This is a genomic window from Roseibium sp. LAB1, from assembly GCF_054658235.1.
In genome coordinates this window covers 344,160-401,830 of sequence record NZ_BAAGIB010000002.1, presented here as the reverse complement: position 1 = coordinate 401,830, position 57,671 = coordinate 344,160, and the positions used below count along the sequence as shown (strand labels likewise).

At 59.0% G+C, this 57,671-nt stretch carries 50 protein-coding genes (2 of these 50 cut by a window edge); 31 read left to right on the top strand and 19 right to left on the bottom strand.

Annotated elements, in window-relative coordinates; genetic code table 11:
* Positions 1-634 carry the beginning of an FMN-binding glutamate synthase family protein gene (locus tag ACYQ54_RS11835; protein ID WP_460082428.1) on the bottom strand. Its footprint begins 1,001 nt before the window's first position, so 634 of the gene's 1,635 nt are visible here — the first part of the coding sequence; it begins with the start codon at positions 632-634; its stop codon lies off the left edge, out of view.
* Positions 635-741: 107 nt separating this feature from the next.
* Entirely contained in the window at positions 742-1,113 is a 372-nt protein-coding gene (locus tag ACYQ54_RS11830) for a VOC family protein (protein ID WP_460082426.1), read from the bottom strand.
* Between the two features lie 112 nt (positions 1,114-1,225).
* On the opposite strand from ACYQ54_RS11830, the gene ACYQ54_RS11825 reads away from it, so the two are divergent.
* Positions 1,226-2,104 (top strand): LysR family transcriptional regulator, encoded by an 879-nt coding sequence (locus ACYQ54_RS11825; protein WP_460082423.1) that lies wholly within the window; start codon positions 1,226-1,228, stop codon positions 2,102-2,104.
* A 39-nt stretch (positions 2,105-2,143) separates the two neighbouring features.
* Here ACYQ54_RS11825 and ACYQ54_RS11820 read toward each other — a convergent pair whose 3' ends face one another.
* Positions 2,144-3,442, bottom strand: coding sequence for a glycosyltransferase (locus tag ACYQ54_RS11820; protein WP_460082422.1), 1,299 nt, complete (start codon positions 3,440-3,442; stop codon positions 2,144-2,146).
* A gap of 131 nt (positions 3,443-3,573) precedes the next feature.
* Between ACYQ54_RS11820 and ACYQ54_RS11815 the strand changes: the two genes are divergently transcribed.
* Both ACYQ54_RS11815 and ACYQ54_RS11810 read left to right on the top strand, forming a co-directional pair.
* Entirely contained in the window at positions 3,574-4,002 is a 429-nt protein-coding gene (locus tag ACYQ54_RS11815) for a secondary thiamine-phosphate synthase enzyme YjbQ (protein WP_460084768.1), read from the top strand.
* 169 nt (positions 4,003-4,171) lie between these two features.
* On the top strand, positions 4,172-4,534 hold the full coding sequence (locus ACYQ54_RS11810; protein ID WP_460082419.1) for a hypothetical protein: 363 nt from the start codon (positions 4,172-4,174) through the stop codon (positions 4,532-4,534).
* 3 nt (positions 4,535-4,537) lie between these two features.
* On the opposite strand, the gene ACYQ54_RS11805 is transcribed toward ACYQ54_RS11810, so the two are convergent.
* Together ACYQ54_RS11805 and ACYQ54_RS11800 are read right to left on the bottom strand one after the other, a co-directional pair.
* Positions 4,538-5,290 carry an SDR family NAD(P)-dependent oxidoreductase gene (locus ACYQ54_RS11805; protein WP_460082417.1) on the bottom strand — a complete coding sequence of 251 codons (753 nt, stop codon included), beginning with the start codon at positions 5,288-5,290 and terminating at the stop codon, positions 4,538-4,540.
* Between the two features lie 53 nt (positions 5,291-5,343).
* Positions 5,344-5,784 (bottom strand): hypothetical protein, encoded by a 441-nt coding sequence (locus ACYQ54_RS11800; protein WP_460082415.1) that lies wholly within the window; start codon positions 5,782-5,784, stop codon positions 5,344-5,346.
* Positions 5,785-6,170: 386 nt separating this feature from the next.
* Here ACYQ54_RS11800 and ACYQ54_RS11795 point away from each other — a divergent pair, with 386 nt between their 5' ends.
* Positions 6,171-7,379 carry a flavin-containing monooxygenase gene (locus ACYQ54_RS11795; RefSeq protein WP_460082412.1) on the top strand — a complete coding sequence of 403 codons (1,209 nt, stop codon included), beginning with the start codon at positions 6,171-6,173 and terminating at the stop codon, positions 7,377-7,379.
* Positions 7,380-7,801: 422 nt separating this feature from the next.
* Entirely contained in the window at positions 7,802-9,172 is a 1,371-nt protein-coding gene (locus ACYQ54_RS11790; RefSeq protein WP_460082410.1) for an FAD-binding oxidoreductase, read from the top strand.
* A gap of 327 nt (positions 9,173-9,499) precedes the next feature.
* Here the strand turns inward: ACYQ54_RS11790 and ACYQ54_RS11785 are convergent, their stop codons facing one another.
* From ACYQ54_RS11785 to ACYQ54_RS11770, 4 genes are all read right to left on the bottom strand, one after another.
* Positions 9,500-10,651: a hypothetical protein gene (locus tag ACYQ54_RS11785; RefSeq protein WP_460082408.1), complete on the bottom strand. Its 1,152-nt coding sequence runs from the start codon at positions 10,649-10,651 to the stop codon at positions 9,500-9,502.
* 668 nt (positions 10,652-11,319) lie between these two features.
* Positions 11,320-11,574 (bottom strand): YdcH family protein, encoded by a 255-nt coding sequence (locus ACYQ54_RS11780; RefSeq protein WP_460084766.1) that lies wholly within the window; start codon positions 11,572-11,574, stop codon positions 11,320-11,322.
* Between the two features lie 165 nt (positions 11,575-11,739).
* Entirely contained in the window at positions 11,740-13,299 is a 1,560-nt protein-coding gene (locus tag ACYQ54_RS11775) for an EAL domain-containing protein (protein ID WP_460082405.1), read from the bottom strand.
* Between the two features lie 241 nt (positions 13,300-13,540).
* Positions 13,541-14,782 (bottom strand): HupE/UreJ family protein, encoded by a 1,242-nt coding sequence (locus ACYQ54_RS11770; RefSeq protein WP_460082402.1) that lies wholly within the window; start codon positions 14,780-14,782, stop codon positions 13,541-13,543.
* Between the two features lie 237 nt (positions 14,783-15,019).
* On the opposite strand from ACYQ54_RS11770, the gene ACYQ54_RS11765 reads away from it, so the two are divergent.
* Both ACYQ54_RS11765 and ACYQ54_RS11760 read left to right on the top strand, forming a co-directional pair.
* Positions 15,020-15,394 (top strand): VOC family protein, encoded by a 375-nt coding sequence (locus ACYQ54_RS11765; protein ID WP_460082400.1) that lies wholly within the window; start codon positions 15,020-15,022, stop codon positions 15,392-15,394.
* Positions 15,395-15,436: 42 nt separating this feature from the next.
* On the top strand, positions 15,437-16,138 hold the full coding sequence (locus tag ACYQ54_RS11760; RefSeq protein ID WP_460082399.1) for a helix-turn-helix transcriptional regulator: 702 nt from the start codon (positions 15,437-15,439) through the stop codon (positions 16,136-16,138).
* On the opposite strand, the gene ACYQ54_RS11755 is transcribed toward ACYQ54_RS11760, so the two are convergent.
* Together ACYQ54_RS11755 and ACYQ54_RS11750 are read right to left on the bottom strand one after the other, a co-directional pair.
* Positions 16,117-17,229 (bottom strand): alpha/beta hydrolase family protein, encoded by a 1,113-nt coding sequence (locus tag ACYQ54_RS11755; RefSeq protein ID WP_460082397.1) that lies wholly within the window; start codon positions 17,227-17,229, stop codon positions 16,117-16,119. The genes ACYQ54_RS11760 and ACYQ54_RS11755 overlap by 22 nt on opposite strands.
* Positions 17,219-18,160: a sterol desaturase family protein gene (locus ACYQ54_RS11750; protein ID WP_460082395.1), complete on the bottom strand. Its 942-nt coding sequence runs from the start codon at positions 18,158-18,160 to the stop codon at positions 17,219-17,221. Before ACYQ54_RS11750 ends, ACYQ54_RS11755 begins: the two co-directional genes overlap by 11 nt.
* Positions 18,161-18,304: 144 nt before the next feature.
* Between ACYQ54_RS11750 and ACYQ54_RS11745 the strand changes: the two genes are divergently transcribed.
* Positions 18,305-18,910, top strand: a complete 606-nt coding sequence (locus ACYQ54_RS11745) for a TetR/AcrR family transcriptional regulator (protein ID WP_460082392.1) — start codon at positions 18,305-18,307, stop codon at positions 18,908-18,910.
* Between the two features lie 168 nt (positions 18,911-19,078).
* Here ACYQ54_RS11745 and ACYQ54_RS11740 read toward each other — a convergent pair whose 3' ends face one another.
* The gene (locus ACYQ54_RS11740) at positions 19,079-20,110 is read right to left on the bottom strand and encodes a LacI family DNA-binding transcriptional regulator (protein ID WP_460082390.1); all 1,032 of its coding nucleotides are present in this window, start codon (positions 20,108-20,110) and stop codon (positions 19,079-19,081) included.
* 83 nt (positions 20,111-20,193) lie between these two features.
* Here ACYQ54_RS11740 and ACYQ54_RS11735 point away from each other — a divergent pair, with 83 nt between their 5' ends.
* A complete protein-coding gene (locus ACYQ54_RS11735; protein ID WP_460082388.1) occupies positions 20,194-21,372 on the top strand; it encodes a phytanoyl-CoA dioxygenase family protein in 1,179 nt (392 codons plus the stop codon).
* Positions 21,373-21,380: 8 nt separating this feature from the next.
* On the opposite strand, the gene ACYQ54_RS11730 is transcribed toward ACYQ54_RS11735, so the two are convergent.
* A complete protein-coding gene (locus ACYQ54_RS11730) occupies positions 21,381-22,124 on the bottom strand; it encodes a DUF1194 domain-containing protein (RefSeq protein ID WP_460082386.1) in 744 nt (247 codons plus the stop codon).
* A gap of 281 nt (positions 22,125-22,405) precedes the next feature.
* On the opposite strand from ACYQ54_RS11730, the gene ACYQ54_RS11725 reads away from it, so the two are divergent.
* The 13 genes from ACYQ54_RS11725 (at position 22,406) to ACYQ54_RS11665 (ending at position 36,667) form a co-directional block, all read left to right on the top strand.
* Positions 22,406-23,944, top strand: coding sequence for a glycosyl hydrolase (locus ACYQ54_RS11725; protein ID WP_460082384.1), 1,539 nt, complete (start codon positions 22,406-22,408; stop codon positions 23,942-23,944).
* Positions 23,941-24,690: an HAD-IIB family hydrolase gene (locus ACYQ54_RS11720; RefSeq protein ID WP_460082382.1), complete on the top strand. Its 750-nt coding sequence runs from the start codon at positions 23,941-23,943 to the stop codon at positions 24,688-24,690. The genes ACYQ54_RS11725 and ACYQ54_RS11720 overlap by 4 nt, the downstream gene beginning before the upstream one ends.
* 114 nt (positions 24,691-24,804) lie before the next feature.
* On the top strand, positions 24,805-26,100 hold the full coding sequence (locus tag ACYQ54_RS11715; protein WP_460082380.1) for a glycosyltransferase: 1,296 nt from the start codon (positions 24,805-24,807) through the stop codon (positions 26,098-26,100).
* A gap of 128 nt (positions 26,101-26,228) precedes the next feature.
* Positions 26,229-26,483: a PepSY domain-containing protein gene (locus tag ACYQ54_RS11710; RefSeq protein ID WP_460082378.1), complete on the top strand. Its 255-nt coding sequence runs from the start codon at positions 26,229-26,231 to the stop codon at positions 26,481-26,483.
* Between the two features lie 79 nt (positions 26,484-26,562).
* Positions 26,563-27,231, top strand: a complete 669-nt coding sequence (locus tag ACYQ54_RS11705; protein WP_022997835.1) for a response regulator — start codon at positions 26,563-26,565, stop codon at positions 27,229-27,231.
* A complete protein-coding gene (locus tag ACYQ54_RS11700) occupies positions 27,221-28,648 on the top strand; it encodes an ATP-binding protein (RefSeq protein WP_460082376.1) in 1,428 nt (475 codons plus the stop codon). The genes ACYQ54_RS11705 and ACYQ54_RS11700 overlap by 11 nt, the downstream gene beginning before the upstream one ends.
* 249 nt (positions 28,649-28,897) lie before the next feature.
* Positions 28,898-29,335 carry an RT0821/Lpp0805 family surface protein gene (locus ACYQ54_RS11695; RefSeq protein WP_460082373.1) on the top strand — a complete coding sequence of 146 codons (438 nt, stop codon included), beginning with the start codon at positions 28,898-28,900 and terminating at the stop codon, positions 29,333-29,335.
* A gap of 152 nt (positions 29,336-29,487) precedes the next feature.
* Entirely contained in the window at positions 29,488-30,963 is a 1,476-nt protein-coding gene (locus ACYQ54_RS11690; RefSeq protein WP_460082371.1) for a hypothetical protein, read from the top strand.
* Positions 30,964-31,121: 158 nt separating this feature from the next.
* A complete protein-coding gene (ccmI, locus tag ACYQ54_RS11685) occupies positions 31,122-32,255 on the top strand; it encodes a c-type cytochrome biogenesis protein CcmI (RefSeq protein WP_460082370.1) in 1,134 nt (377 codons plus the stop codon).
* Positions 32,256-32,317: 62 nt separating this feature from the next.
* Positions 32,318-32,767 carry a cytochrome c maturation protein CcmE gene (ccmE, locus tag ACYQ54_RS11680; RefSeq protein ID WP_460082368.1) on the top strand — a complete coding sequence of 150 codons (450 nt, stop codon included), beginning with the start codon at positions 32,318-32,320 and terminating at the stop codon, positions 32,765-32,767.
* A 34-nt stretch (positions 32,768-32,801) separates the two neighbouring features.
* The gene (locus tag ACYQ54_RS11675; protein ID WP_460082366.1) at positions 32,802-34,787 is read left to right on the top strand and encodes a heme lyase CcmF/NrfE family subunit; all 1,986 of its coding nucleotides are present in this window, start codon (positions 32,802-32,804) and stop codon (positions 34,785-34,787) included.
* Between the two features lie 4 nt (positions 34,788-34,791).
* Positions 34,792-35,277 carry a cytochrome c-type biogenesis protein gene (locus tag ACYQ54_RS11670; RefSeq protein WP_460082365.1) on the top strand — a complete coding sequence of 162 codons (486 nt, stop codon included), beginning with the start codon at positions 34,792-34,794 and terminating at the stop codon, positions 35,275-35,277.
* 148 nt (positions 35,278-35,425) lie between these two features.
* Positions 35,426-36,667 (top strand): bifunctional alpha/beta hydrolase/OsmC family protein, encoded by a 1,242-nt coding sequence (locus tag ACYQ54_RS11665; RefSeq protein ID WP_460082362.1) that lies wholly within the window; start codon positions 35,426-35,428, stop codon positions 36,665-36,667.
* 34 nt (positions 36,668-36,701) lie between these two features.
* Here the strand turns inward: ACYQ54_RS11665 and ACYQ54_RS11660 are convergent, their stop codons facing one another.
* The 4 genes from ACYQ54_RS11660 to ACYQ54_RS11645 form a co-directional block, all read right to left on the bottom strand.
* Positions 36,702-37,781: a DUF2336 domain-containing protein gene (locus tag ACYQ54_RS11660; RefSeq protein ID WP_460082361.1), complete on the bottom strand. Its 1,080-nt coding sequence runs from the start codon at positions 37,779-37,781 to the stop codon at positions 36,702-36,704.
* A gap of 230 nt (positions 37,782-38,011) precedes the next feature.
* A complete protein-coding gene (locus ACYQ54_RS11655) occupies positions 38,012-38,674 on the bottom strand; it encodes a 5-formyltetrahydrofolate cyclo-ligase (RefSeq protein WP_460082358.1) in 663 nt (220 codons plus the stop codon).
* A 39-nt stretch (positions 38,675-38,713) separates the two neighbouring features.
* Entirely contained in the window at positions 38,714-39,838 is a 1,125-nt protein-coding gene (locus ACYQ54_RS11650; protein WP_460082355.1) for an HPP family protein, read from the bottom strand.
* Positions 39,839-39,962: 124 nt separating this feature from the next.
* Positions 39,963-40,961, bottom strand: coding sequence for a DUF2336 domain-containing protein (locus ACYQ54_RS11645; RefSeq protein WP_460082352.1), 999 nt, complete (start codon positions 40,959-40,961; stop codon positions 39,963-39,965).
* A gap of 111 nt (positions 40,962-41,072) precedes the next feature.
* On the opposite strand from ACYQ54_RS11645, the gene ACYQ54_RS11640 reads away from it, so the two are divergent.
* The 6 genes from ACYQ54_RS11640 (at position 41,073) to ACYQ54_RS11615 (ending at position 49,976) form a co-directional block, all read left to right on the top strand.
* Positions 41,073-41,741: a glutathione S-transferase gene (locus ACYQ54_RS11640; RefSeq protein ID WP_460082349.1), complete on the top strand. Its 669-nt coding sequence runs from the start codon at positions 41,073-41,075 to the stop codon at positions 41,739-41,741.
* A 317-nt stretch (positions 41,742-42,058) separates the two neighbouring features.
* Complete coding sequence (locus tag ACYQ54_RS11635) at positions 42,059-43,597, top strand: Do family serine endopeptidase (protein ID WP_460082345.1); 1,539 nt, start codon at positions 42,059-42,061, stop codon at positions 43,595-43,597.
* Between the two features lie 191 nt (positions 43,598-43,788).
* The gene (locus ACYQ54_RS11630; RefSeq protein ID WP_460082342.1) at positions 43,789-44,475 is read left to right on the top strand and encodes a response regulator transcription factor; all 687 of its coding nucleotides are present in this window, start codon (positions 43,789-43,791) and stop codon (positions 44,473-44,475) included.
* The gene (locus ACYQ54_RS11625; RefSeq protein WP_460082339.1) at positions 44,459-45,913 is read left to right on the top strand and encodes a sensor histidine kinase; all 1,455 of its coding nucleotides are present in this window, start codon (positions 44,459-44,461) and stop codon (positions 45,911-45,913) included. Before ACYQ54_RS11630 ends, ACYQ54_RS11625 begins: the two co-directional genes overlap by 17 nt.
* Positions 45,870-48,866 carry a bifunctional [glutamine synthetase] adenylyltransferase/[glutamine synthetase]-adenylyl-L-tyrosine phosphorylase gene (locus tag ACYQ54_RS11620; RefSeq protein ID WP_460082336.1) on the top strand — a complete coding sequence of 999 codons (2,997 nt, stop codon included), beginning with the start codon at positions 45,870-45,872 and terminating at the stop codon, positions 48,864-48,866. The genes ACYQ54_RS11625 and ACYQ54_RS11620 overlap by 44 nt, the downstream gene beginning before the upstream one ends.
* Before the next feature lie 216 nt (positions 48,867-49,082).
* Entirely contained in the window at positions 49,083-49,976 is an 894-nt protein-coding gene (locus ACYQ54_RS11615; RefSeq protein WP_460082333.1) for an alpha/beta fold hydrolase, read from the top strand.
* Positions 49,977-50,191: 215 nt separating this feature from the next.
* Here ACYQ54_RS11615 and ACYQ54_RS11610 read toward each other — a convergent pair whose 3' ends face one another.
* Positions 50,192-52,546, bottom strand: a complete 2,355-nt coding sequence (locus ACYQ54_RS11610) for a PAS domain-containing sensor histidine kinase (protein WP_460082330.1) — start codon at positions 52,544-52,546, stop codon at positions 50,192-50,194.
* 157 nt (positions 52,547-52,703) lie between these two features.
* Positions 52,704-55,349 carry an aminopeptidase N gene (gene pepN, locus ACYQ54_RS11605; RefSeq protein ID WP_460082327.1) on the bottom strand — a complete coding sequence of 882 codons (2,646 nt, stop codon included), beginning with the start codon at positions 55,347-55,349 and terminating at the stop codon, positions 52,704-52,706.
* A 299-nt stretch (positions 55,350-55,648) separates the two neighbouring features.
* On the opposite strand from pepN, the gene ACYQ54_RS11600 reads away from it, so the two are divergent.
* The 3 genes in view from ACYQ54_RS11600 to ACYQ54_RS11590 are tightly spaced (at most 27 nt apart) and all read left to right on the top strand, a layout consistent with a single transcriptional unit that may run on beyond the window.
* Complete coding sequence (locus ACYQ54_RS11600; RefSeq protein ID WP_460082324.1) at positions 55,649-56,116, top strand: class I SAM-dependent methyltransferase; 468 nt, start codon at positions 55,649-55,651, stop codon at positions 56,114-56,116.
* A 27-nt stretch (positions 56,117-56,143) separates the two neighbouring features.
* The gene (locus tag ACYQ54_RS11595) at positions 56,144-57,328 is read left to right on the top strand and encodes a CaiB/BaiF CoA transferase family protein (protein ID WP_460082321.1); all 1,185 of its coding nucleotides are present in this window, start codon (positions 56,144-56,146) and stop codon (positions 57,326-57,328) included.
* Between the two features lie 17 nt (positions 57,329-57,345).
* Positions 57,346-57,671, top strand: partial view of an NUDIX domain-containing protein gene (locus ACYQ54_RS11590; RefSeq protein ID WP_460082318.1) — the 5' portion only. Its footprint extends 259 nt past the window's final position; 326 of the gene's 585 nt are visible here — the first part of the coding sequence; it begins with the start codon at positions 57,346-57,348; its stop codon lies off the right edge, out of view.

Below are 57,671 nucleotides of genomic sequence, written 5' to 3'. Positions count from 1 at the left end.
AGCCGCTGCCAAGTTCCCACACCAGATCGCCGCCGCCCTGGCGGTGATAACGCGAAACGCTTCCTTCCCCCGTGTCGTGATAGAAGTCGCCGGCCTTGGCGCCCTTGTTCAGCGCCAGGATGGCGTTGCCGGACAGTGAGCCGAAGCTCATGGCGGAAATGTTGTAGAGGGAAGCGGAGTAGGGATGTTTGCAGTCCGGTCCGCCAATCGTCACGCGCATGTCTTCGTGGCTGTGCGGCTTGGGGCAGACCGAATGATTCACCCAGCCATAGGACGTGTCATAGACATCGAGTTCCGTTCCGAAGGGCAGAACATCCTCGATATCCTTTGCACGGTCGTAAACCATTGAGCGTCGCTCACGCGAGAACGGGCGGCCATCCTGGTTGCTTTCAAAGAAATACTGGCGCAGTTCAGGCCGGATTGCCTCGAACAGGAAGCGGAAATGACCGGCAACCGGATAGTTGCGCAGGACCGCATGACGCGTCTGGCGGATATCGTGATAGCCGATGGCCGACAGGGCTGCGAAAACCAGAAATGGCCAGACGAAGTAGCCGCTGAGGGCAAACGTCAGGACAAGCGCAACAAAGGCAAGGGCGATGCAAAGAATGAAAACGGTATAGCGGGCGGGAAACACGGACGGGTGACTCCTTTTCGGCGGGCTGTCTAGTTGTGTCAGGCCGCAGCGAAAAAGGGAAGGGCGATCAACACGGTCGATCGCCCTTGTCCGGATCCGGTTAGACCTCAGACCATGTGATGCACGTTCAACTTGTTGCCATCCAGATCACGAAAATAGGCGGCGTAAAATCCGTTTTCGGCACGTTGCCCGGGCTTGCCTTCATCTGCGGCACCCAACTCGATGGCTTTGCGGTAGACCGAGTCGACCTCCGCCCGGCTTCCGGCCGACAATGCAATCATGACACCATTGCCCACGGTCGCTGCTTTGCCGTCGAACGGAATGTGAATGGAAAAGGCAGCCGTGCCTGGTTGGCCGGCCCAGACGATGAAATCATCGAACTCCATCAGCCGCTGCGCGCCGAATTCCGCCAGCAGTGCATCGTAAAACGCCGCTGACCGTTTCAGGTCATTGGTTCCCAAGGATGTGTATCCGATCATGTGTTGCTCCTGAAATATGATTGGCAGTGCCGGCGTACTGGATCTAAAGATTTGCAAAATTGATCGGAATAGGCAGACTTAACTTTCTAATTTGCAAAATTGAAAGATCGTGATGGACTGGAACTATCTTCGAACGTTTCACGCGGTTGCCGAGACCAGAAGTCTTGCCAAGGCCGCGGAAAAGCTCGCGATCAGTCATGCCACGGCTTTCCGGCATATCCGCTCTCTGGAAGACCAGCTCGGCTCCAGACTGTTCGAAAAGGCAAAGGGCCGCTACAGACCAACCGAGGCAGGTACCGAAATCCTGGACCTCGCGCAGAGTGTTGCCGTTGCGATGGAGGACATCAACCGGCGGATTTCCGGGGCGGATCTGGCCTTGAAAGGGCGAATTCGGTTGACGGCACCCATAAGTTTCGCTGCCCATTTTCTTCCTGGTTATCTGAGAGACTTCAAAGCCCGGTTTCCCGACATCACGGTTGAGCTCTTGACCTCCAACGAGGAGATCAACATGTCCAGCAGGGCCGCTGAAATTGCCCTGCGTGTCACATCAGCTCCACCCGAACACCTGATTGGACGCAAGGTCGCCGATATTCCCTGGGCGTATTTCGGATGTGAGTCCTATCTGGACCGCAAGGGTATCCCGATGACTGCTGCTGATCTGGCAGCCCATGATCTGATTGGCGCAACCGGGGTGCTGTCGCAACGGCCGGGTTTTGTGCAGATGGACAGATCACTCCGCGACAGGATTGTGATCCGAAGCGATGATCTCATGACCATGGCCGCGCTGGCACGCAAGGGGCTGGGGGTGTGCCTCGTGCCGCTGGATGTCGGACGGGACGGTCTGCAACAACTACCCGTCGTCACGCAGTTGCCTGCCAACGAACTTTGGGTGTTGACCCATTCTGACCTCCGGGCAGTTGAACGGGTGGCCTGCATGACGCGGTTTCTTGCAAAGGCCTTCCAGGGCGAAACGGCATTTAGAGGTGCGTAATCCGGTCTTTCAATTGAAGACCCGACCAAGCCGGCAATGTCAGTTTCTGTCAGCGCCGATCATCGTGAGCAACCGCTCCGCCGTGCCCTGTGCGCCCGGTTCGCTCGCCATGATGTCTGCCGCCCGTTTAGCCCCGACGCGGTAGACCGGGTCTTCGAGGTGCATCAACGCCCGGGCAAGCTTCGAAGGTGTGAGGGATTTCTGCCTGACCGGTGCCGGTCCGGCTCCAATCCTGTGAACCTGGCGGCCCCAGAAGGGCTGATCACCGAAAACCGGGCACACAAGCGATGGTTTGCCCCAGCGCAGGGCTTCGTGTGTGGTGCCGGCACCGCCATGGTGGACAACGGCCGCACAGCGCGGGAAGAGCCAGCTGTGAGGTGCTTTTTCCAGGAGAAAAACGCGGCCCGTAAGTGTACGCGGCAGGGTCTCTTTCGACAATCCACCCCAGCCCGTTGCCAGAACAGCGCGTTGACCGGTTTGTTCCAGCGCCGAAAGCACGGTTTCCGTCAGTTGCCCGGGGTTCCTGCTGGGCATGGAACCGAACCCGAGATAGACCGGAGCCGGCCCGTCTTCCAGAAATGCGGCCAGGTCGCCTGGCGGGATGTAGTTCGGATCGGGTTCAGTCAGCCAATAGCCGCACGCCCAGTTGTTTGCCGGCCAGTCCTGCGGCGTCGGCACCAGGGCGCGAGAGAAAGCCTGGAGAGACAGAGGCATTTCGCCTCCAGGCATATGGCCGTCCATCAGATCGCACGAATGAACAGAAGCATCTGTCGTCCCGGCTTCCGCCCGAACGGCCTTTTCAAGAGGTGAGATCCCCAGTCGCATCAGGAAGCGACCCGCTCCATAGCTTTGTCGGTTCAAGAAAGAACCGAGATCGGGCAGCCCGAAAAGGGGGAGTGGAAAGGAGCCCGTCGCCGCGGTAACCGGCTGCAATGCTGTCGGCAGGGCGGGTACGTCGAGATGGCGCGCCACCAGCGTCAGCACCGATGCCTTGAGGTTGAACAGAATGAGGTCCGGCTTTTCCTCCATGCCGATCTGCCAAAGGCGGCGGGCGACCTCCTTTTGCAGTTCAATGCTCTTGCGGGCAGACTGAATTTTGCCTTTCAGCGTGAAAAGCGCAGCTTGAATGTCCTCATTCTGCAGAAGGGCCTGATAGTCGAGCGGAGCCGGTCTGGGCCGGGCACCTGCACCGGTGATCATGTTGTCGAAGCCCTCGCCAGTTGCAACCGCGACATCAGCCCCCAGCTTTGTCAGGTCGTGCGCCAGGGCGACATAAGGCTGAACGTCTCCGCGCGTGCCGAGGGAGGCGATCAGGATTTTTTTTCGGGAAGTTGGCATGGAGGCCTCGGGTAAGGTCGTCTGGCAGGTCGTCGGTAGGCCACTCTCAGATGGCGGCCCATGGCGGCAATTGCAACCGCAACGTGGATCGCCTAAGCCAGTGCAAAGCCGCAATCGGGGCTGTGGAGAAAATCATGCAAACCAGATTCGCACTCAGCACTCGTGGGCAGGGTCTTTACGAATTCACCGGTTCGGTGGTGGAATGGCTCGCCGAAACGGGGGCTGAAGACGGCCTTCTCACCTTGTTCGTCCGTCACACGTCCTGCTCGTTGCTGATACAGGAAAATGCGGATCCGGATGTGCAGCGTGACCTGAAAGCCTTTTTTGAACGTCTGGTTCCACCCGCAGATCATCCGTCCATGGATTATCTGGTCCATACGCTGGAAGGACCGGACGATATGCCCGCCCATATCAAGGCGGCGGTCATGCCGGTTTCGCTCTCCATTCCCGTCTCCGCAGGACGCATGGCGCTTGGAACCTGGCAGGGAATTTATCTATTCGAACACAGGACCCGGTCACATCAGCGCCAGGTCGCTGCGCATTTCCTGTCCGACAGCTAGAACCAGGTTTCTCCCGCCCAATTGACGCCTGCAATTGAGAAAAAAGGTACTTTCGGAAAATATGTGACGACTATCACACTCTCAAATTTCGGCTCCACTAGAGTGGTGCATGTTCCCGAAATCCGTCTTCGGAAACCGGAACTCGGTTGAAATTCAGGGAGATAGTGAGATGCGCTTCATCATTGTCCTTGCCACGCTGTTTCTGGCAGGTCCCGTTCTGGCGGACAACGATCCGAACCGACCGACGGACAGGATCGCGGCCGACCTTGGCATTCAGGAAGCGGTCTTCATCGAATGTTTCAAGCCGGTGACCCCGGAACCGGGCAAATATCCAACGGGTGCGCAGCAGCGAGCCAACAAGGCGCTTCTGTTGCCTTGCCTGCAAAGAGCCAACGCCGCCATCACCAACGACCGTCTGGACGCGGTCATGGACAAGTACCGGCCTGAAGGGGCATTCCGGAAAGAAGACTGTTCGCGCAAGGCTGCGAACCGGCCTGTCATGCGGCGTTGTGTGTTCCTGAAGGTCGAATGACGCCTACTTCCGAAGTGCCGGCAGACCGACCCCTGTGCTTTCAAAGCCGCCATCGGAGGCGATCACCTGGCCGGTGACGTAGCTCGCCTGATCCGAACACAGGAAGGCAATCACTTCGCCTATTTCTGTTTCCGAGCCGTAGCGGTTGAGCGGAATGGCGTCGTGATAGGCGTCGATGATGTCCTGGCTGTGCACCGCCATTGCCAGCTTTGTGCGCACCGGCCCGGGGCAGACGCAATTGGCACGAATACCGTATTCGCCAAGTTCGGCCGCCTGCTGCCTGGTGAGCTGGATGACAGCGGCTTTGGAGGTGCCATAGGCAACCCGCAGCGTTGATGCGCGCAGACCGGAGATCGACGCGATGTTGACGATGGCGCCGCGGGTTTCCTTCAGGGCCGGAATGACCGACTGGGAGACCAGGAACACGCCGTCCAGGTTGGTCTCCATGACACGCCGCCACATGGCAAAGCTTGTCTCTTCGATCGGGCCGAATTCGGCAACACCGGCGTTGTTCACCACGGCGTCAAGCCGGCCGAACTTTTGCAAGATGGCAGGGATCGTCGCGTCGACCTGCTCGGTGATTGAGACATCACAAATGAAGGGAACTGCACCTTCCAGGCCTATGGACGCGATCGCAAGTTCATCTACATCCCGGTCCAGCATTGCAACCTGCCAGCCACGGTCGAGCATCAGCTTTGCCGTCGCAAGGCCGATGCCCCGGGCAGCACCGGTGATGAGGATGGTTTTCTGGGTCATGGGGGGAGATCCGTTCAGGGCAGGGTATGGGGACGCTGGGTCTTTTGAAAAGGTCAGCGCATGGAAATACAGACGCGAATGGAACCGGCATTGTCCGGCAGCGCGACATCCTTGTCATTGATGCGGAAGGCATAGACACCGGCCGGATCGCGCGAGTTGACGGCGAGTGCGGCAAACTCCGCGAACGGAACAATGCGGCCTGCCTGATCTCGGACAAGCATCTCGCCGAAAGCGTAGGATTGGTCAAACTTGTAGCCGTAGAGCGGGCCCAGCCGGCGGGCGTCTTCGCCCGTGTAGCCACGCGGGCCGACGGCCCTGTACATGCCGGCAATCACACTCCAGCCGCCAGAATACTGCACGCCCGTGATCTTGCCTTCAGGGAGGGACAGCTGCTGCCAGCCGTGTTTTGCCTGGACGTCGATGCAATGATCAGCTGCCAGTGCCGCGGATGAAAAGAAGACAGGCAGAAACAGGCAGATGCGAAGAAAGGTCATGGTCTGATCCGAAGTGAACTCACTCCACAAAATAGCAGCCCCGCGTGCGGGTCAAGCTGTGCCGAGTGCGGGCAGGTACGCGAACCGACACCCTTGCCCATACCCAGGCATTGAACACCGGCACTCAAAACGAAAGCCGACATTCCTCCGCTGATTGATCGAGGTCCGGTGAGCGGGATTTTTCAGACCTTTGACCGAATGGCAATCACGGCCCGGAGCGGTCGTTCACTCGCCGAGCCGTTGCTGCGGTACGGTCCGCCGATTCCGCCATTCATTGCCTCTGCGAAGACGGGTGGCCGCCAGATGCCGGCAATGCGGGACAAAGCTGACTTTCGAAGACATGATCGATATAGGTAACTGAGCCTTCTAACCTCTGGGAGGATCAGATGGACTACTATGACGTCGTTGTCATTGGTGCGGGTTGGGCTGGTCTCAGTGTCAGTTACGAGCTCATGCGCGCCGGAATAAGCCACATCGTGATCGAGCGAGGCAGCATTGGAGAGACGTGGCGGACTCAAAGATGGGAGTCCTTTCACATGAACACGCCAAATGTCCTAACCGTTTTGCCTGGAGATCAGTATCAAGGGTCAAACCCTGAAGGGTTCATGAGTTGTCAGGCGTTCATTGAGATGCTCGAATCCTATGCAGACCGATGGCGCCTCCCGTTGACGGGCCAGACCGAAGTCGAGGACGTTCGCCGTGTCGGCGATAGGTTTCAAGTGAAATCGACGTCCGGCACAGTCACAGCCGACAAGGTCGTGATTGCAACCGGAAACCTGAATGTCCCGCGCATTCCTCAGATTGCATCGAAGCTCCCAAGTTCTATCCATCAGATACATGGCATCGAGTACACGAGGGCCAACGCACTGCCGGAAGGGGCCGTTGTGGTTGTCGGCTGCGGGGACACAGGCGGCCAGATCGCCGAGGAACTGATGGAGGAGGGTCGGCGGATATACCTCTCAACTGGCCGCAATGGCAGGGTTCCGCGCCGATATCGGGGCAGGGACTTCTTCATTTGGATGTCCGAAAGCAAGCTTAATCAGAATCCCCGCCCGCCTGGTAATGCCGGCCGTGCGTTGATTGGACGAAAGCGAACTATCAGCCTTCAGTCGCTGAGCGCGAAAGGCGTGACGGTTGCGGGCCGTGTTCGAGACGCGACGGCTTCGGGCACACTACTGTTCGATGATACTTTGGCCGATTCAGCTAGCTATGCGGACGAGACTTCGGCTGGAGTTAAGGAAAGGATCGACGCCTACATCGAACGTGAGGGAATCGATGCGCTCCCTGCGGATGACGATCCGGAGGAAACCGTGTCGCCGAACTTCCCCGCTCCACCTCTTCTCGAGCTTGATCTCGTCTCAAATGAGGTGAAAAGCGTGATCTGGGCGACCGGTCTAAGCGGCAATTTCGAGTGGCTAAACGTTCCAGGGACGGTTGATGCACATGGAAAGCCAATCCATGACAAGTCGGTATCGGCACCCGGCGTCTACTTCGTCGGCCTCGACAGCAAGGAATCGCAACGCTCAGGGACTGTTTTGGGCGCATCCTTTGAGGCAGCACGCGTCGTTGCACACATAGAGCTTCAACGCGCCTGAACCGACGAGACGCTCGGGCATCCACCAATTCTACATCGACGTCGCCGGTCCGCTTCGGGCTCAAACCGTGCTTTCGCTGCCATTGCAACGAACGGCAGCAACTGAGTCATTAGAACGTTTTACACTGTACATTATACGAACCCGGCCAGGCGGAGCAGTCCAAGAGCCCGCCGCAGCCGGTTCCTCCAAGCGAACTCTCGAGTTTCTTCGCGGGACCGGCGGCGATGCGGACAAGGCTGACTTTCAAATCAATTCCGCATGACGTAACGTCAATCTACTGGCCGGTGGAGCACGAACAGAAGTTGACCGGGTCTGTGCCCGTTGAGCCCAGAGAGCTCATTCAACTCACAATTTTGCTAGATGAGCCAGTGGGCAACAAAACGGTGGAGAGGAAACCAGGACCAGCGCTCAGGGAGGATAAAATGACTGCTACAACTGCAAGTGAACTGAGAGACTTGGTCAGGGGCGATGTAATTTGCCCCGAGGACAACGGGTACGAAGAGGCCCGTCGGGTCCACAACGGCATGATTGACAAGAAACCTGCGGTGATTGTTCGGGTTGCGAATGCCGGAGATGCCATGACCGTCGTGAATTTTGCGCGCGACAACGGCCTTGACCTGTCGGTCAGGGGCGGAGGCCACAGCGGCCCGGGATTTGGCACCAACAATGGCGGGATCGTACTGGATTTCTCGAAGATGCGCGGCGTTCGTGTTGATCCGAACGCGAAGACCGTGCGCGCTGAAGGCGGTACGACCTGGGGGGACTTCAACGCCGCAACCCATGCATATGGCCTTTCTACGACCGGCGGCGTGATCTCGACCACGGGGATAGCCGGACTGACACTCGGCGGCGGCATCGGGTACCTGTCACGCGGTCACGGCCTGTCGCTCGACAATCTGATTTCGGCGGATGTCGTGACTGCCGACGGTCATGTCGTCGTTGCCAGTGAAGACGAGAATGCGGACCTCTTTTGGGCGCTGCGTGGAGGTGGCGGCAATTTCGGTGTCTGCACCTCGCTGGAATACAAGTTGCAGCCCGTCGATATCGTCTACTGGGGACCGATGTTCTTCGAGATCGAGGAGGCTGAAAACATCCTCAAGTTCTACCGGGACTACATCAAGACAGCGCCAAGGGAAATGGGCTGCTTCCCGGCCTTCCAGATCGCACCGCCTTTGCCGTTCATCCCCGAGGACCGGCACGGCGACATGTTTATAGCAATAGTGGCATGCTGGTCGGGCGACCCCAATGAGGGAGAGCGCCAGTTCAAGGCCTTCCACGACGTCGCCGAGGTCAAGGCAGAGCATGTCGGACCCGTCCCCTATCCGGCGATCAACGCGGCATTCGACGGGCTGTTCCCGACCGGTATCCGCCAATACTGGAAGGGCAACTTCGTTAAGGAACTGACGGACGAGGCCATTGCCGCGCATGTCCAACACGGGCCAAATGCGCCGACGGTTAGCTCGACGATGCACCTCTATCCGATCAACGGCGCCTGCCAGGACGTGGCCGGTGACGCAACCGCCTTCGGACACCGGGACGCGAACTTCTCGATGGTGGTGCTCGCCGCATCTGACGACCCGGCCAACGACGACGCGCACACCAGATGGGTGCGTGACTATTCGGATGCCGTATCGCCCTTTTCCGAACCGGGGGGCTACATCAACTTTATGGACGAAGACGACAGCGGACGGGTGCGCGACAACTACGGCGACAACTACGAGCGCTTGGTCAAGATCAAGCGGCAGTACGATCCCGACAACCTGTTCCGGGTCAACCAGAACATCGCGCCCTAGGCGCGCGGCAGAATAATTGGAACTCCGCCGCTTCCGTTGTTCCGAATGCGAAACCGGAGGCGGCAAGATCTATAATACGATCTTCGCGTCATCTGCTTTGGGCTCCAAGCGGACTTGCGGTAGCGCAGCGGCCCAAGCGTGGTTGCCCCCAGGCACGTCGTCATGCCCGGCCCTGAGCAGACACAGGTGCTCAGCACGGCGATGGTCCGTTTCGAGCCCGAACTGATTAATGCTGCAATGCGCATAACTGGGTGGGCGTCGCCCGACGATTACGTAAATCAACCAAAGACCCAAAATCGAAAAGGCAACCTCACCGTACGCTTACATTCAGTACTCCTTCCATCCCATCGCTACAGGTTCAGAAATTCGTGACGGTCCCATTGGGCTGTAAACCTGGACAACAAAACTATCCAGCTCTGGCACGAAATACGGGTGGTTGGGGAACGGCGCAGAGATTTGGGTTCCACGCCTTTTGTAAACAAATTCACTTGAGACACTTCCCCTTCGAATATTCGCTGCATCGATTTGGAAGTTTGCGAATCTCTGTTTTTGGTGACCAGGGCTTATGCAGCCAAAATATCCGCTTAAGTTAAGATCAAAATAGGCGCCAGAATCCGTATATATTATAGGATGAATTTCGTTATAGCTTTTGAACCTACCATAGCGCTCATGATCTCTCGGCGTAGGTTCATCAATACGCCCATAGCTCAAAGAGCCATTTGTGTATTTGATCTTCGACTTAAATTCTTTCGTGAGATAGCCGTAGGGTAGTTTGTGAGCCAATTGGTCTTTTGGAAGACTGTCTACCCATCTGGATAACCGTGGAACCTTTATCCAATCCGATCTAGGTATTATCCAGACCGCATAACAACTGATCGTCGTCGGACCGTATTCCTGATCTCCGAAACGGGACACATAGATCTTTGTCTTGTTTCTATATTCCCGATCATCAAGCGAAACGAATGGCGTTAGATCGGGACTAACCTTTAGCGCCCTTTTTTCTGAAGCTATAAAGTCTGCCTTAGTTGCGGGAATCGGATCATCTAATTTGATGAACTTTATATGACTGCCGATGCCTTTAAGAGCATTCGGACTGGTATAGAATTCTATTTTATTGAACGTTTCCGAATTATCCGTCCAAATAATTGCCGGCTTTTCGTCATCCTTAAAGGGGCGATACTCAGGTATGTCACTATGGCTACCGAGTTTTATGATGCACCCAAAGGGAACATACATATAGATCGCAGATTTGCTGCCTGGAATTTTCGCTCCAATTATTGGAGGCGTCGTTGCGTAATCGTAGACCTTGTTAAATTGCCCATCGATGCGGCTTGATCTAAGGCATTTGATAACACGTTCGATTTTAACGACCTTGCCGCCTACTTCCACATATGCTTTGACCAGATAGTATTTACTTTCATATGTGCACCCCAATAGCGAAGCTAAAATTAGAAGGCAAACGAGCAACTTAAGCCGCATCAAACATCACCCCTACCGGTAAATACGAAGATATTATCTCCAGTGGCGGTAAACATGCGATTGCAAAAGCGCTGACTGACAACCATGAACAACATTCGGTCAATGGTACGAAATTCCCGCAATTCCGACCTCTGTGCAAGCCGCAGCGAACGCCGGCTTCCCGCCCGAGTTTCGATTAGAGGGCGCTGCGTCAAAGGTCTCGGATGCGCTCCTTTCCAGACTTCCGCCGCACTTCGCGCCAATGTCCGTATCGCCATTCAGCTCGCCGAAGATGTCGATTGTCTTCGACTATTCCTGTCGGGCTATTGCGCATATGGATGATGTTTTGGGGGCAGCCAGCATGTCGGGTATTGCTGGTTCGGGATAACACAAGCCTCACACAGGCTTGCCTTGTAAGTGTTTGGGGGAAGACCCACATCGTAGGGTGAACGATGAGGGTCGTTCCTCCCCAGACTGGCGCCGGGCTTTTTACGAAGAGCTGCGGCGCCTTCTTTTTTCAACTCTTTGTGGGTATGCTGCCCGTGTCGGCGGCAGGGTCGCCGCGACCGGAAATATGGTCCACTGCGCTCCTGGAGGGCAAGGACTTTGTCCTGGAGAGCTGCAAGTGGTGGCCCGCGCCGTCGGACGGGGACGGCGCGGGCTTTAACACCGGCCTGAAAAGGAGGGGCTCAGGACACGGTGTTAGCCGTTGACGCCAAAATGGCAGCAATCTGGTCTTTCAGATTAAGTCTCTTCTTTTTCAGGTCTTCCAGAACGTCGTCTGACGCCGGTTCCACATCCGTCTCGATGCGGTGCACTTCGCGATTGACGGTGTGATATTCGTCCGCCAGCCGCGCAAAATGTGCATCGTTTGTTTTCAATGCATGCAAAGTGTCTGCGGCTTCCGGAAATTCTTCATGTAACTCGTGTGGCACGTGGCTCATTCTTGCCTCCTTGTAAGAACCACAAGGTGCCGCCAACCCGTTCCAATCACCTTGAGACAGATCAATCGCCATCGAAAATGCATGGGAGTTTCGGTGCCGGGCCATTGCTCTTGGCAGCATGCGGCCGGAAGCCTGCAGAACCGGGCGTTCGCGTCGTGGCCTGTGTCAGCCTCTGACAGGCTTGAGTTTCGCCAGCCGGCCGCTCGTCGGCATCTTTTCCTTCAGCGTCTGTTCCAGAAGGTAAAGGGAGAAGTCGCGAATGGGCATCGGTTTGGCAAAGAAATAGCCCTGCGCATAGTCCACATTGCGGTTTCGAAGGGACGCGAGCTGTTCCATGGTTTCGACACCCTCGGCGCAGACCTTCATGCCATGTGCCGCGGCGATGCCGAGAATCGCCTGGACGAAGGCGCCGCGGGCGGAATCGGTGGTGCTGCCGAGATCGTCGACGAACATCTTGTCGATCTTTACCAGATCTGGATTGAGCGCCTTGATCTGGGCGAGGTTGGAATAACCCGTTCCGAAATCGTCGATGGCAATAAGGCAACCGATACTGCGCAGATATTCCAGCGACTTGGCAATGCTGGTGCCGGACCTGATCCCCGTCTCAAGGATCTCGCAGCAAAGGGAAAGACCGGCTTCGGTCGCCATTGCAAAGACAGGCGACTGGATAACGGACTGGATCTGTTCGTCTTCGAGATCCGCCTGGAAGAAATTGACGGAAACCTTGAAGCCCGGCCGCCCCGCTAGAAGCGGTTTCAGGTCACGCAGCGCCTTGGCGATGATGATCTCGGTAAATTCCCAGGTCAGGTTTTCCTGCTGGATGATATTCACGAACTCATCCGGAAACAGTTTGCCCTGCGCATCCTCGAACCTGGCCAGAACTTCGCAGCCTTCGCATTTCATCGTGTCAAGGGACAGGATGGGCTGGTAGTGCGGCTCGAACCCTTTGCCACCATTCTCGATTGCATGACGGATCCGCCCTGCCGGGCTGTTGCGGTCACGTACGACCCGTTTCACCTTCAGGAAAACGAGCGCGCCGGTGATAACGCCGAACACCGCGAATATCGCGAGCAGTCCGATGTTTTGCCGGGCGATCCGTTTGGCGGTGATCATGGTCAGATAACACAGCCTGACGTCCCCTTCACCACAGGCCTGGGCGTAGACATTGCCAAACATCGGACCGTAGTTGTCTCGGTATTGGCTCAGAAGACCGGCGTTTCCGTTGGCATGAAACAAAACGGTATAGGGGTCTTTTGCGCTCGACACGTAAAACATGTCGTCGGCCGCCGTCGCCAGGTTCCCGGTCTGGTAGAAGGAGACCCCGTAGTGGCCTTTCTTGATCACTGTCACGGTGTCAACGTTATCGGCCTTGTCGAAAGGCACCCTGTACCAGGTCTGACGGCCATCGCGGAACAATTGCGCCTTCTTGGGGGGGCCGAAATCGTGGGCAGGCTCGAAACGGCCGAAACTCGAAGAGCAGGCGGCTTTCGTATCTTCTTCCGGGAAGAACCAGATGTTGGTGATGTGGTTGTCGTTGTAGACGAGCGTGTTCAGCGTCTTCAGGTGAGCATCGCTGCAAGCGTTTTCAGAAAGTTTTTCCAGTGTCCCGTAGAGCTTGTTGCCGCGCTCAATATTGGACTGCCAGACGGCGAGAAGATCTGAGGTCTGCTTCTGAAGTTCGCTCTGGCCGTCATAGGCGACGCCAGCCCAGGCTATTAGCAACATGATGGCAAACGTCGCCAGGCCTGCAAGAGAGCCTTTTAATAGTGGGCGGGTATTGGGCGAAGTACCGTGACGTGCCATTTCAGTGCCAGTTATTATTGCGCCCAAAATGCCCGCTGGGGATTAAGAACAAGTCAATTGTTAGAATTAACGGCGTTTAACCTTGCAGATCGTCCCGTTTTCCCTGAGTTTTGCATTGTTTTCGCCAGAAACAGCCTCGAATTGCCGGCTTGGCTTTCACGCCTTACGCGGAGGCGAGTACGCCGGGCAAGCGCTCGACCACCCACCAGGCGGACAGGATGGCAATTCCCGTCAACGCCCCGAGCCGCACCGGTTTCAGGGCCGGTTCTGCAGCCTTGTGCAAGGCGAGGACGACTGAAAGTGTCACCGCCAGAATGATCAACTGGCCGAGTTCAATGCCGATATTGAATGCCAGCAGCGCGGGTATGAGACCGGGCGCATCACGGCCGAGAATGCCTGAGAGAACGAAGGAAAAGCCGAGGCCGTGCAAAAGGCCGATGCCGGCGAAGACCAGCACCGAACCCGACTTGCGGACCATGGCGGCTATGGCCGCATAAAGAACGGAAGCGGCAATGGCTGTCTCCACCAGCGGGATGAACCATGGCCAGGAGGGTGTCGCCCCCAGGAAAGTTGCAATCAGCGTGACCGAGTGACCAAGCGTGAAGGCCGTAACGAGGTAGATCAACCTGCGCGTAGCCCCGACACCCAGTGCCAGGGCAATCACCAGAAAGACGTGATCGAGCCCCTCCAGAATGTGCAGGGTTCCCTGGTGGATGAAGTGCAGGAATGTGCTGATGCGCGATCCTTCGAAGGTTGCTGGATCTTCAAGCTGTCCCGGGGCGGTGGTCGAGACCGGTGGGTTTATGCGGGCGTCGATCAGGTGGTTGTCGATTGCAATGCCCGGCCCCGGTATCAGAGGCGAGTATCCGGACCACACGCGTAGCAGCCCGCTCGGATCGCTGCTCTCAAGCCGGAGTGCGTAGTCAAAGACCGCCCTGCCGAAGAGGGGATCTTCTTTCGGGACAGCTTCGTTCAACGCGGTCCGGGCGGTGGCGGCAGTGTCGATGTCCTTGTCGGGCCGACTGGCATGGACCGTAAATCCGGTGATCTGGACAGACAGTTCCAGGCCCGCCTGGGAAAAGACGAGCGCATTTCGCAGCCTGTCTTCGAAGGCCGGACGGTCATTTGCGATCGCGTCAAGATCGACCCGGTATCTGTCTCCGTCAGGGTTCCGGTCCAGGCGCAGAAAGCGGGAGACCAGCGGAACCTGCTCGACTTGCGACCGTCCGACCAGATCCGAAAACACAAGGGGGGCGGGCACGCGTACATAAACCGTCAGAGCCCCGTTCTCCCGAACGACCAGAAGTGTGCGCACCTTGGTGCCTTCCGAAAAATGCGCCTGGGCAGACGTGAGCGTTGTCAGAAGGAACGCAATGCCAACCAGGATCATATGCCAGCGTTTCATAGTTCCCCTTCTGGCTGTAGCGTCGGGATGCATACGTCCGGTTCATGCTAGTCTAGCCGCGTTGCCGTGTTGGCGGCAAATTGTCATCAGCCTTGTTGTCGAGATCTGCCTGGAGACGAAATTTGCGGGCGTTTACTTACCCTTGCGTTATTTATGCTCCTTGGTCTCTCCTGACAGAATGGTGTCAGGAGCGGTTTGATAAGGTGATCCTCATCACAGCGCATGAGGAGACTTTCCATGACTTTTGTACCCGATCACTTCACCGTCTGGATGGAGATTCCCGTCTCCGATCTGGACAAGGCGGTCAGCTTTTATAATGACGTTTTCAAAACGGAGCTTAGACGTGTCGTCGACATGGGACCAAATGAGATTGCAATCTTTCCCTCGAAAGAGCAGGGCGGGATTGCCGGTCACCTTTATCCGGGGAAACCCGCGCAGAACGGTAGCGGGCCAACCATTCATCTCGTCTGCCCGGACACGCTCGAGGAAACGATGGAGCGCTTTGCCGCCAACGGTGGAGAGATCATCTCCGATCCGGCGGCGATCCCGGCAGGCCGGTTTGCTTATGGCATTGATCCGGACGGCAATTCCATCGGCTTATTTGCACACTGAGGCACAACAATCAGGATGCTGGCTGCTAAGGGAGCCAGCATCATGAGGCGCGCCGACCGTCTGTTCCAGATCGTGCAATATCTGCGCGGTGGCCGGCTCGTGCGGGCGCGTCAGTTGTCCGAATGGCTGGAAGTATCCGAACGCACCATCTATCGCGACGTGGCCGACTTGCAGGCCTCCGGTGTCCCGATCGAGGGCGCCGCCGGTGTCGGTTACATCATGCGCGATGGCTATGAATTGCCACCACTCATGTTCACCCGGGACGAAATCGTTGCTCTTCTGGCCGGTGCGCGCCTGATCCGTGCCTGGGGCGGGGCCGCCATGGCCCGGGCTGCCGAAGAGGCCATGATCAAGATCGACGCCGTCCTGCCTGAAAAGATGCGGGTGCGTCAGAACGAGGTCGAGATCCACGCATTCGCTCCGGAGATGACACCGCAGATCCGGGCACATATCGATTTTCTGGAAGCTGCAGCAGATGGCCGCAAGCGCCTGGACGTTGCCTATTGCGACAGCAAGGGCGACCCTACCAACCGTGCGATCCGGCCTCTCGGGCTCTGGTTCTGGGGCAAGGTCTGGACGCTCGTTGCCTGGTGCGAATTGCGTCAGGACTTCCGCATGTTCCGTCTGGACAGGATATCGGAGATGCGGGAAACGGGAGACCGTTTCGATCCTGAGCCCGGTAAAACACTGAAGGATTTTTACCGGACCATGGAAGAGGAAAACTACCGCAATCCCGGACGCTGATTGCCCGGCCGCGGAAAAAGGCTCCTGTTTCCGCGGTTCGCAGGCACCTTCACAATCGCATCAAGCCATGTCGCGATCGCCTCCAATGCGATTGGATCAATAGTAGTCGCTATACGGATATATTCGTCGATACGCCCCGTTCGCGTTGGTTGAAACAGGTGGTTGAGACCAGGCAGTGTCCTGACATCCGAGAGCGGGTGGGTGAGGGCCTTGCGCATGATTGGTACATTCTCGCTGGCGGAAACTTGCAAGTCGTGTTCACCGAAAAGCGCCAGCACCGGGACGGATAGGCCAGCAAGCTGTTTAAGCGGATCGTGCCGCGCATGGGCGGCAGCCCATGGTGTCGCCCAGACCGCAAGGTTTTGCCTGACCTGGGAACCGCTCGCCCCCGAGTTTCTCAAGGCAGTCGTGATGAGCCGGTGCAAGTCTGCCGGTGTTGCCGAATTCAACAGGGCAGCGCTGATGTCGTTCACTGCCTGCATCTGCCTGGCAATGACGTCGTCCGGCAGTCCTTCCGCACGGCCGATATCCTGAACCTGTGTGCGCATGACGTCGGGAACAAGCGGCAGGGCAGGGCCTGCAAGATAAACGTGAAAAGCGGCGGGTTCGATTTGCTGCGCGATCGGCGCGAGATAGCCACCTTCCGAATGGCCGATATATCCGGCCTTTGCGGAAAGGACACGCGGATGAGACTTCACATAGGCAAGCGCGGCGGCCGCGTCGCTGGCCAGATCCTGAGGGGTTGCCGTCGCAAAGTCTCCAGTGCTTCTGCCGACGCCGCGGTCGTCGTAACGCAGGACAGCATACCCGGATTTCGTCAGGTGATCGGAAAGCACAAGAAAGGGTTTGTGACCCGCAATTTCTTCATTCTTGTCCTGCGGACCGGAGCCGGTGATGAGAACCACCGCTGGAACATGTCCGGCCCCTTTGGGCAAGGTCAGTTCTGCGTCCAGTATGGCGGTGCCGGACGCTGTTCTGATGCGGACCGTTTCAATGGTGTAGTCACGGACCTTCGGGTCCTGTGGCCGGTCGCTCAGTCCGAAGACTGCGAGATAGCCGGCAAACGTTGCAAGAAGCAGATCAACGTTCATCGCGGTGTTCCTCTTGCAAGGATTCTTCAAGGGACGACGCCTGGATCTCAGGTCGGGCCATGGGAGGTTGCAGATCGCCTTCCGGTTTCCAGCCGGGTGGTTTCAAGAACGTCTTCAAGGCCAGGGCGAAGGAAGGTGCATTTAGCGCGTCCCGGCCAAGGCGATAGAAGTCTCGAAAGTTGATGGTGATCGGGTTGGATGTGTCCAGGGGATCGGTGATCCCATAGACAACCTTGGCACGTTCTGGCGTGTAGGTGCAGAACAGGCGGTCCCAGACAATCAGAATGCCGCCGTAATTCTTGTCGAGATACTCAGGGTTGCTGCCGTGGTGCACACGGTGATGAGAGGGCGTATTCAGGATGCCCTCAAGCCAGCCGAGCCGCCGGACCTTTTCGGTATGTATCCAGGACTGATAGGCAACCACGACGGCAAGGCCGCCGATCACCTGGACCGGATCGAAGCCGACAATCACCATGGGAATGAAAAACATCCATTCGAACAGCGCTTCGGTCCAGGCCAGCCGAAGTGCCGTCGTGAAGTTGAACTCCGGTGAGGAATGATGAACGCTGTGATAGGTCCAAAACAGCCGCACCCGGTGCTCGCAGCGATGCATCCAGTAGTACGTTAGATCTGCTGCCACGACCGCAAGCAACCAGGTCCAGCCGTTCATGGGCAGGTCCCACAGCGCAAACGGTTCTGCAAGGAAAACGGCAACCACGATGATCAGCCCGTATGCGCTCCGTTCCAACAGACCGTAGACAAGTCCGATAACCAGATTTGCGCCGGTTTCAGATAGCGAGTGACGGTAGCCGGCAAACCGGTCCCAGACGGTTTCGGAAGCCAGGACGAGAAGAAAGGCCAGCGTCAGAATTTCAATGCCGTTGAAGAGGCCGGTTGCCTCCTGAAGGCGAGTTTCCAGATCAGAATACATGACACCTCACAAAAAAACGAACGTTCGTTCGTTATTTGGGTGTGCGGCCCAGCATTGCAAGATGGCAACGAACCTGAAAAGAACAGGGCGGAAGAAGAAGTCGGGCTACGGTCTTTCTTCGCAGCGCCTCACAGGAGATCCCCGATGGCCGAGTCCAGGCCTCAATCGACCACCCGTCTGGAAAAATCCGCCAAGCGCCGGCAGATGATCGTTGAAACGGCTGCGAGCCTTTTCATCGAAAAAGGGTTTCATCAGACCGGCATGCGTGACATTGCCGGTAAGGCGGGGATCAGCCTCAGCAATCTCTACAATCATTTCAAGGGCAAGCACGAGATCATCGCAGCCATCTCGGAACTGGAGACGGCGGAGCTCGATCCCTTGCTGACACACCTTGAAGACGTATCTCGAAATCGCATGGAGAGATTGCTGCAATTTGCAGCGGAATATTTCGACCTCTGTTCGTCGCCGGCGCATGCCGCCCTGAGTGCGGAAATCGTTGCCGAAGTTTTCAGAAATCCTGAAATCGGCAGCCTGTTCGAGCAAACCCGGATCCGGCTTGTTCAAGCGGTCGCCAACTGCCTGCCGACCTCCGAGGAAAACCTTGCCACGTTGGCTGAACTGGTTATCGGACTGATCGAATGCGCTGGCCAGAACGCAGTCTCCAGGGATGTTTCGGCCAGAAAACAGCTCAAGCTATCGATGTTGGCGTTTGTCGAACGCGCGGTCGGTGCGAAGCCGATACAAGGTTGATCAACCGCTAGCGATGCCCCGTCGGCAGGTTTCGTCTGACGACGGTGAAAGTAGCTCCTGTTGCTGGCGATTTTGCCCGAACCGGATGGCTCAGCCGCAAGCAGCCGGAGAACTTGCGGCTTCCCTGCGAAACAGCAGACTGGGGCCGAGGAAATCAGCCCTGCCAGGTCAGTCCGGTTCATTGAACCTGGACGGAATGTTCAAGGGCGTCACCACCTGAACATCACTCGTTTTGGTGGAGGGAGATGTCCCGATGCCATGATAGGCCAAAAGGTGCCGGAAGGCCGTCTGCATGTCGGACAGCAGGTCGTGATGGAGCACCAGGGTCAGACGTTCCTGACGGAGAAGATCGAGATTGTCCTTGTCCAGGTCGTGCGCCACATAGACGCTTGGCATCTGATCGGCTTCGGACAATGCCTGCAGGATGGCCCTGTTGCCGCCTCCCATGGAATAGACCCCGGAAATTGGCGGTGACGCGACCAGCTTTTCCGTGACTTCACGCCTCGTCTCGGGATTGAGGCCACCGCCGCCGCTGGCATCCACCAGCCCGCATTCCGGGCGAAGACGCCCCAGTTCCTGTCGGAAGCCTTCGTAGCGTTCCTCCTCGCCCTGAAAGGCATGCTGGCTGAGCGTGGTCAACACGGTGCCGCCGGCAGGCAGAAGCTTGTGCATGAGATAGGCAGCCGTTTTGCCAGCACTGCGATTATCCAGTCCGACGTAGGCAAGACGTTCGGAACCGGGAATGTCGGTAAAGACAGTCACGACGGGAATACGGCGCTCCGCCAGCCCTGCAATTGCCTGCCGGACCTCATCCGTATCACGCACCTTGAGGCAGACACCCTGACTGCCACGCTTTTCTATCCGTTGCAAAATAGCGCTGAATTCGGGTGACGACATGGTTTCGATGAAAGTGAACCTGGGACGGATCGAGGTCGGGCGCAGGTCGGTCAGCACGGTTTCGCAGGCATGGCGCACTTCGCGGCTGAACCTGTTCGGCGCTTCCATAACCACATCAAAGAAAAGCCGCCGGCCCCTGGCGGCCAATTGTCCTACCTGCTGCTCCAGTTCGATTATCGCATCTTCCACCCTGCGACGGGTCTGAGGGCTGACATGCGCTCGCCCGTTCAGCACGCGGTCAACCGTGGCGGTGCCGAGACCTGCCTGAAGCGCGATTTCCTTGATCGGGAAGCGGTGGGTCATTTGATGGATTCTTGATGGAAATTTGCAGTCCGATCAAGACACATCTTGATAGCATTGCGGGCAACGAAACCTGGGAGGGGATCATGGACAAACGTGTCGAGCATCAAGCCTATTTCAACGCTGCCAGCTGCGATATCGAGGACTTCAGGAAACTTGTGTCGCAAAAACTGGACGTCGGTGCCGTGCCAAATGCCTACAGGGTGGTTGCCGGCATTCCCGTCTACCGGGTCGCCGATCTGGAAACTGTCCTCGCAGGGCGTGAAAGCCGCAGCCGGCTGATGGCCGAGTGGGCACAGGTACTGCAGCAGCACTCGGGTGTGCTGGTGTTGGAAGAAGCGTACAAGGACGTCAACCCGATAGACCGGGCAACGGAAGTCTATAATAGGATCATTGCCGAGGAAAAAGCCGCGTCGGGTGGTGGCGCCGATCATTTCGCGGCTGCCGGTGCCAACGACAGGATCTGGAATTCGCTGCAGAAACTCTGCCTGGAAGCTCCGGATGTGTTTGCGGACTATTTTGCCAATCCTGCCATCGATGCCGTCTGTGAGGCCTGGCTCGGGCCGAATTACCAGATGACGGCGCAGGTCAATCTCGTACGTCCAGGCGGCAAGGCGCAACAGGCGCACCGGGATTATCACCTCGGCTTCCAGTCCTCCGAGGACTGCGCGCGCTATCCGGCCCATGTCCACGACCTGTCACAGGTCATGACCCTGCAGGGAGCCGTTGCCCATACCGACATGCCAATAGAAAGCGGGCCGACGAAGCTGTTGCCGTTTTCACAGCACTATCGACCGGGCTATGCCGCCTACCGGTTGGAAGCATTCAAGGACTTTTTCGAAGAGAACTACGTGCAGATCCCCTTGCGCAAGGGTGATGCGGTGTTCTTCAATCCGGCGTTGTTCCACGCCGCCGGCGAGAACTCCAGCGCAGATATTCAGCGCATGGCGAACCTGCTTCAGGTATCTTCCGCGTTTGGCCGTGCCATGGAAAGCGTTGACCGGGATGCCATGTGCCGGGCGCTCTATCCGGTGCTTCTGGAGAAAACCGAACAGGCAACGATGGCTGGTGCCCGGTTGGAAGCGGCGGTCTCTGCCTGTGCGGAGGGATATTCCTTCCCGACCAATCTGGACCGGGATCCACCTCTGGGCGGACTGGCGCCTGAGACGCAGAAGCAGCTTTTCCTGAGGGCCTTGCGGGAGAAAATGCCGGAAACGGAATTTGGTGAGGCCATTTCAGCCCGGGCGGAGCGCCGCCGGGCGTGAAATGAACGTCAGCGCAGGGACGCGTAACCGCTGCCGAATATTTCCCGCAGCAGTTTGCGCTTCATTGCTTCCGCGTAGTCGTCGTAATTTGCGGCGACCTCGACAAAGGCACCCGGCCCCTTGATGACCTGGCTCCGGTAATAGCGAATCGGTGTCTCGTCATCACCGGAAATCACCAGGCCGTTGACGGTGATGTCTTGGAAGTCGAACGCCCTGTAAGCGCTTTCGGGGCCGAAACCCTCATTGTTGATACCGTCGCCAGCGACATCGATGACCTTTCGAACACAAGGTACAGGTGCCTTTTGCATCAGGGTCGCCGCATGGCCAAGTGCGTAACCGAGCGCGGTTGGAAACTCCGTGTAGCCTCTCGGCGAGCGGCGCAGGATCTCCGCCGCACTGGCGGCGCTTGCGGCATCAAAAAGATTGCTCCACCTGAGCTGGAGCAGTTGCTGGTGGCGGCCGCTCCATTCGAAACTTGTGACCCAGATCCCGCCAACCGCCTCGATTGCCTGGACAACCTCGGGATCGCTCAACGCGTCCGCCAGACCGTTGAGCTGCAACGTGTGTTCGCGCGCATCGACACTTGCCGATCCGTCCATGGCCAGAACCAGGGAAAGGGAACAGGCCGAGGCATGGGCAGGCAAAAGCACCAATGGCAGCAAGGCGCAAAGACGGCAGACCAGGCGCAAGGCCTTGCGCGCAGCGTTCGGTTCGCGGCGGAGGTCCCGAAGTGAGGTCGAATGGCGGCCCATCATGGTGTCATTCTAGAGGATACTGCCCTGAAGGGAATGCGAATATGACCCGTAATCTTGTCTGGTGCGATCATATTGTAGGCATTTGGCGGAGTGCACGGGATCTCGCGAATGGCTGCGATCTGGTCGCTTCCGCGTCAACTTTGAGCCGGTGTCGGGCAAGCCGGCTGTGACCAAAGGGCATGGCGGACGGGACGTCTTGCTCCGACCGGTCATGTTGCACTGCAAATTTTTTGGCTTAGGCACTTGATCCTGTTGAAACATCTGGGCAGGGTTAGGACATGTATGCATCCCATGGATTTCTGCGGTCGGACATTGGCGACGTCGATGTTGTCTATCACGACGGCATCTATCATCTGTTCCATCTGGTGCTGCCCAATCACGACTTCATCGCGCATGCCGTCAGCACCGACGGCATGACCTGGCGCCGCGTCAAGAACGCGCTGTTTGTCGGTGAGCCCGGGGAATGGGACGATGACATGCTCTGGACGATGCATGTGACGCCCGATCCTGACCGGAAGGGCGAATGGCGCATGTTCTATACCGGCCTTGCCAGGGCGGAATATGGCCGGGTGCAACGGGTCGGGCTGGCGCGATCAAAGGATCTCTATACCTGGGAACGCTGCAATCACGGCAACTATCCCCTGCAGGTGCCGGGACCGCTCTATGAAAGCACTGTTGACGAAGGTCGCCAGTGGGTCAGTTTCCGCGATCCGTTCTTCTATATCGACGAAGACACGGGCGAGCGCCTGCTGCTGGCTTCCGCGAGGGTGAAGGACGGTCCGGTGATCCGGCGCGGCTGCGTGGGGCTTGCGCGGGAAGCCAGGCCGGACAAGTTCACGTTCGAAGCTCCGCTTTATCGTCCCGGCCTGTATGACGACGTCGAAGTACCAAACCTGTTTCGTCTCGACGGTCGCTATTACCTGATGGGGTCCATACGCGAAGATACCAAGATTCACTATTGGTATTCCGAGACGATCGATGGCCCTTACCAGAACTTCTTCGACAACGTGATCCTGCCCACCGGCAACTATGCCGGCCGGATCTGCCGGACTGATGACCGCTTGCTGCTGTTCAATTTCTTTTCCAAGACCGAGCACGTCTACGGCCGGGAGGTCGTGAAGAAGTTGCTGCCGCCGCCCAAGGAGCTGGTGACCGACAGTGCCGGCCGGCTCAAGCTGAAATCGAATTCCGACTTCACGGATTTGGTCACGCAACGCCAGATCGTGACCGCGTCCTACCAGTGCAAGGTTCTTTATTCCAATCCGCATGCTTCGGCCGTCGATCGGCCGGACGGGCTGCATCTGTCCTGCAAGAGCGGCTATGAAGCCTTCATCCTGCCCGGCAAGCACGAGGACTTCCGCCTGAGGGCACAGCTTATGCTGGAGGGGCTGGGCAAAACCGGCCTTGTTCTCAGGATGAACGACGAGGGAGATGGCTATTATCTCTCTCTGGATCTCGTCAATGGCATCGCCCAGATGCGCGCCTGGGGAGCAAACCCGACACCGGAATTCGAGCATGCCTTCCGCTACGATCCGCTTCAGGAAGCTCATTTTCGCGGCAGCGATCACGGCCCGTGGCAGATCGAAGTTGTGGCACACGGCCTATATTTCGAGTTCTCGATCGACGGGTATGTCGTGCTCTCGCTGGTTGACGACAGTTTTGTCGAGGGCGGTATCGGCTTCTATACCGAAAGCGCTGCCGTCTGCCTGAGGGACCTGGTTGTCGAGACGTTGAGCCGTCCGGTGACGGAGGATCTGGTCGAACCTGTCTATGCGGTTACGCACAGGGCGCCTGATCAGGAAGGGGAGGGCCGGTGACCGGGCACGCGGGCAACAGTGACACCTGGCTGCTGGTCAGCGACATCGACGACACCCTGACCGGCAACCAGCCCGATCTGGATCGGCTGTGGCAGCAGTTGAAAAAGGCTCGGCCGGCGTTGAAACTGGCGCTCAACTCCAGCCGCCCGGCCGCCAGTGTCGACCAGACACTTGCAGATTACTTCCCCGAAGACTTTGAACCGGACGCAATCATCACCGGTTTGGGAACCGAAATCCGTCTGGGCCGTTTGTATCTGGAAAGCTGGCAGAGCCGGTTTATCGACTGGCCTGACGAGGAGGTTCGCGAAATCGTCCGGAAATTGGGGTATGATGCGCACGACGACGAGTTCCAGACGGGCGGCAAGGCGAGTTTTGCCGTTCCGGGACAAGGCGGTGTGGACGCCATTCTTGCCGAACTCCGGAACGCGGGCATTCCGTTCGGGCATATCTATTCAGGGACAAGCGACCTGGACATTCTCGCCCCCGGTGCTGGCAAGGACGCTGCCATGCGCCATCTGGCAAGCCATCTTGGCATTCCGATGGAACGGACGATTGCAGCCGGGGATTCCGGCAACGACCTTGCCCTGTTCGAAGCCGCAGGCAAGGCCATTGCAGTCGGCAATGCCCGCCAGGAACTTCTCTTGGCCCTGCCGCGTCACAAGACCTATCTGGCTGCCGCCCATCATGCGGCCGGCGTGCTGGAAGGGTTGACGGTTTTGGGCCTTCTGCCGCAATCGGCAGTGTGATCCGGTCCTTGAAGGACCGCTGCCTGCCGCAACGCCGGCCGGCCGATGAGCAAAAAGAGCAAAAGAACGCCTGGGAAGATGGAGACCAAAAGCACACGAACAAGGTAACAACACATGAACAAGCAAAATATCGGTTCGCTTCTGATGATCTCGTTGCACGGTTACGTGGCCGGATCGCCGGAACTGGGCAAGCCGGATACGGGCGGCCAGGTGGTCTTCGTACTGGAACTGGCAAAACGCTTCGCGCGGCTCGGCTACAGGGTCGATGTCATGACGCGCCAGTTCGAAGACCAGCCGGCCGAGGATATCATCAACGAAAACCTGCGAGTCGTGCGCGTGCCCTTCGGCGGATCCGAGTTCATCCGCAAGGAAGACATGCACGACTGGTACGGTGATTTCGTCACCAATGCGCTGGCGATGATCCGCCATCGCAAGCTGCAATACGACGTGATCAACTCGCACTATTGGGACGCGGGTGTCGCGGGCCAGAAGATCGCCGAGGAACTTCAGATCCCGCACATTCACACGCCGCATTCGCTCGGCTGGTGGAAAGAGCACGACATGGAGGGGGCCGGCGAGGAAGAGATGACCGGATACCGCTTCAAGGAGCGGATCCAGAAGGAATTCGTTCTTTATCGCAATTGTGACCACATCATCGCCACCACCGAGCAGCAGACCGACCTGATCGTCGAGCAATACCAGTTGCCGCGTGAGCACATCACCATGATCCCGCCGGGCATCGACGAAGGCAGGTTTACGCCTGCAACCCCTGACGTGGTTGCGGATGCGCGCCGGAAGCATGATTTCCGGGAAACCGATATTTATGTTGTCGGTCGGGCGGCGGAAAACAAAGGCTACGACCTCATTATCGAAGCCTTGCCGAGCCTCCTGAAGCTGCAGCCTGACGCGCGGTTGGTGCTTGCCGCCGGTGCGAACTCCGATAGCGACAAGGCGCTGCTTGCGCAGTGGAAAGAGATCGCCGCATCCCTGGGTGTGGCCGACGCCATCAGCTGGCGCGGCTATGTCGCGGACGAGGATCTTGCCGATTTCTACCGTGGACCGGGCATATTCGCGCTGCCGTCCCGCTATGAGCCCTTCGGCATGACCGCTGTTGAGGCGATGGCCTGCGGCACGCCGACGGTGGTGACCATTCACGGCGGCCTGTTCGAGCAGATCGAATTCGGACGTCACGCGCTGGTCGCCGATCCCAAGCGGCCGGAGGAATTCGCGGCCATGCTGAACATGCCGATGCAATACACCTGGATGCGCGAGACACTTTGTGTGGAAGGCGCCCGGTTCGCCCGCCGGGTGTTCGGCTGGACAGGGATCGCACGGCGTACGTTGCAGGTGTTCGAGCAGTTCAAAGGGCGTTACGACGATCTGCAGGCCGACGAAGTGGCGCTGGGCTGACGCGGTACCGGAAAGATGTCGGCGAGCAAGGGGATTCTGTAGAAATCCAAACAACCGGTTCAGCTTGCGTTCAGGTGAAATTGATTACACCTTGCGCATGACTTCGTGAGCAGACCGGAATCGAACACGTGAAACAGATATTAGCCCTTTTGATCCTGACCTTCGCCGTCATCGCGCCGGCGCAAGCCGCTTGCTTGTCCCAGTCGCAAGCCCGCGAAGCCGTGGCCAGCGGCAAGGCCGCCCCGCTTGGTGCGGTTGCGGGGCAGGCCGGCGGCGAAATCGTCAAGGCCCAGCTTTGCCAGCAGGGTGGAGGCTATGTCTATCTGTTGTCGGTCCTAAAGGGTGGCAAGGTGACAACTGTCACAGTCAATGCCAACAGGTAATTGATAGAAGCGACATCTTCCTGCCGGGTTTCGGCTGGTTGATCTGGTTCCGGATCCTTTATTCAAAAAGTTGAATTTCATGCGCATTCTTGTTGTCGAAGACGATACCGATCTGAACCGCCAGCTGGTGGCCGCCCTGGAAGAGGCCGGCTATGTGGTCGACAGTGCGACAGATGGCGAGGACGGACATTTTCTCGGCGATACCGAGCCGTATGACGCGGTGGTCCTGGATCTCGGCCTGCCATCTCTCGATGGTCTGTCCGTTCTTGAGAACTGGCGCCGTGACGGGCGGACCATGCCGGTCCTTATCCTGACCGCACGTGATCGCTGGTCAGACAAGGTGGCGGGCATCGACGCCGGTGCGGATGATTACGTCGCAAAGCCTTTCCACATGGAAGAAGTGCTGGCCCGCGTGCGCGCGCTTGTGCGCCGGGCCGCCGGTCACGCCTCCAACGAACTCACTTGCGGTGCGGTGCGGCTGGATCTCAGGTCCGGCCGGGTGACCGTGGATGGCAGTGCGGTCAAGCTGACGTCGCATGAATACCGCCTGCTGTCCTACCTGCTTCATCACCAGGGCAAGGTGATTTCCCGCACCGAACTGACCGAACATCTCTACGATCAGGATTTCGACCGTGATTCCAACACGGTGGAAGTGTTTGTCGGCCGTTTGCGCAAGAAGATCGGTTCGGACATGATCGAAACCATCCGAGGGCTCGGATATCGCCTGGGAGCGGCGAGTGACACCTGATACTGCTGCCAACCGGGAAGCCAGGCCCTTGAACCGGCCCCAGCGTTCGCTTTCCGCGCGTCTGGTGTTCGTGGCAGCGGTCTGGTCCACCATTGCGCTTGCCATCGCCGGGGTCTTTCTGGTCAGCCTCTATGAAAGAGCGAGCGAGCGGGCGTTCGATGCGCAGCTTGAGGTTCATATCAAGGCGTTGATTGCCGAAATGCTGGCAACGAATGCCGACGCCAATGCGGACCAGGCAACAGCGGTCCTGACCGCGCCGACCTATCGTGGTGATCCGCGTTTTTCCCTGCCCCTGTCAGGCTGGTACTGGACGGTCCGCCGTGCTGACAGCCCGTCGATCCTTTACGCGTCGGAGTCCCTTGTCGGTGATCCACTGAACACACCGCCAATCGGGCAGGACGATGCCAATGCCGGGTTTATCGTCGGTCCGACAGGTGACGAAATCCGCGTGCTGCAACAAAGAATCACGGTCGGAGATGCTGCCTATGTAATTGCTGTCGGGGCTGCAACGGCTGGGTTCTGGGCGGATATCTTCGAATTCGGGCGGCTGGTTGCCATCACCCTGTGCATTGTCGGGCTCGGGCTTATTCTGGCAATATTCCTGCAGGTGAAATTCGGCTTGCGGCCGCTTGCGCGTTTGCGCGCGTCACTCTCGGCAGTCCGGCAGGGGGAGGCCGAACGCATCGATGAAGCGCTGCCGCGCGAAATCGCGCCACTGGCCGTGGAGCTGAACGCGCTGATTGTGTCGAACAAGGAAATCGTCGAGCGGGCACGAACCCATGTCGGTAACCTTGCCCACGGACTGAAGACACCCTTGTCGGTCATTTCCAACGAGGCGAGGGCATCCGGCGGTCCTCTGGCGGACAAGGTGTCCGAACAGGCAATGATCATGTCGACCCAGATCCAGCATCATCTGGAGAGGGCCCGCATGGCGGCGCAGCGGCGGGTCATCGGGGTCTCCTGCGAAACCGAGCCGGTCCTTGCCCGTTTGATCCGCGCCATGGGGAAAATCTATCAGGACAAGGGTGTCGATGTCGGGTTTTCGCAGGCCGGGGCTATCCGCTTCCGCGGAGAAAGCCAGGACCTTGAAGAGATGAGCGGCAATCTGATCGACAATGCCTGCAAATGGGCAGGTTCCAAGGTTCGCGTGCAGGTGGCGCCCCTGAACGACCCGGCCACGAACCGTGAGATGTTCACAATCACGGTCGAGGATGACGGTCCGGGATTGACGCCGGAACAGCGGGCCGAAGCCATCAAACGGGGGCGGCGACTGGATGAAACCGTGCCCGGTACGGGGCTTGGCCTGTCGATCGTGGCCGATCTCGCCGCCCTTTACGGCGGTACCTTCGACCTCGACAGCTCACCCCTCGGAGGATTGAAGGCACGCCTGGTTCTGCCGGCGCTCAGCAAGGAATAGGGGATTTACATCAGGATCGATAAGACCCGCCTTGCGGGACTGTGATAGGATGTGATGCAAATCGCGGAAATAAAGACATGGTTGTGGCCAAGTTCGGCCACAAATTGAAAATAACACTGATTCACCGACCGGTTTCCGCCGGTTTCACGCCCTCTAGCGCATATCGAGTTGCGTTAGCCTTTGAAAATGGTCAGCAAACGGATTTTAACCGCTTCTGGTTGAATCCCGCAGAACTTGGAGCTTTCAAGAATGCGTCTTCGCGGTGCCTCGTGTCTTGCTCTTGCTATGGTTCTGGCAGGCTGCTCCATGACGTCAGGGTCGAGAGACAGCAACACTTGGGGGTCCTTTTTCGGTGACCCGAATGCGAATGTCGCCGGTTCGGAAGCGAATACGGCCATATCCGTGCTGGTGAACAACGAATTCGGCAATGCGCTTGAACCGTCTGATCGCAGGGCGGCGGAAGATGCGCAGAACCGGGCGTTGCGCGCGCGCGGCCTTGGGGTTTCGGTTGCCTGGCAGAACGAGCGCACTGGCCGCAGCGGTCAGGTCCGTCCCGGCCCGGTCTATTTCGTCAACGAAACCAGCTGCCGGGAATTCACCCACGAGATGGTGCTTCAGGGGCGAACCCTGCAGGCGCGCGGCACGGCTTGCGAAACCGATCAGGGTAGCTGGCAGGTGATTGGCTGATCCGGCAATCGTCGGAAACCGGCTCTGCCGTGTGCGGCGTCCAGGCTGCGCAGTCCCAAGTGCTTTAAATTCCCTATGGTTTTTCTCAACACTTGCTTAAGTCTTCTACAGTTAAACTTGCGTTGAAACGGATCGCGATGTTGACGCTGTGAATGGCATATTCGGACCAGCTTGAAACCAAAATCAAAACCTATCTGAGAAGTCTGAGCCCCAAGGCGGTTGAGGCTCTGGTCAGGAATTTGGAACGGGCCAAGGTTCAAAAGCTCGCCGATCCGCATATCCAGCTTGTACTTGCCGCAGCCGTGGCCCTCATACGCAAACCGCAGCCGGTTACACCGGGCATGCCGGGCGGCGCGCAGCGGCGCGGCCAGATACAGCGTATGTTCTTCACACCGCTGGATGATTTTCTGATCAACGAAATGCTGCCGACCCGGCAGGAAGGCCGAATCCAACGCGGTATTCTCGAACGGGTCTGGAACTGGCTCAGCCGGGATGTCATGACCGCGGATATCCGCCTCGTGCTGGAGCAGGCCGGAAATGCTGCCGTCAGCGGTGAGCGGGTGGATGCGCTGGTTCAGGCGTTGCGCTCACGTGCGGTTGACGCCATCGGAGATATGCTCCGCCGCGCGGAGATTTCGGAAAAAGACAAGCGCCTGATGGCCGTCGAACTTGGTGGCGAGCGCGGGATCGCGGAAGTTCGCGACATCCAGAAGATCTTCGCAGCGGAGCGCTGGCTGGTTCCCTTCCTGCAGAACATACCCGATCGCATCAACGAACACCGTCTGAAACAGGACACGGATGTTCTGCGGCTGGTCGACAAATGCACCGCACGCTTTCCAGATCATGTTCCGGTGATCGCAGCCGCTCTCGTGGACCGGTCGGACATGCCGTCGGCATTGTGTGCCTTTGCAGGACGACTGGCGGGCGACAGCGATCCCAAAGCCATTGCCCAATCCCAGTTCGCGCCATTCGTGGACGTGGTGATGAGCGAGGCCGAGCGCCTACAGATCCTGGCGCTCGAACACCGCAACAACAATCCGGACCCTGTCGCCTTCTCGCAGGCTCTGTCGGAGTATCACACGCTCGTACGCGGTGTTGAGCGTGACATGGATCTTTCGGTAACGGGCAGGTGGCACAAGCGCCTGGCGGAGACCAAACGCAGCATTTCCAGCGTTGTCACTCGCGAATTGAACAGTGCCCACAGCAGCGTGCGCCGGGCTCTGCAGGTGCCGAAATTCGACAAGAGCGGCAAACTGCAGATCGATCAGAGTGCGATAGACGATGCCGTTCGTTCGCTGCGCGTCGTCGCGATGGTGCGGAATGCATCCGAAACTTTCGCCGTCAATGAAATCGGCAAGCGCACCCGCCAGGCTGTGGAGCAGACCCTTGAGATCCTGACACGGTCGCTGATCACCGACCTGGGCAAGGCCAAGGGCCCGGCACTGGAGGCGCAGGCCGCTGCTGCTGACGTCGCCGTCATGCTGTCGGAAATCTATTTCGGCGAGGACTATGCCTCCCAATTGCGCCGTAGCCGGCAATCCGCCTTTGCAAAGGCGAGCAAGAACGATGGTGTCGCCAGCCCCAGCCCGGAGCGCAAACTGGTGGCCAATGCTCTCGGCCGTCGCTGATCGGCCATCCGTCAAGTAGCTGCATTCCCAGGTCCGGCAATCGCGCTTGAACCGTTATTCGCGGGCCCATCATCATCACTGAATTGTTTGCGCCGCGACCGCCGGTCACAGTCCAGCCACCTTGCTTTTGTTCGCATTGAATTGTCTATAGTGCGGCCATGGTGTTCTGGATCCTGATTGCCCTGTTGACCGGGGCTGCCACATTGTCGGTACTTGTTCCCCTGTCGCGCACGCGGCGGCGCAAGGAGGCTGCGTCTTCAAGCGCGGACGAAGCGGTGTACCGCGAGCAGCTTGCCGCGATCGAAACGGAACTCGAGCGTGGACTGATCGATATCGAAGCTGCTGACGCTGCGCGAACGGAAATCGCGCGCCGGTTGCTTGCTGCGCATGACAGGGATGACACCGCGAAACAGGACGCGCCACAAAGTGGACGACTGAAGCTGGCGCAAGGGCTTGCCCTGCTGGTACTGCCGGTCGCAGCATTCGGACTCTACTTCGTTCTGGGCTCTCCCGATCTCCCCGACCAGCCCTTGCTGAGCCGTCTCACTGCGCCGGCGGAAGAACAATCCGTCGACTTGCTGGTAGCCCGTGTCGAGCGGCATCTGGCGGAAAATCCGGAAGACGGACAAGGTTGGGCGGTCATTGCTCCGGTCTATCTGTCCCTCGGCCAGCCGCAAGCCTCTGCGAAGGCCTATTCCAACGCGATTCGGATCCTCGGACCAAGGCAGACCTGGCTGACCGACATGGGCGAAGCCCTGACGATCGCAAACCAGGGGTTGGTGACCGCCGATGCCCGCGCTGCATTTGAACAAGCTGTTGCACTGGAGCCGGGTGCGGTGAAGCCGCGTTTCTTTCTGGCCCTCGCGCTTGGCCAGGAAGGTCGCAACGACGACGCGATTGCCGCCTGGCAGGCTCTCCTTGAAGGCGCCGACGAGACAGCCGCCTGGGTTGGAGCCGCCCGCCAGGAAATGGCCAGGCTGACCGGCGAAACACCTGCTGCTAACACCTTGCGCGGACCTTCGCAGGAAGAGGTCGCAGCCGCAGGTGAAATGAACGCGGATGACCGTCAGGCCATGATCTCGAATATGGTTGCCGGGCTTGCCGAGCGTCTTTCGACCGAAGGCGGATCGGTGGAGGAGTGGAACCGGCTGATCCGCGCCTATATGGTTCTGGGAAAGAAACAGGATGCGGAAAAGGCTCTCGCGGAAGCTCTGTCGGCCTATGCCGACAAGCCGGAAGACTTGTCCATGATCAAGGACGCTGCCAGTCAGCTTGGTCTATCTGACGGTTGAGCGGCGAACTTGCCGCAAGCGGCGCGGTTGCGCCGGAGAATTGAAAATCGGACGCTTCGCTGATGACACGCAAACAAAGACGATTGACCCTTATAGGAGCGGCAGGCGCGGTACTGGCCGTTGCCCTGACACTGATTCTCATCGCACTGAGAAGTGAGATCGTGTTTTTCCAGAGCCCGACCGAGATTACCCAGAATGGGGTAGCACCCGGTCAGCGTATCAGGCTGGGCGGGCTGGTCGAGGAGGGCTCGGTCGTGCGCTCGGACAATGCCGAAGTCCGCTTCCGTGTGACCGACACTGCCAATACCGTTGCCGTTACCTACAAGGGCATCCTGCCGGACCTCTTTCGGGAAGGGCAGGGCGTGGTGACCGAAGGTGTCGTGGGGGCGGATGGGGTCTTCGTTGCAGACAGTGTGCTGGCCAAGCACGACGAGAACTACATTCCCAAGGAAGTGGCCGAAGCGCTGAAGGCGCAGGGACACTGGCAGGGTGAAGAAGGCACTCCGAACTGATTTTTCGGTGTGCCGGTGAGGAAGAGGAACGGACATGATCGTCGAATTCGGACATTACGCGCTGGTGCTGGCCTTTGCCCTGACACTTGTCCAATCCGTTCTGCCGGTCTGGGGTGCGCTCAAGAAGGATGAGCGTCTGATGGCGGTGGCACCGCCAGTCTCGGTGATGCTCTTTCTCCTGGTCCTTCTGTCCTTTGCGGTGCTGACGGGCGCCTATCTCAATTCCGATTTCTCGGTGCTGAACGTTGTCGAGAACAGCCATTCGGCAAAACCCTTGATCTACAAGTTCACGGGCGTCTGGGGAAACCACGAAGGCTCGATGCTTCTGTGGGTGCTGATCCTGGTGTTCTTCGGGGCTCTGGTCGGCCTCTTCGGTGGCAATCTGCCGGCTGATCTGAGGGCGGTGACGCTGTCGGTCCAGGGCTGGGTGTCCGCCGGTTTCATCCTGTTTCTGCTGGCAACGTCCAACCCCTTCGCGCGGATCGCCAATCCGCCGCTTGAAGGGGCAGACCTCAATCCGATCCTGCAGGATATCGGCCTCGCCATTCATCCGCCCCTGCTTTACATCGGGTACGTCGGCTTCTCGATCACGTTCTCCTTTGCCGTTGCCGCCTTGATCCTCGGGCGCATCGACGCGGCCTGGGCTCGCTGGGTGCGGCCCTGGACGCTGCTTGCCTGGTGTTTCCTCACGCTCGGCATCGCCATGGGCTCCTACTGGGCCTACTACGAACTGGGCTGGGGCGGCTGGTGGTTCTGGGATCCGGTCGAAAACGCCAGCTTCATGCCCTGGCTGGCAGGAACTGCGCTGTTGCACTCGGCAATCGTCATGGAAAAGCGCGAGGCGCTCAAGGTCTGGACGGTGCTGCTGGCAATATTCACCTTCTCGCTGTCGCTTCTCGGCACCTTCCTGGTGCGTTCCGGCGTCCTGACTTCGGTTCATGCCTTTGCCACCGATCCGGCTCGCGGGGTGTTCATTCTGGGGCTTCTGTGCGTCTTCATTGGCGGATCGCTGACCTTGTATGCCTGGCGGGCACCGATGCTGAAGCAGGGTGGCCTCTTCGCCCCCATCAGCCGGGAAGGCGGACTGGTGCTGAACAACCTGTTCCTGACTGCAGCCTGTGCAGCGGTCTTTGTCGGCACGCTCTATCCGCTGGTGCTGGATGCAGTCACGGGCGAGAAGATTTCAGTCGGTGCACCGTTCTTCAACCTGACGTTCGGTCCCCTGATGGTGCCGCTGCTCCTGGCAGTGCCCTTCGGTCCGATCCTGTCGTGGAAGCGGGCTGATCTTGGTGCCGCCTGCCAGCGGCTTTATGCGGCTTTCGGTCTTGCCCTGTTGCTGACGCTGGTCTGCTACTGGGCCTGGGGCATGGACAAGGTGCTGGCGCCGCTTGGCGTTGGGCTGGCGGTCTGGGTCATGGCGGGTGCGATTTCCGAAATCGTGACCCGTGTCAAATTCTTTGAAATAGGCTTCAAGCGTGGCTTTGCCCGTCTTGTCGGTCTACCGGGATCTGCCTGGGGAACGGCCACCGCACATTTCGGCATCGGCCTTACTGTGCTCGGCATTGTCACGGCTTCCGCATTTCAGGAAGAACGTGTGCTGACCATGCGTCCAGGCGACGTGGTCGAGCTTGCCGGATACCAGATGACATTCGAAGGCGCCGCGCCGCGCCGCGGTCCCAACTACACTGAAGAAGTCGGTCACTTCTCCATCCGTCAGGGTGGAACCCTGGTGGCTGAGCTAGACCCCTCCAAGCGCATTTATACGGCGCGCCAGATGCCAACAACGGAAGCCGGCATCTACACCGCGGGGGTTTCGCAGCTCTATCTGTCGCTCGGCGAAGGGCGTGGCGACGGAGCGGTCGATGTGCGGGTCTATTTCAAGCCGCTGATCACCCTGATCTGGATCGGCTGTGTGATCATGTCCCTCGGTGCGGTGTTCTCCATCGCCGACAGGCGGCTGCGCGTGGGGGCCCCGAAACCGGCGCGCAAGCGTCAGCAGACCGTGGCGGCGGCGGAGTGACCGGATGATACAGCGTGTATTTCTTGCCCTGCTGCTCTGTGTGAGCCTGCTTGCCGCACCGGCTCTTGCCGTTGCGCCCGACGAAGTACTGGACGATCCGGTTCTGGAAGGCCGTGCGCGGGCACTGTCGGCGGGACTGCGCTGCATGGTCTGTCAGAACCAGTCCATCGATGACAGCGACGCGCCGCTGGCCAAGGATCTGCGCGTCCTGGTACGCGAGCGACTGGTCGCTGGCGACAGTGACGAGCAGGTGATCGATTACCTTGTATCACGCTATGGTGAATTCGTACTGCTGAAGCCCCGCTTCGCCTGGCACACAATCGTTCTCTGGGCTGCCGGCCCCGTTGCCCTGATTGCAGGCTTGATTGCGATTGTCGCAGCCCTGCGCAAGCGTGCCCGCAATCGTTCCGCGGCAAACGATACGTCCGCTCCCAGCCTGACGGCCGAAGAAGAACGCCGCCTGCAGGCATTGCTCGACAAGGCGGACTGACCGCTCTGGCCACGATCTCTGGGGCGTCTGTCCTGATTTCCTGAAAGGTCGTTCAAGAACTGCGGTCACTGTGTTCACACCAATGCGTGACTTGCATGACAATCAGGTGTGCTTACCTGAAGCCGAGTGACCGCATGGAGGCTCGCAAATGGGACAACACCCGCTGAAACTGGAATTCGACGGAGCACATGACGCAAGTCTTGCAGCCCGGCTGGACCTGCCGACGGGCAAGATCAGGGCATTCGCGCTGTTCGCGCACTGTTTCACCTGTTCCAAGGACATTGCCGCCGCACGACATATTGCCAGCGCTCTCTCGCAGGAAGGCATTGCCGTGCTGCGGTTCGATTTCACCGGGCTTGGCGGCAGTGGTGGCGACTTCGCCTCGACCGGCTTTTCCTCCAATGTGGAAGACCTGAAACGCGCAGCCGATTATCTGCGTCGGAACTACCAGGCACCGCAGCTCTTGATCGGCCATTCGCTCGGCGGGGCTGCGGTCTTGTCCGTTGCCGCCGACATTCCCGAAGTCAGAGCCGTCGTGACCATCGGCGCTCCGGCTGATGCCGATCATGTGATCCGCAGCTTCAAGGGCGCAGAGGATACAATCCGCCGGCAGGGAGAAGGGGAAGTCTCTCTCGAGGGGCGTAACTTCACCATCCGCAAGGAATTCCTGGAGGATCTGGAAGCCCAGTCCGTTCGCCGGAAGGTCACCAATCTTGGCAAGGCTCTTCTGGTGATGCATGCACCGCTCGATGACGTTGTCGGCATCGACAACGCCACCAGCATCTTCGTCGGTGCCAAGCATCCCAAAAGCTTCGTCTCTCTCGATACAGCCGATCACCTTCTGTCCAAAAGCCGGGACGCCGCCTATGCCGCACGTGTGATTGCCGGCTGGGTGGGGCGTTATCTCGATCCGGAGGCGGAGCAAGCCGGCGACGAGGCCAAGGATGGTGTCGAGGTGGTGGAGACGGGGCAGGGCAAGTTCCAGGTCATGGTCACCAGCGGCAAGCACCGGATGATTGCGGACGAGCCTGCCGACGTTGGCGGATTCGACAGCGGTCCTTCACCCTATGGATATCTTTCGGCGGCGCTCGGTGCCTGCACGGTGATGACTTTGCGCATGTATGCCGAACGCAAGGGCCTCGATATCGAACGGATCGGCACGCGTATCCTGCACGGCAAGGTGCATGCGGCCGATTGTGAAGACTGTGCGGAAAGCGTCAAGTCGCGCAACGGCAAGATCGACCGGTTCGAGCGCCTGATCACGCTGGAAGGCAACCTGGATGAGGCAACGCGGAAGCGGATGCTGGAAATCGCCGACAAATGTCCTGTGCATCGCACCCTGGAAGCGGGCGCTGCCGTTGTGACGCGGGAAGTGCAGCCCGGCGAATGAACCGGTGATGTGAAAGGTCGCGGGGAAGGCGGCCTCAGGCGGCTTGGCCTTCCAGTGTCTGCAAGCGGATTTTCATGAAGGACAGCAGGCGGCGCGCGTCGCGGTCAGTGAGCGACTGGTAGTCGTTGGACCAGTTTTCCGCGGTCGATTGCGGCTGCTTGTTGTGCATCGCCCGGGCTTTGCACAGGGCGGCGTAGTCCGCATTTTCCACCCCCATGGCACGGCAAAGAACGGCGACCCCGGTGGAGTCGTACCGGACCATGACGTTGGTGACATATTTCTGCTCCAGCCCGGCCATTTCCGCCAGCAGGAAGCAGATGTCGAACAGGTTGTTGGACAACGAAAGCTGGGTGACCGCCTTGCTGAGCGAACGTTGCCCGGCCCGGATCTCCTTCAACGTGACCTTGGCGTTGATGCGGGTCGCCTTGCGTTCCAGCTTTGAACTGGCGACGACCTTGCTGGCCTTGTGGAAGAGATCCTGGATCAGCGTCTCGTTATCCTTGCGCAACTGGCGGATCTTCGCCTGTTGGGCTTCCGGCATCTGGTTGATCAGTTTGTCGTAGTCTGACTCGGTAATATCCGCCCGTTCCATCATGGCGTCGCGAATTTTCTCGTCCTGTTCCGCCAGCTTGATCAGCAGACGGGACCCCCATTCGGAAAACTCTGCGCCGGCGTTGGCCGCGACGGACTGCTTGACCGGGCTTTCGCCTCGTTCCAGCAGAACATCGGTGACATTGGCTTCAAGATGTTGACGTTTGGAAATCGCCAGCAGGTGCCCCTGTCCCATGGTCTTGGCCAGACGGAGGATATCCTCCGTCTTGAGTGCATTGGAAGACGTCAGCATCGGCCGCGCGATGTCGATCTCTTCGCGGGCAAGCTCATAGGCAACCTTGTTGGATGTGTCGTCAATCGGCGCCAACTGTTCGGAAATCGCCTTCTTCTGTTCCGGTTCCATGGTGGGAAGCATGCTTTCCAGCACCGTGTTGAACAGAGCAATTTCTTCGGTCTGATAACTGTTCGCGCCGCGTACGAAAAGCTCGGTAACATGCTCCACCAGCTGGTGGCGCTTTTCCGGGGTGCTTTCCTGGGCAAGACTGAGAAGGTCGTTGAGCATCTTTGAGCTGTCCGTTTTTCTTGTAACAGCAGTACCGCGGAGACAGTTTACAACTGTCTAAAGCGCAGGCTAAAAAAAGGATAAATCTGTCGAGCTATCCGTATTATTTACAGTACTTGTAGCGCGTTTCGCCGGCAGATGCCTGCTTTGGGAAAATTTACTTTGTTTGATGAAGTGTCCCGGATTGCCAGCAAAAAGTAGCTTTAAGTAACTCCCGGTTGAAGCAGAGGTCATTTTCCCTGTTCATCCACCTCTTGACCAGTGTCCAGCACGACCTTGTCCATCGGGACATCCCAGGGCATCGGAAAGATCGACGGGATCCTGCAAAAGGCAAATCCGATGCCGATCGTCAGTGGTTTGGATGGCAGCGAGGCCAGTGTCCGGTCGTAATAGCCGCCGCCGTTGCCGAGGCGATAGAAATGGCTGTCGACACCAACCAGTGGGGCAATCACCACCTCCGGTATCTGCGCCGGACCTTCTTCCGGCACGGGTATGTTCCAGAGGCCTCGTGTCATCGCACATCCGGGGCGCCAGGGGCGGAAGATCAACGGCGTCTGCTTTTCCGGAACCACCGGCAGAAGAACAGTTTTCCCTGCCTTGCTCAGGTCCGCCATCAAGGGGCGCAAATCCGGTTCGCCGCGGATCGGCCAATAGAAGGAGATGGTCTGAAAACCGGCGGTTTCCAGCACCGGGCGAAGCTCGTCGATCAGGGTTGTCGTCTTTTCCGTCCGCTCGGCACTGCTTAGCGCCTTCCGCTTTTCATACAGGCGGGTGCGCTCGGAGGTGCGGAAACGGCTGACATCACGAAACGTCTGCTGATCCACGACAAACCCGGCAACCAGCTTGTCGGCAAAGCAGACAGGGTCTCCAGGCAGATCGACGTCATCGCACATTCCGGATAACTCCTTTCGGTGTCCTTGTGCCTCTCCGTGTCAGGCGGCCTTTCTGTCCGCCACCGGCCAGACCAGTGCCTCAAGCAGAAGAGATCTGGTCAGAAATCCCAGGAAGGTTCCAGCCTGGCTCACCGGCACATGATCTAGATTATCGCGAACCATGACATGCAGTGCATCGCCAAGCGGCAGGCTGCCGTCGAAAGACGTCACGGGAGCGCGCATGATGTCCCGGGCAAGCGGAGTTTCTGGAGGACAAGTCATGTCCTGCGTGGTCCCGGTCAATTGGTGCAACAGGTCACGCTGGTCGACCAGGCCGGTGAGACGGCCATCCGCGCCGACAACGGCAACGACCGGTTTCCCGCTTTGCTCAAGTCTGCCGACAAGGGTGCGAAAGTCCGTCTCGGGAAGAACAGTCGTATCATTCGGGTTGACGGCATCGGCGCATGAGACCCCTTCGAATGGAGGCTGGATGAGCTCTGCTTCCACCGCGGCCACGAGCCGCGCCAGGTCGACCGCGCCAAGGTTGGTCGACTGGTGAAACTTGGTCAGCACACTCGACAGATTTTCCTCGGTCAGTCCCAGGCGCCGCATCGGTGGCGGCCCGTTTTGTGAAAGGCTGGTTCTGAAGGGATACTTACGTCCGGAATATCGATGAAACACCAGACCTGACGCCACCAGTACGCTCGTCATGACAGCCGTGTTGACGACCACCATCACGGCACCGACTTCCGTCAGAAGGTTCGGCGACAGCCCGATCAACAGCGCGACAGCACCGCCGGGCGGATGAAGGGCCCGGCCGAGCATCATTGCGGCAAAGGCAAGCGCGACAGCCAGGACAGGGGCTGTTTCGGCAGGCAGCAGGCCAACTGCCGCCACACCGCAAACTGCCGACAGCGTGTTGCCGAGGATCGCGGACCACGGCTGTGCGAGCGGGCTGTTCGGAACGGCAAACACGAGGACGGCACTGGCTCCGAGGGGAGCCATCAGAAACAGCGGTAAACTTCCATATTCGTGCATTCCCCAGACCATGAGGGCGCAGGCGCCGATGCCCGCCGCACCGCCAAGCATGGCCAGGAATGCCTCGGCCGGCTGCGGCCAAGGCAGCGCAGGAGCAAGAGCGGTCCGGAAACTTGGCCGAAAACCTGATTTGCGGTCAGAGTGCATGAAAGTCGCCTGAAAAATATGCATTTGCACAAGTTCTAGGCGATTTTTACGGCAATGACTTGGATTTTGAAACTCAATTTCCGCTTCAACGCGAAACGGATTTTCATCCCGCCAGCGTCTGCGGTCAGGCCGCCTGTTCGTGCTTGGCGGCTTTCAGCTTCATCTTCATCAGTGCCAGAAGGCGGCGGGCATCGGTATCATCGAGCATGTGATAGTTGGTCAGCCACTTGCTCCCGGTGCTTTCCGGAAATTTCAGATGCTTGCAGCGCTCCTTGCAGACCGCCTGAAATTCCATTGCGCCGATGCCGGTGGCGCGGCAGACGGTGGCAATGCCGGTGGAATCGAACCGGACCATCAGGTTGTGGACATATTTCATGTCCAGACCGGAAAAGAACGAAAGCAGGGCAACGGCGTCCAGGAGGTTGTGCTCCTGGGCCAGCTGATAGACCGCCTTGTTCAAAGTGGTCTTGCCAAGCCGGATACCCATCAGCCAGGCCTTGGGGCTGATCTTGGCATGTTTCCTGACCAGTTCCGCACCTGCGGCGATCTCGCCATCGTCCCGGAACAGGTCCTCGATCAATTCCTCGTTGGATTTACGCAGATGCCGGATGCGCTCGCCAAGCTGCTTGGGCATATGCTTCACAAGGCTTTCGAACACCGGCATGGAAATCTCTGCGCCGAGGTTGGCAGCCAGCGTTTGCTTGACATCCTTGCTGCCGCGCTTGATCAGGATATCGCTGAGATCCTTGCTGACATGGTCGCGCTTTGCCATGGCCAGGAGATATCCCTGGTCCTTGGTTTCGGCGATCTTGCGCAAGTCTTCTTCCCGAAGAGATTTCGAGCGTTCCAGAACAGCCTGGGCAACGGGCAGGTCGTCACTGGCCATGGCCGCAGCGAGTTTGGAGGACATGGATTGAACGTCGGCAAGACGTTCCGACATCTTGCGCTTGGCATCATGGGCAAGGGAATCGTAGACGCCCTCAAGCATGTTGTTCAGAAGATGGGTTTCTTCGGAGCCGGGGTCATCCGCGCGGGCAACAAGCAGACCGGTCACGTGCTCGGCTAGCTCGTGTTTTTTTTCCGAAGAACTGTCCTTGGCAAGCTTAAGAAGCGAGTCGCTCATGTCCGTACCCTATCGGAACAAGTTTCGCCAAACTTTCTTTATAACCTGTGAAAACAACCAAGTGTTTTGTTGGAATGAGGTGTAATCGGCAATGTTGACCTGCGGGAGCCAATGCGTCATTTGACGCGCATGACCGCGATTACGATGCCTATCCTGTATTCCTTCCGCCGTTGTCCCTATGCCATCAGGGCAAGGCTCTCCATTGCTGCAAGCGGTGAACGGGTCGAACTGCGGGAAATCGTGTTGCGGGACAAGGCTCCGGAGTTTCTGGAAACCTCACCCTCGGCAACAGTACCCTGCCTGAAGGTCGGTGAAACGGTGATCGACGAGAGCCTGGATATCATGCTCTGGGCCCTGAACCGCGCCGACCCTGAAAGCTGGCTTCAACCGGAGGAAGGCAATCTTGAGGACATGCTGGCATTGATCGGTGCCTGCGACGGTCCGTTCAAGCGCCATCTCGACCGCTACAAATACGATACCAGACATCCGGACTCGGACAGGCAAACCGAGCGCTCCGAAGGTGCCGACTTCCTTCGGAAACTGGACAGCCGTCTGTCCCGGATGCCTTGGCTTTTCGGCGGTAGGGCCTCGCTTGCCGACTATGCGATCCTGCCGTTCGTTCGACAGTTTGCCAACACCGACCGAAGCTGGTTCGACGGTGAAGACTGGACACGCCTCAAAGCCTGGCTGGAGGCCTTCGAGAACTCTTCCCGCTTTCAGGCGGTGATGCCGAAATGGTGCCGGTGGCAGGCCGGAGACATGCCGGTTGTCTTTCCCTGACAGGCGAATCGCATGCAGGTTCGATCAAGCGGGAAGGGGGACTGCGCCTCGTGCGGTTTCCGTGTCTCTTGCCTGCCTGCACGGATTTTTCCAACCTCATGGCTGTTGGCCTAGAAAAAGCTTCTGCTTTTCACTGCTTGATTTTGGCGGTTTTCCTTACGTTTTCCGGTCCGTTTCCCAACCTTACAAAACCGTAATGCCGCCGACAGGCGCCTGTAAGACTGGTTCACCTACTTTCACTTTCGAACCTGGAGCGCAGTCCCCGCAAGCGGTCCGGGAAATGGCTTTCAAACCGTATCTCGAAAGAGGAAGACAACATGCAAAACAGTCGCTCAGTTTCTCCCCTGCGCTCCCGCCGCGCCAAGTTGTTGGCAGGTGTCTTTGCGCTCGGCGCAGCCGGACTGCTGACGGCACAGACCATCGTCCCGAGCCAGATGGCTCTGGCGGATGCAGTCCGTGTCGACACAGCGGCTCCGCTGGACTTCTCCCACGTCGTCAGTGCCGTCAGCCCGGCCGTCGTCAGTGTTCAGGTCAAGCAGGCCGCAGAGCCGCGCATGATGAATTTCGGCGGCGGCAACGACAGCTTCGAAGATTTCTTCAAGGGCCTGCCTGAAGGCCACCCGTTCCAGCGCTTTTTCCGCGAGTTCGGTGGCAAGGGCGGTGACCAGCAGCAACAGCACAACCAGCGCCGTGCACCGCGTCAGTATGGCATTTCCCAGGGCTCCGGCTTCTTCATCTCTGATGACGGCTACCTGGTCACCAACCATCACGTGATCGAAAACGGCACCGAATTCACTGTCATCGACCGCGACGGCAAGGAATTCAATGCCAAGCTCATTGGCGCCGACAAGCGCACCGATCTGGCACTTCTGAAGGTCGATAGCGACGAAAAGTTCACCTACGTCGAGTTTGCCAAGGAAGCGCCGCAGGTCGGCGAATGGACAGTCGCCATCGGTAACCCGTTCGGCCTCGGCGGATCGGTGACGGCCGGTATCGTTTCGGCACGCGGCCGTGACATCGGCGCTGGTCCCTACGACGACTTCATCCAGATCGATGCTCCGGTCAACCGCGGCAACTCCGGCGGTCCGGCCTTCAACATGCATGGCGAAGTCATCGGCGTGAACGCCGCGATCTTCTCGCCATCCGGTGGCAACGTCGGTATCGCCTTCGCAATTCCGGCTTCGACCGCGCAAGATGTCATCATGGAGCTGAAGGACGACGGCACAGTCGTTCGCGGCTGGCTGGGCGTTCAGATCCAGAACGTCACCGATGACATCGCGGAAAGCCTTGGCCTCGAAGAGGCCCGCGGCGCCATTGTCGCGGAAGCGCAGGAAAACAGCCCGGCTCAGAAGGCTGGCCTGCGCTCGGGCGACACAATCCTTGCCGTTGACGGCACCGAAGTGAAGGGACCGCGCGAGCTGTCGAAGATCATTGCGGCTTACGAGCCGGACAGCAACGTGGACATCACCGTCTGGCGTGATGGTCAGAAAGAGGACGTCACCGTGACGCTCGGCCGCCTGCAGGAACAGGAACAGGTTGCAGCCGTTCAGCCGGAAGCAGGTGAAAGCAAGACCAGCCTCGACGATCTTGGTCTGGTTCTGACCACCAAGGCCGAAGCGGGCATGGAAGGTGACGGCGTGGTTATCGCCGAAATCGATCCGGACAGCCCGGCAGCCGAAAAGCGCCTCAACACGGGGGACGTGATCCTGGAAGTCGCCGGCATGAAGGTCAACAGCCCGTCCGACGTGCTGAAGGCGCTGGACAAGGCAGAAAAGGATGGCCGCAAGGCGGTTCTCTTCCGGGTTGAAACCAACGACACGACCCGGTTCGTGGCCCTGCCCATGAACCTCGCCTGATCAGGGACCGGTTCTGCCCCGGACCGGACCTGTGAGGCAAGACCGGCCTGCCCTCTGCCCCCAAACCCCGACGGGCCGGTCATTGCCAAGGGTTTATCTGCTAAACCCTGACTGACTGGCGGCGGCGACTCTCACATCCATCGCCGCCGCCAGCCATTTTCTTTATGGCCAACTCAAGCTAAAAGGATGACATGTTGAGGATTCTTGTCATTGAAGACGACCCGGAAGCTGCAAGCTACCTCGTCAAGGGTTTGAGTGAACTGGGCCACACCGCCGATCAGGCCGGAGACGGGCAGACCGGGCTGGAGATGGCACACGACAGAGACTACGACATTCTCATCGTCGACCGCATGCTGCCCAAGATGGATGGGCTTTCGGTCATTCAGGAATTGCGCCGGGAAGGCAATCACACGCCGGTGCTGATCCTCTCCGCCCTCGGTCAGGTCGATGACCGCGTCAAGGGCCTCAAGGCTGGCGGCGACGACTACCTGCCCAAGCCTTATGCCTTTACCGAATTGCAGGCCAGGGTCGAGGCACTGGCCCGGCGGCCCAAGTCGGCCAGCCAGATCGAAACCACCTATACCGTCGGTGATCTGACACTGGACCGCATGGCGCATTCCTGCCGCCGCGGTGAAATGGAAATCCCCTTGCAGCCGCGCGAATTCCGCCTTCTGGAATATCTCATGCAGAATGCCGGCCAGGTGGTAACCCGCACGATGCTGCTGGAAAACGTCTGGGAATACCATTTCGACCCGCAGACAAACGTGATCGACGTTCATATCTCCCGCCTTCGCGGCAAGATCGACAAGGGTTTCGACACCCCCCTTCTGCACACCATCCGGGGTGCCGGATACACGATCCGTGACGCGGCTCACTAGATTCACCAGAACCACAGCCTTCAAGCTGTCGCTGCTCTACATTGCCGTTTTCACGGTCATGTCCGGGGTGCTTTTGTTCTACATCGCGGACAACACCGACAACCTGATGTCCGAACAGGTGGTTCAGTCCGTCGATTCCGAATTGAAATCACTCGCCGATGTCTATGTGCGTGGTGGCGTGCGTGATGTTGTCGAAACCATCGACCGGCGTTCCCGCCATCCCGATGCAAGCCTTTATCTCCTCGTCGATTTCGCGGGAAATGCCCTCGTGGGCAATATCGCCCGCCTGCCGACCACCGTTCTGGAAGAAGCCGACGGCGGGCTGCGCCGGGTGCGCTACACGCGTCTCGGCCAGGATTCGGAAGACGTCGAGCGTCAGGCAATGGTGCGCACCTTCGAACTGCGCGGCGGGTTTCGTCTGCTGGTCGGGCGGGACCTTGGCGACCAGCTTCGTTTTTCCAACCTTCTGGCCAACGCCTTGCGCCTGTGGCTGGTCGTGGTTGTGGTGATGGCCGCAATCACCTGGCTGTTCGTCAGCCGCAGGGTGATGAAGCGCATCGACGAGATTTCCGCCACCAGCCGCACGATCATGCAAGGAGAACTCTCCGGCCGTCTGCCCGTCGCCGGCAATGACGACGAATTCGACCGCCTGGCAATCAATCTCAATACGATGCTCGACCGGATCGAACTCCTGATGCAGTCGATGAAGGATGTCACGGACAACATCGCCCATGATCTGAAAACGCCACTGACCCGCCTGCAAACCCGGATCGAAAATGCCTTGCGTGAAGCCAAGGGGGAGGAGGGCTACCGGAGCGCGCTGGAAGCAACACTGGAGGAATCCGATCAGCTCCTGAGGATCTTCAACGCACTGTTGCGCATTGCCCGTGTTGAATCCATGGCACCGGGCTCCGTGATGGAAGCCACAGACCTCAACAAACTGGTCGCGGAAGTCGCCGAATTGTACGAACCGCTGGTGGAAGACGAAGGCGGCAAGCTTGAAACCGATCTGCCCGAAGGCCTGAAGGCGGACTGTAACCGCGATCTGATCAGCCAGGTTCTGGTGAACCTGATCGAAAACGCGCTGAAATACGGCCGACCGCAAACCGGTGACTTTCGTATCCGCCTTGGTGGCCGCGAAGAAGACGGCCGCATCGTCCTCAGCGTGAGTGACAATGGCCCCGGCATCCCGGAAAAGGATCAGGACCGGGTCAAGGAACGCTTTGTCCGTCTGGAAGAAAGCCGATCCGAACCTGGAACAGGCCTTGGATTGAGCCTCGTCAAGGCAGTTGCCCGCTTGCATGGCGGAGACTTGCGCTTCATGAATGAGGACCCGGGACTGTGTGCCCGGATCGATCTCAAGCCGGTGAAACCGGAAAGCAGCAGGAGCGGGCATGAACAAGGCGGCACGGCCGGGCAATCGGGAGAAGGGAACTGACCAGGACGGTGGTGCGGGCTTTCTGGCCGACCGGATCGCGGTGGTTCCAACGGCACCGGATCCCGATCACGCAGCCCTGTTCCTGAAAGATCTGCTGTCTCACGCCGAAGCCGGCGAGGCCCTGAATGCCCTCTTGCAGGACAAGCCGGACCTGGAAGGCTTCCTGCTCGGGATTATCGGAAACTCTCCCTATCTGCGCGATCTGATGCTCGCAGATCCGCCGCGCCTGCTCTGCATGCTGCAGGAAGCGCCGGAAACCCGGCTGGAAAACCTGCTTGCAGCAGCCCGTGAAGCGCGTGCGGGAGACGAGGCCGGTATCATGCGGGCCTTGCGTCTCTACAAGCATGACCTCGCGCTGACGCTCGGCCTTGCCGATATCTCCGGTGCGATCGGCCTCAACCGGGTGACCGGCGCTCTGGCAGGGTTTGCCGACGCAGCGCTGACGGCGGCAATCAGGTTCTGCCTCGGTGACCTCGCCCGCCTCAACAAGTTCTCGCCGCACGATCCGGAAAAACCGGAAATCGATAGTGGCCTGATTGTCCTTGCCATGGGCAAGCACGGGGCGAACGAGCTGAACTATTCGTCCGATATCGATCTGATCGTCCTCTACGATCCGGCAAAGGCCCCGATGGCGGGATCGGCGGAAGCGCCCGTGGAATTCGTCCGGCTGACACGGCGACTGGTCAAAATCATGCAGGACCGCACTGCCGACGGATACGTCTTCCGCACAGACCTGCGTCTGCGTCCCGATCCCGGGGCAACGCCGCTTGCCATGTCGGTTCCCGCGGCGCTGGTCTACTACGAGTCTCTCGGGCAGAACTGGGAACGTGCGGCACTGATCAAGGCGCGGCCGTGTGCTGGCGACATACCTGCCGGTGAATCCTTCCTGCATGAAATCGTGCCCTTCATCTGGCGCAAATATCTCGACTTCGCGGCAATTGCAGACGTCCAGTCGATCAAGCGTCAGATCCACATGCACAAGGGCCATGGGGCGATCGCCGTTGCCGGGCACAACGTCAAGCTCGGCCGCGGCGGTATCCGCGAGGTCGAGTTCTTCGTCCAGACCCAGCAGTTGATCGCCGGTGGCCGAAACCCGGCACTGCGCGGGCGCCGCACGCTCGACATGCTGGACGCACTCGTCGATGCCGACTGGATCAAGGGCAAGACGCGCGACGAAATGGCAGACGCCTACCGGTTCCTGCGCAATGTCGAACATCGCATCCAGATGCTGAACGACGAGCAGACCCAGCTTCTGCCCAAGGACGAAGAGGGCATGAAAAGAGTGTCCGCGCTGATGGGCTACGATACGCTTGCCGACTTTGAAGCGGCATTGCTCGAGCGTTTGCGGACGGTCCAGCACCACTATGCAGAGCTGTTCGAAGACGAACCGGCGCTGTCGTCCGAACTGGGCAATCTGGTCTTTACCGGTGACGATCACGACCCAGGCACGCTGGAAACCCTTGTGAGCCTTGGTTTCAAGCAGCCGTCGGAAGCTGCAGCCATCGTCAAGTCGTGGCATTTCGGCCGTTATCCCTGCACCCGTTCGACCAAGGCACGCGAGCGGTTGACGGAAATGCATCCGGCGCTTCTCAGTGCGCTTGCGGCGACAGACAATGCGGATGCCGCGCTGCGAGCCTTCGACAGCTTTCTGGGCAAGCTGCCGGCCGGGGTGCAGTTGTTCTCGCTGCTGAGATCCAATCCTCAGCTCCTGACGCTTCTGGCGACCACCATGGGCGCAGCACCGCGCATGGCCGAGACGGTTTCCAAGCGGGTCCACGTGCTGGACGCGGTCCTCGACCCGGCTTTCTTCGGTGCCATGCCGAGCGTTGAGGAATTTCGTGCCGGGCTTGACCGGACACTTGCTCAGGCCCGGTTTTACGAGGAAGCGCTGGATCGGGCGCGGATTTTCACCCAGGAACAGCAATTCCTGATCGGTCTGCGGATGATTTCCGATACGCTCTCGGCCGATCGGGTGGGCTTCGCTCTGGCACGGCTGGCGGAAGTGGTCGTCGACAGGATCCTGAAGCAGGTGATCGTGCATGTCGGTGAAAACAACGGCACGGTGCCCGGCGGCAACGTCGCCGTTCTGGCCATGGGCAAGCTCGGCGGGCGCGAAATGACCGCTGCCTCAGATCTCGATCTGATCTTGCTCTATGAAGCACCCGAGGACGTCAAGCAGTCCGATGGCAAGCGGCCTCTGGCGATTACCCAATACTACACGCGCCTGACCCAGCGGCTGGTAACGGCCCTCAGCGCACCAACCGCGGAAGGTTCGCTTTACGAAGTCGATTTCCGGTTGCGTCCGTCCGGGAACGCGGGGCCGTTGGCGACAAATCTCGACGGATTCATAGCCTATCAAAAGAAGGAAGCCTGGACCTGGGAACACATGGCGCTGACGCGGGGGCGGGTGATCGCCTCCACGACTCCCGAGTTCAAGCAGAAGATCGTCGACAGCATCAGCGGCACGCTTGTTCAGCCGCGCGACCGGTCCAAGCTCGCTGACGATGTCCGCACCATGCGGGCCCGGATCGAGAAGGAAAAAGGCACCAAGGATGTCTGGGACCTGAAACAGGTCGCCGGTGGTCTGGTCGATATCGAGTTTCTGGCACAGTTTCTCCAGCTTGCGCATGCTCAGGACAACCCGGAGATCCTGGCCCAAAGTACGGAAAAGGCACTGGAACTGATGCGTGAGGCTGGCTTCCTGACCCTGGGCGACGCCGGTTTGCTGCTGGAAGCTCTCAGGCTCTATCACCGGCTCACCCAGGTGTTGCGACTGGCTCTATCCGGAAAATTCGTGCCGGCGGAGGCACCGCGCGGTGTTCTGGACCTTCTGGTGCAGGCTTCGGGCAGCCCGACCTTCACCCGGCTGGAAGCGGAACTTGCAGAGCTTCAGGTCAAGGTGCGTGAGACCTTCGTGCGGCTGATCGGGGAGGTCGAAACGGTCAGCAGCTAGAGCAAGTCGTGTTTTATCGGTATCGCTTTTCACTGTCTGAAATCCGAGTTTTCAACGCGAAAAGCGATGCAGGATACTTTCAGATAATCGCGACACGCTTTGGATGTGGATTGCCAAGCTGTTTTCATTGGGCTAGGGAAGTGCCGCGCCGGCGGCCGATTTCAAGTCATTTTGCGCTCTTTTGAGCGAACCCTCTCCCATTTCTTGAGAAACGTCATGACTCAGTCTTTTGATGAAGCGGTCCGTCGCCCGGACCGAAGCGGCAGCCTCACGCTTGCCGATACCCGTGTGCTCGCCTGGTCTGAATGGGGCTGGGAGGCAGGTAATCCGGTTCTGTTCCTGACAGGTGCCGGCATGGCAGGAACGCTCGGCTTCGGCCTGGATCATCTCGCAGACCTCGATATCCGGCTGATCTCACCGGACAGGCCAGGGCTCGGCGCGTCTTCCGCTGATCCCGGCAAGACGCTTGTCAGCGTCGCAAGCGATATCGCTGAACTTGCAGCTACACTGGGCAAAAACTCCATTCCCGTTGTCGCCTTCTCGCAAGGGGCACCCTTCGCTTTTGCAGTTGCCGCATCTGGCATCGCGACCTCTTTGGCAATTGTCTCCGGCCAGGATGACCTGTCGCACCCGGAATTTGCAGACCGTGTACCCGAGCAGGTCACGCAGATGCTTCGTCAGGCGGTGGAAGATCCGGGCGGTTTTGCTGCCATGCTCGAACAATTTGCCGAGCCGGATGGCTTTTACGATCTAGTCCTGTCGATGAGCTCGCCGGAAGACCAGGCGGTCTATGGCGCTGAGCCCTTTGCCTCGGCCTACAGGCACGCGCTTCATGAAGGTTTCCGGCAGGGCCCGAAAGGATACGCCCTCGATACGCTCGCGGCGCTCGGGCCTTGGGGGATTGATCTGGAAAGGATCAGTTGTCCGGTTGCGCTCTGGTATGGCGGCAAGGATGGCAGTCCGGTTCATTCGCCGGACTTCGGGCAATCGCTCCAAAGCAGACTGCCCAACGCAAGCCGCCGGTTTTTTCCTGAAGAGGGCGGCGCATTGCTGTGGACCCGTTCGCGAGACATTCTGAGCGCGCTGACCGCGACAAGCGGCAACGACTGATCCTTGCCTGTTCTTGTCCTTAAGGCAAACCAGCGCTCGTCTGGAAGGTGTGGCACTTTCAGACGAGCGCTTGCTTCCTGCAGAGCGGGACGTCGCGCGGACAACCAGTTGGGGAAATGCACCCGCCGGAATTGCTGCGGGTTTGAAGCCGTTTCTACTGTTCTTTTAAGTGGGGGTGAGCGCAGGCCTTGCCGGTCCCGCTCAGAGCTGTCTGTTCAGGCAGCTTCTTTTTCTGCAAGCGGCAGCGTGAAGCTGACAGTCGTGCCTTTCTTGACTTCCGACTTGATGACCAGCGTGCCGCCGTGCAGTTCGACCAATGAGCGTGCGATGGCGAGGCCGAGGCCCGATCCCTGGTGGGTCTTGGTGAACTGATTTTCAACCTGCACGAAGGGCTGAGCGAGACGTTCGATGTCGCGTTCGGAAATGCCGATGCCTGTATCCATCACTTCGAAGCGCAGCTTGTCGCCACGTGGCCGGGCCTTCAGCGTGACAGTGCCATTGTCCGGCGTGAACTTCACCGCATTGGCCAGAAGGTTCAGGAGGATCTGTTTCAGCGCCCGCTTGTCAGCGTGAACGGAGACATTTTCGACGACATCGGTGGTGACGGTAATGTTCTTTTCAGTCGCCGCCCCAGTGACGATCCGGCTGGCATCTTCGGCGGACTCGGAGGCATTGACAGTTTCGGTCTCGATGGTCATGCGGCCGGCTTCGATCTTGGACATGTCGAGAATGTCGTTGATCACGTTGAGCAAATAGGTGCCGGAGGAATAGATGTCCTTGCAATAGTCGGAGTAGCGGTCGGTGCCGACAGGGCCGAACATTTCCTGCGTCATGATGTCGGAGAAGCCGATGATGGCGTTGAGCGGCGTTCTCAGTTCGTGGGAAATATTGGCAAGGAATTCAGACTTGGCCTTGTTGGCGGCTTCCGCCCGGGTCTTTTCTTCCTGATACTTGTCGGCCATTTCCACCAGTTGCCGGGCCTGGACCTCAAGGGTCTGGCGGGACTTCTGGAGATCGGTAACGGTGGCTTTCAAACGCTTTTCGGAATCGATCAGCTTCTCTTCGTGTTTCTTCAGCGCGGTAATATCCGTGCCGACGGAGACGAAGCCACCATCCTTGGTGCGCCGTTCGGAAATCTGCAGCCAGCGGCCGTCTTCCAGCTGTGCTTCGTAAGACCCGTCCGGGGCGCCGCCACGCTGGCGAACGGTGACCGGCTGCGGTGCCACTTCCGCGTTGGAAGCTGCCGCCATCACGTCCTTGTAGGGCGTACCCGGCTTGATCACGGCATTCGGCAGGCTGTGCAGCGACTGATAGTTGGAATTGCAGATCACCAGCTCATTGCGGGCATTCCACAGGACGAAGGCTTCCGAAATCGTCTCGATTGCGTCACGCAGGCGAAGGTCGGCCATGCGGCTTTGTTCGGCGAGCTCGTGCTGCTCGGTGATGTCGATACAGATACCGATCAGGTGCGGTTCGGCGCGTCCGGGCTCCGACTGGATCTCGCCACGGGCGCGCAGCCAGATCCAGCTTCCGTCGGCATGGCGCATGCGGAATGTTTCGTCGACCAGGGTCTCTCCGCTTTCCAGCAGGTGTTCGGCAAGGCCCAGAAGGTCGATGTCATCCGGATGGGTGATGTCGGCGACATCGGCAAAGCTGAGAATGTCGTCTTTCGGTTCGCGGCCCAGCAACTCGTAGAGCGAGGAGGACCAGAACATTCTGCCGCGCGACAGATCCCAGTCGAACAGTCCGCAGCGACCGTGGGTGAGGGCGGTGTCGATGCGGGCGCGGGTCGCCGCATACATGTCGTCTGCCGCTTCGGCGCGGGTCGCCTGGCTGAAGAATCCGTAGATGACCGCAAGCAGAACCAGCGACGTGCCCACAAAGAGCGTCACATTCGCAGAAAGGTCGTCCCGCCACTGGCTGTAGATTTCGTTTTCCGGCTGTAGCACCGCGACCATTCCAAGCCTGCCATCGAGGTGATGAACCGTTGCCAGAACCTTTTCCTTGCCCTTGTTGCCACCCAGGTTGGTGACAACCGGCATCACGCCCGCACGAGCGCCAAAGACCATGAGCGGCTGGGACGGGCCGAGCAGGTCGCTGATCGGGCGGCTTTCAAGTGACGGCTGAAGCGGGGCCGAGGCAACGATGGTGCCGGATTGATCGGCGACAAGGTAGATGCGGCCCTTGCTGGTCGCGCCAGCGGGCAGGCTGTCGGCGAGGATGCGCTTCAACGTTGTCCGGTAGCCGGTTTCCGGCAGGTCGTTTTCCGATGACATCAGGCCGCTGGCAACGACGGTTGCCATCAGGCTCAATGTCATCTGCGCGTTTTCCTGGGTCCGTGTGTAGTCGCTTGCCAGATCGCCGGTGCGGAACAGGGCCAGTATGATGATGAAGAGGATTGCGAGGCCCGGAATGAGGCGACGCATCAGGTTGTCGGAGCGGGCGAGGCTTTCGGCAAAGGAGCCGAGGATGGAGCGCAGCGGCAGGCGGTCGGTGCCTGTCCCTGTGTTCCATTCAGACTCCTTCTCGCCGCGCCGCGAAGATGCGCCGCCAGCTATTGCTCTCGCCATTGGAAGTGTGCCTCAAAAACCGCCGCGTCGGGGAACGCCCCGAATCACTTCCATTTGAATCAAATCGTCTGTTTTTGTCCAGACCTGGCCAAGAAGAAAATGGTTAACGCGAAGCCGCTTTTGCGGTTCTTTCGTTAACTTTTCTCAGTATTGCAGACTACTGCAAGGTTCTGTCGACAATGTCGCGGCTGTCTCTCGACAGATTTTCGCATGCAGAAATCGTCAGGAGAGCAGATTCCGCAAGTGCAGTTCTTTGTGGGTCAAGTGCGCGCCACGACCGGAAGCTCGTCAGAAGTCTCGATGCCACTTGCGGGTTTCGCTTGTCGATCTCCAGAACCGATTCGGCCACCAGTTGGAAACCCTTGCCGTCCGCCCGGGCGAACTGGGTCGGGTTGCCGGTGGCAAAGGATTGCAGAAGCGAGCGTACGCGGTTGGGGTTGCCTGCATCGTAGGAAGGGTCCGACATCAGTGCCTTGACCCGGTCCAGTGCGCCATCACCCGGGGCGGTGGCCTGGGTCATGAACCATTTGTCCATGGCAAGCGAGCTGTTTTCGTGGCGCTGACGGTAGGTTGCCAGGGCTTCCTCTTCGCGCGGCATATGGTCGTGAACCAGCAGCGTCAGTGCCGCGAGCCGGTCGGTCATGTTGTCGGCAGACGCAAATCGGGAGAAGGCCAGATCGGCGGCATCGCTTGCACCCGAGGCCGCGTAGTAGTGCAGACAGCGGTTCGCAAGCGCCCGCTTTCCGGCAGCCTGTGCATCAGGTGAATAGGTTTCGTTTGCCGACTGCGCGGTAATGAAGGGCACAAGCGAAGAGCCAAGACGGGTGGCAACCGCTCGCCGCAGCATCTGGCGGGCCGCATGAATTGCATCGGGATCGACATCCTTGCCTATTTCCTGGGCGACATCCGCTTCGCTGGGCAAGGTAAGCGCCTGTGCGCGCAAGGCTTCGTCAAGCTCGGTTTCACCCAGAACGGACGCGAATACGCCGATGACGTCTTCTGAAGGGGCACCTTCCGAACCGTCGCGCACCTGGCCGGCAAGCCTGACGAGATCCTGCATTGCCAGCGTCTGAACTGCCTGCCAGCGATTGAACGGATCGCGATCCTGTGCTGCCTGAAACAGGAGTTCTTCAGTGTGCAGGGGCTGGTTCAGACGAACAGGCGCGGAAAAACCGCGCAGGAGCGACAGAACGGGTGCGGCGGCGACATCGTGAAAGACGATGTCCTGATGGGCTTTGTCGAGCACCAGCACATCTTCGGCAACATGTGCGCCATCCACGGAGCCGGTGACCATGTCCTCGCCCTTGGGGCCAATCAGCCCGAAACGGAGCGGGATGACGGCCGGCTTGCTGGATTTCTGACCCGCGATGGGCGGAATTTCCTGAGTCAGCGAAACCGTGAAAGTCTTGCGGTCGGGATCATATTCCGTTTCCACCGATACCACCGGTGTGCCTGCCTGCTCATACCAGAGCGAGAATTGTTCAAGATCGGTGTCGGAAGCTTCCTCGAAGCAGGCCAGGAAAGCCTCGATCGTGGTCGCTTCACCGTCGTGACGGTCGAAATAGAGGTCGAGCCCGGCCCGGAACTTCTGCTCTCCGAGAAGTGTCTGCAGCATGCGGACAACTTCGGCGCCTTTTTCGTATACGGTTGCCGTGTAGAAGTTGTTGATTTCATGATAGGTTCGCGGACGGACAGGGTGCGCGAGCGGGCCCGCGTCCTCCGGAAACTGATGCGATTTGAGCAACCGCACGTCCGCGATGCGCTTGACAGCGCGTGAGCGCATGTCGGAGGAGAATTCCTGGTCGCGGAAAACTGTCAGGCCTTCCTTCAGGCACAGCTGGAACCAGTCCCGGCAGGTGATGCGGTTGCCGGTCCAGTTGTGGAAGTATTCGTGCGCGATCACAGCTTCGATATTGGCATAGTCCTGATCGGTCGCCGTTTCCGGGTCAGCCAGCACGTATTTGTCGTTGAAGATGTTCAGGCCCTTGTTTTCCATCGCGCCCATGTTGAAGTCCGACACGGCAACGATGTTGAAAACGTCCAGATCATATTCGCGGCCGAACACTTCCTCGTCCCAGCGCATTGATCGCTTGAGAGAATCCATGGCCCAGTCGCACAGGCTTTCCTTGCCGTGCTCGACATAGATATTGAGCGCGACTTCCTTGCCCGACATGGTCGTGAACCTGTCCGCAACCTCGGCCAGGTCTCCCGCAACGAGAGCGAACAGATAGGCCGGTTTCGGGTGCGGGTCGTGCCAGACGGCGTAATGCCTGTCGGTGCCTTCGATATCTCCGGTCTCGGCAAGGTTGCCATTCGCCAGAAGTACCGGGCATTCCGCCTTTGAGGCTTCCAGACGTGTCGTGTAGACGGCAAGCACGTCCGGACGGTCGAGAAAATAGGTGATCCTGCGGAAACCTTCCGCTTCGCACTGGGTGCAATAGGTGCCGGAGGACCGGTAGAGGCCCATCAGCTTCGTGTTTGCATCCGGATCGATTTCAGTTATGAGCGTCAGCTCGAAGGGGTCTGCTGGCGGGGAGGCTAGTTCGAGGCGGTCGTCCGTCGCGGCATAGTCTGTCTCTGGAAGAGCCTCGCCATTCAGCCTGATGCCGGCAAGCGACAATTCGTCTCCATCCAGCACCAGCGGCGCGCCGGCTGCGGTGCCCGGTTGCCTGCTCACCTGAAGGGTCGCTGTGACCCGCGTGGCGCTTGGGGCAAGCTCAACGTTCAAGGCAACCTTGTCGATGCGGTAGAGAGGCGGTTGATAGTCTTCCAGCCGGATGGCTGGCGCCGTTTCGGAACGCATCGAAATCTCCTGCTGATGTGAGGCGCAATTGCCTGCAGTTGCCTGGCCGGGAAAGCCCCGGCCGTTGCCGGAGCCGCACCCTCATGAAATCGTGAGGATGGGTTTAGGCGTTAGCATGATCGCGCATTGCGGCAAAGTCCTCTTTGACCTTCCGCAAGGGCTGCTATTCCGTCGGCCTTTGATAACACCTAAATGCGGATCAGGGGTTTTGACGACAGCCGGGGCATTGTCTATGTCATGTGCGTCGCAAGTTGCAGGGATTTATTTTAATGAGCCGTTTGGACAGTTTTATTCGCCGAATGACATCGCAGAAAACTTTACTCGAATTTCTGGTCGACAAGGTCAACGAGGTCGAAGGACCGGTCCTCGAGCTCGGACTGGGCAATGGCAGGACATATGACCACTTGCGCGAGATTTATCCGAACAAGGAAATTTTCGTCTTCGATTTCGCCATGGATTGCCATCCGAGCTGCGCGCCGGATGCAGAACACATGATCCTCGGCAACATCCGCGACACGCTTAACTTCTGCGGTCCGCGGATCGGGGCAAAGGCGTCGTTCGCTCATATCGACATTGGCTCGGCCGATCCGACGAACGATCTGGCGACGGCATCCTGGCTTGCTCCGGCGATCGATGCGCATATGGCCATCGGCGGCATCATCCTGTGCGCACTCGAACTCGAGCTGCCAAATTTCGAGACCCTGAAGAAGCCGGACGGCATTCATCGGGGACGTTATCATATCTATCGCAAGACATCAGAAGCCTGACCGTCGGCACTATTCAGGAAGAGACACATGACCGCGCCGCTCAAAGGCATCAAGGTTGTCGAACTGGCCCGCATTCTTGCCGGGCCATGGACGGGCCAGACTCTCGCAGACCTCGGGGCGGACGTCATCAAGGTGGAAAGCCCGCAGGGGGACGACACCCGGGGCTGGGGACCGCCCTTCGTAAAGGATGTAGCCGGAGCCGATCGGGACGCAGCCTATTTCCATGCCTGTAACCGGGGCAAGCGGTCGATTGCGGTGGATTTCCGGACAGAAGAAGGCCAGGAACTCGTCCGCCGGCTGGTGGCCGATGCCGACATTCTGATCGAGAACTTCAAGGTTGGCGGTCTCGCGAAATATGGCCTCGATTACGACAGTCTCTCGAAGGTCAATCCAAAGCTGATTTATTGTTCGATCACAGGGTTCGGCCAGGATGGGCCGTATGCCCATCGCGCCGGTTACGACTTCATGATCCAGGGCATGGGCGGCATCATGGACCTGACCGGAGAGCCGGATGGCGATCCACAGAAGATCGGCGTGGCATTCGCCGATATCTTTACCGGGCTTTATGGTGTCATCGGTGTTCTCGCCGCCCTGCGCCGGCGGGATGAAACCGGCGAAGGGGAGTGGGTGGACATGGCGCTTCTCGACGCCCAGGTCGGCGTTCTGGCGAACCAGGCACTCAACTATTTCGTCTCGGGCAAGTCTCCGAAGCGCCTTGGCAATGCACATCCGAACATTGTTCCCTACCAGGTATTTCCCGCCAGCGACGGACATCTGATCATCGCAGTTGGCAATGACGGCCAGTTCAGACGTCTTTGCGCGGTGCTCGGGGTGCCCGACCTTGCCGACAATCCGCGCTATGCCACCAACGCCGCCCGCGTTGCCGCACGATCGGACCTTGTGCCGATCCTGACGGCAGAAACGGCGACACGAACCCGTGACGACCTTTTGGCCGCCCTAGAAGGGGAGGGCGTGCCCGCCGGGCCGATCAATTCCGTGGAAGATGTTTTCAACGACAGGCAGGTGCTGCACCGGGATCTGAAGGTCGCGTTGCCTGCAACCGGCGTCGAAGGCGGCTCGGTCGCATCGGTGCGCACACCCATCAGGTTCAGGAACGGCACGCTCGTGCTGGATCGTGCCGCACCGGCACTCGGCGAGCATACGGACGAAATCCTGAGGGAACTCGGCCTTTTGGGCGACCCGAAATCCTGAACGAGGAAAGCATAGTCGTGAGCGACCCGGATTTTTTCAAAGTCGTCGACAGTGAAGTCCTGTCCGATTCCTGGGGCACATTGACCCGCCACCGGATCGAATACAGGCGTCGGGAGGGAACCTGGCAGGAGCAGGTGCGCGAGGTCTATGACAAGGACCATGGCGCGACCTGTCTGCTTTACGATCCGGAACGGAATTGCGTTCTGCTGACGCGCCAGTTCCGTCTGCCCGTCTGGGCTGCCGGACGAGACCCGCTGCTGATTGAAACGCCTGCCGGTCTTCTGGAAGGTGCGCACCCGGAGGAGCGCATGCGGGCGGAGTTGATCGAGGAGACGGGCTTTCA

Bases quoted from the DNA above. Each gene is read 5' to 3' on its own strand.
- ACYQ54_RS11785 (WP_460082408.1), bottom strand. From the start codon at position 10,651: ATGCGGCTTAAGTTGCTCGTTTGCCTTCTAATTTTAGCTTCGCTATTG.
- ACYQ54_RS11800 (WP_460082415.1), bottom strand. From the start codon at position 5,784: ATGACCTTTCTTCGCATCTGCCTGTTTCTGCCTGTCTTCTTTTCATCC.
- ACYQ54_RS11770 (WP_460082402.1), bottom strand. From the start codon at position 14,782: ATGAAACGCTGGCATATGATCCTGGTTGGCATTGCGTTCCTTCTGACA.
- ACYQ54_RS11730 (WP_460082386.1), bottom strand. From the start codon at position 22,124: ATGGGCCGCCATTCGACCTCACTTCGGGACCTCCGCCGCGAACCGAAC.
- ACYQ54_RS11715 (WP_460082380.1), top strand. From the start codon at position 24,805: ATGAACAAGCAAAATATCGGTTCGCTTCTGATGATCTCGTTGCACGGT.
- ACYQ54_RS11795 (WP_460082412.1), top strand. From the start codon at position 6,171: ATGGACTACTATGACGTCGTTGTCATTGGTGCGGGTTGGGCTGGTCTC.
- ACYQ54_RS11640 (WP_460082349.1), top strand. From the start codon at position 41,073: ATGCGTCATTTGACGCGCATGACCGCGATTACGATGCCTATCCTGTAT.
- ACYQ54_RS11660 (WP_460082361.1), bottom strand. From the start codon at position 37,781: ATGCTCAACGACCTTCTCAGTCTTGCCCAGGAAAGCACCCCGGAAAAG.
- ACYQ54_RS11745 (WP_460082392.1), top strand. From the start codon at position 18,305: ATGGCCGAGTCCAGGCCTCAATCGACCACCCGTCTGGAAAAATCCGCC.
- ACYQ54_RS11805 (WP_460082417.1), bottom strand. From the start codon at position 5,290: ATGACCCAGAAAACCATCCTCATCACCGGTGCTGCCCGGGGCATCGGC.
- ACYQ54_RS11655 (WP_460082358.1), bottom strand. From the start codon at position 38,674: ATGTGCGATGACGTCGATCTGCCTGGAGACCCTGTCTGCTTTGCCGAC.
- ACYQ54_RS11620 (WP_460082336.1), top strand. From the start codon at position 45,870: ATGAACAAGGCGGCACGGCCGGGCAATCGGGAGAAGGGAACTGACCAG.
- ACYQ54_RS11610 (WP_460082330.1), bottom strand. From the start codon at position 52,546: ATGGCGAGAGCAATAGCTGGCGGCGCATCTTCGCGGCGCGGCGAGAAG.
- ACYQ54_RS11820 (WP_460082422.1), bottom strand. From the start codon at position 3,442: ATGCCAACTTCCCGAAAAAAAATCCTGATCGCCTCCCTCGGCACGCGC.
- ACYQ54_RS11695 (WP_460082373.1), top strand. From the start codon at position 28,898: ATGCGTCTTCGCGGTGCCTCGTGTCTTGCTCTTGCTATGGTTCTGGCA.
- ACYQ54_RS11755 (WP_460082397.1), bottom strand. From the start codon at position 17,229: ATGAACGTTGATCTGCTTCTTGCAACGTTTGCCGGCTATCTCGCAGTC.
- ACYQ54_RS11735 (WP_460082388.1), top strand. From the start codon at position 20,194: ATGGACAAACGTGTCGAGCATCAAGCCTATTTCAACGCTGCCAGCTGC.
- ACYQ54_RS11830 (WP_460082426.1), bottom strand. From the start codon at position 1,113: ATGATCGGATACACATCCTTGGGAACCAATGACCTGAAACGGTCAGCG.
- pepN (WP_460082327.1), bottom strand. From the start codon at position 55,349: ATGCGTTCCGAAACGGCGCCAGCCATCCGGCTGGAAGACTATCAACCG.
- ACYQ54_RS11780 (WP_460084766.1), bottom strand. From the start codon at position 11,574: ATGAGCCACGTGCCACACGAGTTACATGAAGAATTTCCGGAAGCCGCA.
- ACYQ54_RS11705 (WP_022997835.1), top strand. From the start codon at position 26,563: ATGCGCATTCTTGTTGTCGAAGACGATACCGATCTGAACCGCCAGCTG.
- ACYQ54_RS11665 (WP_460082362.1), top strand. From the start codon at position 35,426: ATGGGACAACACCCGCTGAAACTGGAATTCGACGGAGCACATGACGCA.
- ACYQ54_RS11825 (WP_460082423.1), top strand. From the start codon at position 1,226: ATGGACTGGAACTATCTTCGAACGTTTCACGCGGTTGCCGAGACCAGA.
- ACYQ54_RS11690 (WP_460082371.1), top strand. From the start codon at position 29,488: ATGGCATATTCGGACCAGCTTGAAACCAAAATCAAAACCTATCTGAGA.
- ccmE (WP_460082368.1), top strand. From the start codon at position 32,318: ATGACACGCAAACAAAGACGATTGACCCTTATAGGAGCGGCAGGCGCG.
- ACYQ54_RS11740 (WP_460082390.1), bottom strand. From the start codon at position 20,110: ATGACCCACCGCTTCCCGATCAAGGAAATCGCGCTTCAGGCAGGTCTC.
- ACYQ54_RS11635 (WP_460082345.1), top strand. From the start codon at position 42,059: ATGCAAAACAGTCGCTCAGTTTCTCCCCTGCGCTCCCGCCGCGCCAAG.
- ccmI (WP_460082370.1), top strand. From the start codon at position 31,122: ATGGTGTTCTGGATCCTGATTGCCCTGTTGACCGGGGCTGCCACATTG.
- ACYQ54_RS11750 (WP_460082395.1), bottom strand. From the start codon at position 18,160: ATGTATTCTGATCTGGAAACTCGCCTTCAGGAGGCAACCGGCCTCTTC.
- ACYQ54_RS11810 (WP_460082419.1), top strand. From the start codon at position 4,172: ATGCGCTTCATCATTGTCCTTGCCACGCTGTTTCTGGCAGGTCCCGTT.
- ACYQ54_RS11675 (WP_460082366.1), top strand. From the start codon at position 32,802: ATGATCGTCGAATTCGGACATTACGCGCTGGTGCTGGCCTTTGCCCTG.
- ACYQ54_RS11790 (WP_460082410.1), top strand. From the start codon at position 7,802: ATGACTGCTACAACTGCAAGTGAACTGAGAGACTTGGTCAGGGGCGAT.
- ACYQ54_RS11600 (WP_460082324.1), top strand. From the start codon at position 55,649: ATGACATCGCAGAAAACTTTACTCGAATTTCTGGTCGACAAGGTCAAC.
- ACYQ54_RS11650 (WP_460082355.1), bottom strand. From the start codon at position 39,838: ATGCACTCTGACCGCAAATCAGGTTTTCGGCCAAGTTTCCGGACCGCT.
- ACYQ54_RS11765 (WP_460082400.1), top strand. From the start codon at position 15,020: ATGACTTTTGTACCCGATCACTTCACCGTCTGGATGGAGATTCCCGTC.
- ACYQ54_RS11725 (WP_460082384.1), top strand. From the start codon at position 22,406: ATGTATGCATCCCATGGATTTCTGCGGTCGGACATTGGCGACGTCGAT.
- ACYQ54_RS11630 (WP_460082342.1), top strand. From the start codon at position 43,789: ATGTTGAGGATTCTTGTCATTGAAGACGACCCGGAAGCTGCAAGCTAC.
- ACYQ54_RS11595 (WP_460082321.1), top strand. From the start codon at position 56,144: ATGACCGCGCCGCTCAAAGGCATCAAGGTTGTCGAACTGGCCCGCATT.
- ACYQ54_RS11645 (WP_460082352.1), bottom strand. From the start codon at position 40,961: ATGAGCGACTCGCTTCTTAAGCTTGCCAAGGACAGTTCTTCGGAAAAA.
- ACYQ54_RS11670 (WP_460082365.1), top strand. From the start codon at position 34,792: ATGATACAGCGTGTATTTCTTGCCCTGCTGCTCTGTGTGAGCCTGCTT.
- ACYQ54_RS11760 (WP_460082399.1), top strand. From the start codon at position 15,437: ATGAGGCGCGCCGACCGTCTGTTCCAGATCGTGCAATATCTGCGCGGT.
- ACYQ54_RS11775 (WP_460082405.1), bottom strand. From the start codon at position 13,299: ATGTTGCTAATAGCCTGGGCTGGCGTCGCCTATGACGGCCAGAGCGAA.
- ACYQ54_RS11615 (WP_460082333.1), top strand. From the start codon at position 49,083: ATGACTCAGTCTTTTGATGAAGCGGTCCGTCGCCCGGACCGAAGCGGC.